Origin of the sequence: Pseudomonas sp. Irchel s3h17 (assembly GCF_900187505.1) — a bacterium.
Classification (GTDB): Bacteria; Pseudomonadota; Gammaproteobacteria; order Pseudomonadales; family Pseudomonadaceae; genus Aquipseudomonas.
The window spans coordinates 1-57,171 of record NZ_FYDL01000022.1 but is presented as its reverse complement, the minus strand read 5'-3'; the positions used below and the strand labels follow the sequence as shown (position 1 = coordinate 57,171).

The window sequence follows — 57,171 nt, the reverse complement described above, 5'->3', positions numbered from 1 at the left end:
CGACGTTCAGCGGGAAGTGCACGAAATTGGCGAAGCTGACTTCATTGCCGGCAATGCGCCCGGGCATGAGGTTGATCGGCGGCTCGGAAAACAGTTCGGCCGCCAGCACGGTTTGCGGTTGGTGATAGACCTCGGCGGTCTTGCCGCTCTGAATCACCCGCCCCTCGTGAACAATGGTGGTGGTGCCGCCCAAGGCCAGGGCTTCGTTGGGTTCGGTGGTGGCGTAGACCGCAATGGTGTGGCGGGCCTGAAACAGCTCGCGCATTTCCTGGCGCAGTTCTTCGCGCAACTTGTAGTCGAGGTTGACCAACGGCTCGTCGAACAGGATCAATTCGGCGTCCTTGACCAGCGCCCGGGCCATGGCGGTGCGTTGCTGCTGCCCACCGGACAGTTCCAGCGGATAGCGTTGCAGGAACTTCTCGATGCGCAGCATCCGGGCGGTCTCGCGCACCTTGCCCTGGATCTGTTCGGCCGACACCCCCGCCTGGCGCAATGGCGAGGCGATGTTCTCGAACACGGTCATGGTCGGGTAATTGATGAACTGCTGATAGACCATCGACACGTTGCGCAAGCGCACCGGGCGCTGGGTGACGTCCACGCCGTTCATCAGGATGCGCCCGTGATCGGGCTTGTCGAGACCGGCCATCAGCCGCATCAGGCTGGTCTTGCCGGACAGCGTGCGCCCCAGCAAGACATTGAAGGATCCTGGCTCGAAACTGAGGTTGGCGTCATCGATCCAGACCTGACCCTCGACGGTACGGCTGACGTGCTCCAGCGTGAGTGACATGGCTCGGCCTTTTTATTATTGGAGTCCAGCGACCGCTGCACCAAAGCGACATCCGTGCCACAAATCCCAAGCGATTGATCTGCCTTGAGAATCTGCAATTCAGGGAAAACACCGCATTCATGACTGAACAGAAATGAACAACCACGGTTGAACAATTGAACAGTTCCACGATTGACAATGAACAATGCTGAACAACACTGTATGGACGCTTTCGACCACGCCTGACGCCCGCGGGCCGTTGGCGTAGCGGATGCGATGCACTCCCATAACAACAATAAAAGCGTGATTCAGAGGCTGACCGCCCATGGCCGCACCTGCCCCCGCGTTGTCCCATGACGCCATCATCCAGGACTCCTGGACCCGTTGCCGCGCGTTCGGCCTGCAGCATCAGAGCATTCCCGCCTTCGACCCGTTACCCGCCGACGGCATCGCACGCTTGCTCGAAAGCCAGCATTCACTGGTGCAAACCACCCACCAGGAAGTGCTGCCCTATTACGAGAACATCCTGAGCAATTCCAATTGCCTGATCATGCTCGCCGACCACCAGGGCCAGGTGCTGACCTCCTGGGGCACTCGACGCTTTATCGATCCGCGCCTGAGTCGTGGCTTCAATGCCGGCGCCAGCTGGCAAGAGCAATGCAGCGGCACCAACGCCATCGGCACGGCGCTGGCGTGCGAACAGGCGGTGCATATTGCCCACGATGAACACTTTCTGAAGGCCAACCGTTTCATGACCGGCTCTGCCGCGCCGATCTTCGATGCCCAGCGCCGGGTGATCGCCGTACTCGATGTGTCCAGCGACAGCTACTTGCCGCCCGACCACACCCTGGGCATGGTCAGGATGATGAGCCAGACCGTGGAGAACCGGCTGATTCTCAACCTGTTCAAGGGCGAACATTTTCAACTGGTGTTCAACACCGGCCTGAACAACCTGGACAGCCAATGGGCCGGGCTGTTGATCTTCGATGAGAGCGGCCAGGTACTGTCGGCCAATCGGCGTGCCGACAACCTGCTGGGCGTCAGCCTGTCGCGGGTCAGCATCGACAGCCTGTTCAAGGTGTCATTGCTGGAACTGCTCAACCAACCCGACGGCCTGCCCTTCGCCCTGCAAGCCTCGGGGCGCAATCGCTTTCATTGCCTGCTCAAGCGTCCACGACAGCGGCCGGTCCAGGCGCGGGTATTGGCCGAGCCCCCAGGCCCTGCCCCCGAGCCCTACAGCCTCGGCACCCTGCACTTTGGTGACAGCCGGGTGGAAAAAGCCGTGCGCCAGGCGGAGCGCTTGCTGGAAAAAGACATTCCGCTGTTGATCCACGGGGAAACCGGCGTCGGCAAGGAAGTCTTTGTCAAAGCCCTGCACCAGGCCAGCTCCCGCAGCAAACAGCCACTCATTGCCGTCAACTGTGCGGCGATCCCCGCCGAACTGGTGGAGTCCGAGCTGTTTGGCTACGAGAAAGGCGCCTTCACCGGCGCCAACCAGAAAGGCAGCATCGGACTGATCCGCAAGGCAGACAAAGGCACGCTGTTCCTCGACGAGATCGGCGACATGCCGCTGCCCACCCAGGCTCGCCTGCTGCGGGTGCTGCAGGAGCGCTGCGTGCAACCGGTGGGCAGCAGCGAGTTGTTCTCAGTCGACATTCGGATCATTTCCGCCACCAACCGTTCATTGCGCGAGCAAGTACAGCTGGGGCGGTTTCGTGAGGATTTGTATTACCGGATTGGCGGTTTGACCCTGGAGCTGCCGCCGCTCAGGGAACGCAGCGACAAGCAGGCGCTGTTCAAGCGCTTGTGGGAGCAACACCGTGAGCCGTCGCAGTGGGCCGGGTTGAGCCCTGAAGTGCTGGCGTTGTTCAGCCGTCACCCGTGGCCGGGAAACTTGCGTCAGGTCAGCAGTGTGATGCAGGTGGCATTGGCCATGGCCGAGGAACAACCCGTACGGCCAGAGCATTTGCCCGAAGATTTTTTTGTCGATCTGGAGATGGAGCCGGTGGAGATGCCAGAGCCGGTAGCGGTTGATTTGAATGATGCCGAGGATTTGAATCGGCAGTTGCAGGCGGCTGGGGGGAATATTTCGCATCTGGCGCGGCGGTTGGGGGTGAGCAGGAATACCCTTTACAAGCGATTGCGCCAGGCTGAATGACGAGTTCTGATCATTAGCACGCTCTGCGTGGGAGTGCAGCCCGGGACGCTCCGCGCCCCCCCAAAGCCGAACGCGGAGCGTCCGTTGAGGCATTACCACGCGGAGCGTGGGAACGATCATCCGCAGACAAACAAAAACCCGCACAAGGCACAATACTGTTCAGTTAAGGATAGGGGGCTCATACATCCCCCGTGGCGAGCGAGCTTGCTCGCGCTGGGCTGCACAGCAGCCCCAAAAACTATCGCCGAGTTCGTTCTGAAAGGCCGCAGTCGCTTTGTTGGGGGCGCTTCACGCCCCAGCGCGAGCAAGCTCGCTCGCCACGGGGGCTTTTACTCGCTTTAAGCGCCTTTTAACTGAACAGCATTGCGCACAAGGCGGGTTTTGTTTTGTAGGCACTACAGCACTCAGTCAGCCAGACGCCAGGTCGTGCCGCCCTTGCCGTCTTCCAGCACCACGCCCATGGCGGTGAGCTGGTCGCGGATGCGGTCGGATTCGGCCCAGTCCTTGCTGGCACGCGCCGCCAGGCGCGCAGCAATCAGCGCGTCGACTTGCGCAGCATCCACGCGCCCTTCGGCACCGGCTTGCAGGAAGTCATCGGCTTCGAGCTGCAACACGCCCAGCACGCTGGCCAGCTCTTTCAAGCGCGCCGCCAGACCGGCCGCCGCGTTCAAATCGCTCTCACGCAGACGGTTGATCTCGCGCACCATCTCGAACAGCACCGCGCAGGCTTCCGGGGTACCGAAGTCGTCGTTCATCACCTGGGTGAAACGCTCGACGAAGGCTTCGCCACCCGCCGGCGCCACGTTCGGCAGGCCTTTCAACGCGTGGTAGAAACGTTCCAGGGCGCCCTTGGCGTCCTTGAGGTTATCTTCCGAGTAGTTGATGGCGCTGCGGTAGTGGCTCGACACCAGCAGGTAACGCACGACTTCCGGGTGGTACTTGTCCAGCACGTCGCGGATGGTGAAGAAGTTGTTCAAGGACTTGGACATCTTCTCGCCATTGATGCGAATCATCCCGCAATGCATCCACGCGTTGGCGTAGGTCTTGCCGGTGGCCGCTTCGCTCTGGGCGATTTCGTTTTCGTGGTGCGGGAACTCCAGGTCGCTGCCGCCACCATGAATGTCGAAGGTCTCGCCCAGGCAGCAGGTGGACATCACCGAGCACTCGATGTGCCAGCCCGGACGCCCGGCGCCCCACGGCGACTCCCAGCTCGGCTCGCCCGGCTTGGCGGCTTTCCACAGTACGAAATCCAGCGGGTCCTGCTTGGACTCGTCGACTTCGATGCGGGCGCCGATGCGCAGGTCTTCGATCTTCTTGCGCGACAGCTTGCCGTAGCCCATGAACTTGCCGACGCGGTAGTACACGTCGCCATTGCCCGGGGCGTACGCGTAGCCCTTGTCGATCAGGGTCTGGATCATCGCGTGCATGCCAGGGATATGGTCGGTGGCACGCGGCTCCATGTCCGGCTTCTTGATGTTCAGGCGCGCTTCGTCTTCGTGCATCGCCGCGATCATGCGCTCGGTCAAGGCTTCGAACGACTCGCCGTTCTCATTGGCCCGGTTGATGATCTTGTCGTCGATGTCGGTGATGTTGCGCACATAGGTCAGGTCGTAACCGCTGAACCGCAACCAGCGGGTCACCAGGTCGAACGCGACCATGCTGCGGCCGTGGCCCAGGTGGCAGTAGTCGTACACGGTCATCCCGCACACGTACATGCGCACCTTGTTGCCATCCAGCGGCTTGAAGACTTCTTTGCTCTTGGTGAGCGTGTTGTAGATCGTAAGCACGTTAGTTCCTTGACGCTAAATCACTGGCCCCACGAATCACGCAGAGTCACGGTACGGTTGAATACCGGCTGACCTGGTTTCGAGTCCTTGATATCCGCGCAGAAGTAACCTTCGCGCTCGAACTGGAAACGGTCCTCCGGCTGTGCATTGCCCAGCGAGGGTTCAGCACGACAACCGGTGAGCACCTGCAGCGAATCAGGGTTGATGTTGTCCAGGAAACTCGCGCTGTCTTCGGCCTTCTCCGGGTTCGCAGAGCGGAACAGACGATCGTACAGACGCACTTCGCACTCGACGCTGGCCGCGGCCGGCACCCAGTGGACCACGCCTTTGACCTTGCGGCCTTCAGGGTTCTTGCCCAGGGTGTCCGGGTCGTAGGAGCAACGCAGTTCGACGATGTTGCCATCGGCGTCCTTGATTGCTTCGTCGGCACGGATCACGTAACTGCCGCGCAGGCGCACTTCGCCGGCCGGCTCCAGGCGCTTGTAGCCCTTTGGCGGCTCTTCCATGAAGTCTTCACGGTCGATGTAGATCTCACGGGCGAACGGCAGGACGCGCACGCCCATGTCTTCTTTCGGGTGGCATGGCAGCTCGAGGTTCTCGACCTGGCCTTGCGGGTAGTTGGTGATCACGACTTTCAGCGGACGCAGCACGCACATGGCACGCGGGGCGCTGTGGTCGAGGTCGTCACGGATGCTGAATTCGAGCATGCCGAAGTCCACCACGCCGTCGGAACGGTTGGTGCCGATCATTTCGCAGAAGTTGCGGATCGATTTCGGCGTGTAGCCACGACGGCGGAAGCCCGACAGCGTCGACATGCGCGGGTCGTCCCAGCCATTGACGTGCTTTTCATCAACCAGTTGCTTGAGCTTGCGCTTGCTGGTGATGGTGTAGTTCAGGTTCAGGCGGCTGAACTCGTACTGGCGCGGCTTGGCCGGCACGGGCAGGCTCTCGAGGAACCACTCGTACAGCGGACGGTGGCTTTCGAACTCCAGGGTGCAGATCGAGTGGGTGATGCCTTCGATGGCGTCCGACTGACCGTGGGTGAAGTCGTAGTTGGGGTAGATGCACCACTTGTCACCGGTCTGGTGGTGATGAGCGTGGCGGATGCGATACATGATCGGGTCGCGCAGGTTCATGTTCGGCGAGGCCATGTCGATCTTGGCCCGCAGCACCCGTGCGCCGTCCTTGAACTCGCCGGCTTTCATGCGGGCGAACAGGTCCAGGTTCTCTTCCACGGAACGCTCGCGGAACGGGCTGTTCTTGCCCGGCTCGGTCAGGCTGCCACGGTATTCCCTGGCTTGCTCGGGTGTCAGGTCGCAAACGTACGCCTTGCCGGCCTTGATCAGCTCCACGGCCCAGTCGTGCAGTTGGTCGAAATACTGCGAGGCATAGCGCACTTCACCGGACCACTGGAAACCCAGCCACTTGACGTCGCTTTCGATGGCGTCAATGTATTCCTGGTCTTCCTTGGCCGGGTTGGTGTCGTCGAAACGCAGGTGAGTCACGCCACCGAATTCCTGGGCCAGGCCGAAGTTCACACAGATCGACTTGGCGTGACCGATGTGCAGGTAGCCGTTGGGCTCAGGCGGGAAACGGGTGACGATCTGCGTGTGCTTACCCGAGTCCAGGTCCGCCTGGATGATCGGGCGCAGGAAATTGACCGGTACGGCAGGGCCGGTCTTGGCATTCGAAGTCGGGTCGACAGTGGGCTTGCTCATAGGATCCTTGGACGTACAAGTGCGTGGCCTACAGGCAGGCCGGACAAAACAAAGCCGCTATCATAGCCGATGCGGTCAAGTGCCTGACAGAGCAGGTCGGAAAACTGCTGCTTTTAATGCACGGCGAATGAAAAACAGCCTCGAAATTCGTCGCCATCACGCTAAACTGCGCACCTTGGCGATTTTTTTGCCAGACCGCTGTGGGGTCGTTCGCGTCAGGCGGCGCCCCGAAAGCCACGAATTCCTTACAGAGTAGCGATCATGACTCAAGTCAAACTGACCACCAACCATGGCGACATCGTCCTGGACCTGAACGCCGAGAAGGCCCCGATCACCGTGGCCAACTTCATCGAGTACGTCAAGGCCGGCCACTACACCAACACCGTGTTCCACCGCGTAATCGGCAACTTCATGATCCAGGGCGGCGGTTTCGAGCCAGGCATGAAGGAAAAGAAAGACAAGCGTCCAAGCATCCAGAACGAAGCGGACAACGGCCTGCCCAACGACAAGTACACCGTGGCCATGGCTCGCACCATGGAGCCGCATTCGGCTTCCGCGCAGTTCTTCATCAACGTGGCGGACAACAGCTTCCTCAACCACAGCGGCAAGAACGTTCAGGGCTGGGGCTACGCCGTGTTCGCTAAAGTGACTGCCGGCACCGACGTTGTCGACAAGATCAAGGGTGTTTCCACCACCATGAAGTCCGGCCACCAGGACGTGCCAGCAGACGACGTGATCATCGAGAAAGCCGAGATCATTGAGTGATACTGCTGATTTCAGACTTACATCTGGAAGAGGAGCGCCCGGACATTACCCGGGCGTTTCTGGATTTGCTCGCCGGACGCGCCCGCTCGGCGAGTGCGCTCTATATTCTGGGCGACTTTTTCGAGGCATGGATCGGCGACGACGCCATGACCCCCTTCCAACGCTCCATCTGCCAGGCCCTGCGCAACCTCAGCGACAGTGGCACGGCGATATTCCTGATGCACGGCAATCGCGACTTCCTGCTGGGCAAGGCCTTTTGCAAGGCCGCCGGCTGCACCCTGCTCAAGGATCCGAGTGTCGTGCAGTTCAACGGCGAACCGGTGCTGCTGATGCACGGCGACAGCCTGTGCACCCGCGACGCGGCCTACATGAAACTGCGCCGTTACCTGCGCAACCCCGTGACCCTGTTCATCTTGCGCCACCTGCCCCTGCGCACCCGGCACGCGCTGGCACGCAAGCTGCGTAGCGAAAGCCGGACGCAAACCCGCATGAAAGCCAACGACATCGTTGACGTGACCCCCGAGGAAATCCCGCGGATCATGCAGCACTACGGAGTCAAAACCCTGGTCCACGGCCACACCCACCGCCCCGCCATCCACAAGCTGCAGATTGGCGACCTGGCCGCCAAGCGCATCGTGCTGGGGGATTGGGACAAGCAAGGCTGGGCACTGCAGGTGGACGAGCAAGGCTTTCAACTGGCGGCGTTCGATTTCGTGCCACCGCCACCCCTGGCGCTGCCCGGCAACTGACAGCCGTACACGCCCACTGGATCGCACTGCCGTTCAGTCAAGGCTAGGGTTGCTCAACACATCCCGTGGCAAGCGAGCTTGCTCGCGCTGGGCTGCACAGCAGCCCCAAACACAATCGCCGAGTTCGTTCTGAACCCGCGCGGTCGCTTTTTTGGGTGCGCTTCGCTCCCTCGCCACAAGCAGGTGCTGGCGCCTCAAAAATCCCGCTTGTAGAAGATATCCAGGGAACTGGCGATACCGCTGGCGGCTTCCAGAAAGACCTTTTTGCTCAGTTTGTAGCGCAAGGCGATGGTGTTGGCCGGCTCGAACACGCCGACGCCATAACGCAAGCTGAGCTTCTCGGAGATGTTGCCGCTGGCCACCACGCTGGTGGTGGTGCCACTGCCCTGGGTGTCGAGCTGGAAATCCTGAATACCCAGGTTCTTGGCCAAGCTGCCGGTCAGGTCCGAGCTGCCCATCAGCCCCAGGCCCAACGCGGCTTGCGCGAGCATGTTGTTGTCTTCGCCGCTGCTGCTCAGCGGACGTCCGAGCACCAGGTAGGACAATGCCTGCTCCTGGCTCATGGCCGGCTCCGAGAAGACTTGCGTCGTCGGCTGCTCGGCACTGCCGCTCAGGCGGATACCGGCAATCACGTCGTCGGTCTGGCGTACCGCTTCGATGTCCAGGTACGGCTGGTCGATGGGCCCGGTGAAGAACAGCCGCGCACGCCGTACTGTCAGGCGCTGGCCGTAGGCACGGTAACGGCCGTCGTTGAGCCAGAGCTCGCCGCGGGTGTCCATGTTGTCGCCGATGTGCACGTGGCCTTGCAGGTTGGCCGTCAGGCCGAAACCGGCAAAGCTCAGTTTGTCCTCGCCCACCACCACGTCGATGTCCATCGCCATGGCCATCGGCGTTTTGCCCTCCTCGGTCTGATGACCGACGATCACCGTGTCATCGGAGACCTTGACCGTCGAGGGCGGCAACTCGCGCACGGTGATCTCACCCTTGGGCACCCGCACCTTGCCGGTAATCGCCAGCTTGTCGTCCTTGATCGAGAGCGTCAGGTCCGGTGCCACTTCCAGCGCCGCGTAGGGCTCGACCGTTACTGGCAGTTGCTGCCCCTTGAGGCTCAGGTCTACCACCAATGCCTGCCCCCAGGCGACGTGTCCGTTCAGGCTACCCTGCCCATTCTTGCCACTTTTCCAGCCACCGTTGAGTTGCACGCTTTCACCGGCGATCTGCGCCTTGACCTGCAACGCCTCGAGACGCGTCGGCAGTTCGGGCCCGGAGATTTCACCGTCGCTCAAGATCAGGTTGCCGTTGACCTGCGGCGCCAATAGCCCGCCGGACAAACTGCCGCTGCCGTTCAGGCGCCCGGCCAGTTTCTCGACCATCGGCACGAAGGGGCGCGCCACCGACAGGTCCAACCCGCTCAGACGGAAAGAACCGCTCAGGGGTTTGTTCCTGGGCAGCGGATTGATCTGCGCCTGCACCATCAGTTCGCCCAGCTTGCCTCCGACGAAGTCCAGCTGCGTGTCGATGCGCTTGGGGTTGAGGGTGCTGGTCAGTTTCAGGGTCTGGTACGGGAAGTCCAGCCACTGCTCCTTTTCCTTGAGGCGCAGGATACCGCCGCTGGCATCGACCAGTACCTGGCCTTTCGGGCCGCTGGCTGGCAGGTCCAGTTGCACGTCGGCGTTGAGCCTGCCCTGCCAGGCGAAGTCCTTGGGCAGCCATTGCGCCAGGCTGTCGATCGGGAATTGCTTGAGGTGATAGCGCAGCTTGGGCTCGGGCACCAGGCGTTGGTCCTCGCCGCACAGACTGGCGGGGCCGGACATCCAGCAATGGGCGCCGAAGGTCAGTTTGCCATCAGCCATGCGCTCGATCCGCGCGGGCCCTTGCAACTTCCAGTCCTGGCCGCCGGCCTGAATGTCACCGCTGGCCAGGCGGCCGCGCCAGTTACCTTTGTCGAGAGTGCCGTCCAGGCCCAGCGCCAGTTTCAGCAAGGGGCCTTGCAGGTCCAGTAGCAGCTTCTGCTGCTTGATGTCGCCCTGGCCGCTGGCGGTCAGCGTGCCGAGCTGGTTATCGCCCACCTCGATACCGCTGCCCTTGAGGTCGATCTTCGCGCGCTGCGCCTTGTCCAGGGTGGCATCCAGGTTCAGGCTTTTCAGGCGATTGTCGTCGAACGCCAGTTGCACGCCTTGCAGGCTGAGGGTGCCTTGGGGCGCCTGGAGACTGCCGGACACATCGACCCGGCCATTGAGCTGGCCACGCAGCTGCGGCCACAGCTGGCCAAGACGCGGCGCCTTGATGTCGAGCTGGCCGGCGAGCGTCTGTTGCAGGCTGGCGCGGCCATCAATGCGGTTTTCGCCCAGGCGGATCTGCAGCGCGCTCAGGTTCCAGCGCTCGCCAGCCCCTTCAGCCTTGGCCTGCAAGACCGCTGGCTGCCCGCGCAGCTTGCCCTTGAGGTCGAGGTCGGCCGTGAGGTTCAGTTGTTCGTTCTTCATCTCACCCTTGCTGCGCAAGGGACCGGCCAGGGTACCCGGCAGCTCCGCAAGCCAGTACGCCGGGTTGATCGCCGACAAGTCCAGCGCGGTGTCCCAGGCGATACCGTCGGCAAATTGCAGGTTCAGGTGCCCCTCGGCCTTGCCCTGCCCGGCCGCCAGCTGGAACTGCGGCAGGAAGATTTTCGTCAGGTCGCCGCTGAACGGGCTGCCCAGGCTGAACGCCCCCGCCGGGCCGTCCAGCGCCGCCTTGAAGTTGCCCAGGTAGTTGCCGTCGCGGTACGAGGCTTCCGCGTTGAAGCTTCGCAGTGCCACCTGGGGTTCATCGATCACCGGGTACAACCGGTGCCACGGGAAGTCCAGCCAATCGATCTTCGCCTCGGCACTCAAGCCTTCGGACCAATCCAGTTGCCCGGTCAGTTTCAGGCTCTGCTTGTCACTGGCGTTCAATTCCAGCCCGGCGATCTGCGCGCCCCTGGCGTCGACTCGGCCCTGCAGGCGCAAGGCAACCGGCCCTTTTTCAGCGGGCAATATGGCATTGCCTTGCAATTGATAGCCGTTTTTCAGGTCACCGTTGCCGGTCAGTTCCAACTGATTGAGCTGCAAGGTGTCGGGCAGGTCGGCACTGGCCTTGAAACCATCGGCGGTGATCCGCACCTTGGCGGGCAGGTTGTCCGCCAGCGGTTGCAACTCACCCGTCAACCGACCTTGCAGGTATCCGCTGCTGTCAGCTGTCAGGTTCAGGGTTTTCAGCAAGTCGCCTTCGACCCTCAACGCCAGCGCCCATGGCGTACCGCCCGGCGCCGGCAACGTCAGCTTGCCAGTGGCCTGCAGCGGCCAGTTGCCGGTCGGTTGCAACAGGCCGGACAGGTCCAGGCTCAGGTCGTCGCGCTGCAGGTGCACGGAATCGAGCTGCAATCCCTCGGCCGTCCAGTGCGCGGCCAACTGCAGGTCCTTGAGCTGTTCGCTGCCATTGAGCAACAGGCTGCCGACCTGCACGTCTCCCAACTGGATGGCCACCGGCAACTTCAGGTCAGGCAGGCTGATCGGTCCACTGCTGGATTCGCTGCCCGGGGCAAATTGCAGAATCACTTGCTCGGCTTTCAGTTGCTCGATGCACAGGGTCATGCGGGTCAGGCACATGGGCGACCAGGAAAACACCGGCTGTCTCAGCTCGACCCGGTCACCGGCCTGCTGCCACACCAGATGGTCGGCACGCCATTGGCCACCCAGCCCGCCCTGGAAATTGTCCACGGTCAAACCCGGCACCTGGCCCAGGGCCCAGCGGCTACCCGCTTGCGTACCCAGCAACACGCCAATGCCCAGCAGGACCACAGCCACCAGCGACACCGTCGCCAGCAGCGTTATTTTCAAACCACGCTTCACAGCTCAGGCCCCATGGAAAAGTGCAAACGAATACCGCCGGGATCATCCAGTGCATGGGCCAGGTCCAGGTGGATCGGCCCGACCGGCGAAACCCAGCGCACGCCAAGGCCAACCCCGGTCTTGAGACTGGGCAGCTCGAGGGTATTGAACGAGTTGCCCTGGTCGATGAAGGTCGCCACTCGCCATTTTTCGGCGATGGAGTACTGATACTCAAGGCTGCCCGTGACCATGTAGCGCCCGCCGATGCGGTCGCCTTCATTGTTTTCCGGGGACAGGCTCTGGTAGTCGTAGCCACGCACGCTCTGATCGCCACCGGCGAAGAAGCGCAAGGACGGTGGAATGGATTTGTAGCCATTGGTGGCCGAACCGCCGACTTGCGCGCGGGCCAGGAACCGATGATTGTCGAACACCGTGGTCAAGCCTTTGACCAGCGCCGTGCCATACAGAAGATTGTTGTCCGAGCCCAGCCCTTCCTTGGCGACCTTGCTGTCGAACTGCAGGCGATAGCCTTTGTGCGGGTCGATCCGGTTGTCACTGCGCAGGTAGGAGTAGCTCACGCCGGGCATCAGCAGGTTGCTCAGGCCCGAGTCATCGCCAAGGCGGTATTCCTCTCGTTGCCATTTCAACGAGATCACCCGTTGCCAGCCACTGGGCAACTTGCTGTGCCATTCCGGGCCCAGGGTCAGCAGCTTGCTCAAGCTGTCGGTGTTGGCCAGTTCTTCATTTTGATAGCCCCCGGCAAACCGCAGTTTGTCGGTGAGGGGTGGGTCCAGCGGTACGTCGTACCAGAGGCCGACGTTCTGCCGGGGTGCCGAGAGTTCGGCTTCCCAGCCGTAGCTGTGGCCCTGGGGGTTGACCCAGTGGCGGGTCCAGTTGGCCTTGGCCCGTGGCCCGACGTCCGTTGAATAACCCAGGCCCAGGCCCATGGTGCGTGGCTTGCGGGCGTCCAGATCGACCGCCACCGGAATCACCCCATTGGCCGCCGAGGTGGGCGTGGCGTCGACCCGCACCGACTCGAAATAGCCACTCGACTGCAAGGCCTGGCTGAGCTCGGCGATCAGTTCGGAATCATAGGGTGCGCCGTTTTTGAACGGCACCATGCGCTGCAACAGGTCCTCGTCGAACGGTGTATCACCGGCAAAACTGACCTGGCCCAGCGCATAACGCGGGCCGCTTTCATAGACCAGTTCGATGTCGGCGACCCCGGCTCGCGGATCCACCATCAGTTTCTGCTGGGTAAAGCGGCCACTGAAAAAGCCGAAACGCGAGGCCTGGTTCTGTATCAGCCGCTTGGCGTCTTCGTAATGACCGTGGTTGAGCACGGCGCCGGTCTTGAGCACATCGCTCTTGGGCACACGAAAGGACTTGAGGGAGGCCGCAGGCCCTTCGACGCGGATGGTCACGTTGCGCAGGCGCACCGGCTCGCCGGGGTCGATGTTCAACACCAGTCGCGGCGACTTGCCGTTCTTGACTTCGCTTTCTATATGGGGCTGGTAGTAACCCAGGGCCTGAGCGGCCTTGCGCGCCTGCTCTTCGGCGCCGCGACTGAAGCGCAACAAAGCGTCCTCGTCACGATCGCCGAGCCCTCCGATATAGCCTTCGATATTGGCCTTCAGCTCATCGTTGGATGGTTTGATCCTGACGTCCAATTCACTTTGCGCCAGCGCGCCTGCGCTGCTGAACAGCACGAGCAAACCACTGGTAAATCTTCCTGGAAACTTCATAGGCGCGGATGCTATCACGAGCGTGGGAACGTGATAGAGCCAACAATCTGAACAAAAGTTCGGCGTTAACCCGTTGCGCTATGTAACACCTGGGGATTGGCGTGAAAAAACACGTGCTCGCGGATTGGCCCGACCGCCACTTCACCGATTTCCTCGTAACCCTGGCGCTTGTAGAACTCCAGATAAAGCGGATTCCCCGTGTCGAGTACCACCCCCTGGGAATGCTCATCGACCGCACACCAGTTGTGCACCGCCTGGAGTAACTGCTCGCCGAAGTGCTGGCCTTGAAACTGCGGGTGAATCCCCAACAGTGGCAACACATGCACCGAATCCGAAGGGATGCAGGCGGTGACGGCCGCGTGATAGTCCAGGTAACGACGGGTACAGCGAAAACCGGTGCTCAGCACCATCCGCAGGCGCCAGGCCCAGCTTTCGGTAATGCCCAGCCGTCGCTGTGGCGGCGCGATCAGGGCAATGCCGATCAACCGGTCATTGACCACCAGCCCGATGGCCGGCAGTTCCTGGAGAAAATGCTGCTTGACCAGTTCCCGCACCGTGGCCCGGACGCGTTGCTCGTAGCCGGGGCGCTCGGCCTCGAACAGGAATTTGAAGGTCGGCTCGTGCCGGTAAGCCTGGTACAGCAAGGAACGCGCTTCACGCGAGTAGCCACTGTCGAGCCGGTGAATGTCAGCGATGGCGGTCGAAGTTTCAGGCATGGCGGTCTATCTCCCCTGGGCGAGGCTCAAAAGGCCCCGCTCTTTGTCGTACGATCCCGGCACAACAGCGATCTTTCCTACGCTCAAAGACATTAGCAGCGCAGACAGACTACTGCCACGCTGGCCCCCATGCCGCAGGTCAGCTAGCATCGCAGTTTTGCCAGGACTGCCGACCATGAAGATCGTCTCGTTCAATATCAATGGCCTGCGCGCCCGCCCCCATCAGTTGGCGGCACTGATCGAGAAGCACCAGCCAGACGTCATCGGCCTGCAGGAAACCAAGGTCCACGACGACCAGTTCCCGCTCGCCGAGGTCCAGGCGCTGGGTTATCACGTGCATTACCATGGGCAAAAAGGCCATTACGGCGTTGCCCTGCTCTCGCGCCAGGCGCCCCTGGAGATTCACAAAGGCTTTGACGGCGATGAAGAAGACGCCCAGCGACGCTTTATCTGGGGCACCTTCGCCGATGCCCATGGTACGCCCGTGACCATCATGAATGGCTATTTCCCACAAGGCGAAAGCCGTGACCACCCCACCAAATTCCCGGCCAAGGCGCGTTTCTACAGCGACCTGCAAGCCCTGCTGGAAACCCGGTTCAGCAACGACCAGCCACTGGTGGTGATGGGCGATGTGAACATTTCCCCGGAAGACTGTGACATCGGCATCGGCCCGGACAACATGAAGCGCTGGCTGAAAACCGGTAAATGCAGCTTTCTGCCGGAAGAGCGCGAGTGGATGGCTCGCCTGAAAAATTGGGGCCTGGTGGACAGCTTCCGTTACCTGAACCCGAACGTGGCCGATCGCTTCAGCTGGTTCGACTACCGCAGTCGCGGCTTTGAAGACGAACCCAAGCGCGGCCTGCGCATCGACCTGATCCTCGCGTCCCAGGCGTTGTTGCCAAGGATCAAGGACGCCGGTGTCGACTATGACCTGCGCAGCATGGAAAAACCTTCGGACCATGCGCCGATCTGGCTTGAGTTGAGCTGATCCCCCGCCTATCGCCGGGATCGTTCCCTCAGCTTGCGCAGGGGGACGGTCTGCGGCGTGCCACCGTCATATTTCAGACACCTTAATGACTTATTGTCGCAGCACTTCCCTTGGCCTTTAAGGTGTCGGCCCGATGCTGCGCGCCCTGTTATCGCTGCTGCTCTGCGGCTTGCAGCCACTCTCCGCCTTTGCCACCCAGCTGCCGATACCCGAGCAAGGCGCGGCCTTGCGCATCCAGGGCTCCAACACCATCGGCGCAGCCCTGGCCCCGGCACTGGTCAAAGGCCTGATGCACGAGCAGGGCCTGCTCAAGGTCCACAGTGAAACCTCGGACAACAACGAGCAACGGGTTGTCGGCCAGACCGCTCAAGGTCGCCAGGTGAGCGTGGACATCGCCGCCCACGGCTCCAGCACCGGCTTTGTTGCGCTGAACAACGCCCGCGCCGACCTGGCGGCTGCTTCGCGCCCGATCAAGGACAGCGAACGGGTGGACCTCCAGGCCCTTGGCAACCTGAAAACCCCCAACGCCGAGCACGTGATCGCCATCGATGGCCTGGCCATTATCCTGCACCCGGACAATCCACTGGGCCAATTGAACACCGACCAGTTGGCACAGGTCTTCAGCGGTGAAGCAACCACCTGGGAACAACTCGGCGGCACCGGCGGACCGGTGCACCTGTATGCCCGGGATGACCGGTCGGGAACCTATGACACCTTCATGGAGCTGGTACTGCGTGAGCGCGGTAAAGCACTGGCGGGGTCGGCCAGGCGATTCGAGTCCAGCGAGCAGCTGTCCGATGCGGTCAGCCAGGACCCTCAGGGCATCGGTTTCATTGCGTTGCCCTATGTGCGCCAGGCCAAGGCGGTGGCGATTGTCGACGGGACCTCGCAACCCATGCTGCCACTCGACAGCCTGATCGCCACCGAGGACTATCCCCTGTCCCGCCGGCTGTATTTCTACCTGCCGCCCAACGCCGACAATCCATGGGCCCGGGCGCTGGTGAGTTATGCCCAGAGCCGCCAGGGCCAGGCCATTGTCGCCGCCAACGGGTTTATTGCGCAGACCGTGCAGGCCATGACCGTCCCCCCGGGCGGGCAACTGCCCGATGACTACCAGGCCCTTGCCCGGCAGGCACAGCGACTGACGGTGAACTTTCGTTTCGAGGAAGGCAGCGCCAGCCTGGACAACAAGGCCCGACAAGACGTGTCGCGGGTGCTCGACTATTTAAAGCAGCACGACAAACTCAACAGGCAAGTGACACTGGTTGGCTTCGGCGATGCCAAGACCGACCCGGATCGCGCCGCCCTGCTCTCGAAACTACGAGCCATGGCGGTACGCCGTGAACTGGTGAAACGGGGTGTGGTGCTGCGGGAGGTCCGTGGTTTTGGCGCACAGATGCCGGTGGCGGCCAACAGTGACGATGAAGGGCGCGTCAAGAATCGCCGGGTAGAGGTCTGGGTCTACTGACACCGCTTCACTGCGACGATTCAGGCTTGCGAATCAGGTAAGTGTCCATGATCCAGCCGTTGGCCAGTCGCGCGGCTTTCCTCACCCGTTCGATCTCGCCGGCCACGTCCTTGAGCTGGCCGGCGATCAGGATCTCATCCGGCGTGCCCAGGTAGGCCCCCCAGTAAATCTGTAGTTCCTGATCGGCAATCTGCTGATAGGCGTCTTGCGCATCCAGCATCACCACCAGGCTGTCGGCCTCGCTGACCTGCCCCTGCGCCAAGCGCCGGCCGGTGGTGATTTCAATCGAGCGGCCAATGCCGTTCAACGGCACCTTGTGCTGCGCCGCCAGCGCCTGGACGCTGCTGATGCCTGGGATGACCTCGAACTCGAAGCGGCAGCGACCCGACTCGAGGATCGCCTGCAAGATCCGCACAGTGCTGTCGTACAGGGACGGATCGCCCCACACCAGGAACGCCGCACATTCGCCATCCGCCATGTGATCGTTGATCAGTCGTTCGAAGGTCCGTTGCTTGTCGCGATTAAGCGCCTCGACACTGGCGTTGTAATCCGCGTCACCACGAACGCGCTCAGGGCTGTGGGCTTCGACGAAGCGATAACCCGGATCAGTGATATAGCGCGCGCAGATGTCACGACGCAGGTCGATCAACGTGTCCTTGCTCTGGCCCTTGTCCATCAGGAAGAACACGTCGACCCGGTTCAGCGCCTTGACGGCCTGCATCGTGATGTAGTCGGGATTGCCCGCGCCGATGCCGATAACCAGCAGCTGCTTCATCAATGCTCCTCCTCGACGGGTGTGCCCATGTCGGTCAAGCGCAACCGCCAGCGGCCATTAAAGTGCAGCTCAGCGCTTGAGAGTGGCAGGACGTCGATCTGGTGGAAGGCCCCCGGCGGGCACTGCAGGGCCTGCAACAGGGCGGCACGAATCACGAACGGGTGAGTGATAGCCAGGAAATGCCCGGGCCTTGCGCTGAGTTCATCCAACCAGAGCCCCACTCGCCGGCACAGCTGGGTCACCGACTCCCCGCCATGGGGGGCTGCGTGCGGATCGCCGAGCCAGGCCTGCAACGCTTCTGGCTCAGTCCTCTGCACGTCATTGATGCGCAGCCCGTGCCAGCGTCCGAAATCGTAATCCCTCAGCGCCGGCACGCACTGCACGTCGCTACCGAACAACGCTGTGGTCTGCCTGGCACGGGTTTCCGGCCCGGCGAGCAGCCGTGGCGGCTGCCGGAATCGACCGGCCCGGCTGCCCTTGACCGCCTGCCAATCCATTTCCAGTGGCTCGTCCATCGGAAAACGCGCCAGTTTTTGCGCGACGGTTCTGGCATGACAGATCAAGGTCAAGCGGGTTACCAGCACGTAGGACCACTCTGAAATGTGGATGGGGAAATGGGCAGGTCATCAGCAAGTACGTCAATTCGTAACGGAACCACCGACGCCTGCGAGCCTCTATACCCGTACAGGGTGAAGCTTCTGCTCCGAAGCAGTCCTACAAGGGGCCGAAATCTTACACGCCAAAATGCAATACCTTACGACTATCACTGAACCCTTTTAATCCATTATCAGACAAGGCCTTCGCGATTTTTCATCACTTTGTCAGCCGCTGAAAAAAATTCACCGACCGGCCCGCATAATGCTGCAGCACCTGCAGGTGATCAACTACTATGGGAAATTGCAGAGCGGCGATCAGGCGACCTTTTTTGTGATCACCCGCCCCCGCCATCATCCGACAGGGACCACTGAGCGACATACCCGACGGACGCTGACAGGGCTTGGCCAATCGCCACTGCAACGCGTGGAAACCGACAGTGATAGTCAAGCCTGGCCACGGAAACCGCCAGGTCATTCAGATACAGGAGTACATCCATGCTGGTTTTACGCCCGGTTCAGTTATCCGACCTGCCCCAGTTGCAGCAGCTTGCACGTGAAAGCCTGGTCGGTGTCACGTCCCTGCCAGACGATACCGAGCGTCTGCGCCTGAAAATCCTCGGCTCCTGTGCTTCGTTTGTCAGCGAGGTGCAGCACAATGGCCCGGAAAACTACTTCTTCGTGCTCGAGGATCTGGCCAGCCAGCAGCTGTTGGGCTGTTCGGAGATCCTCGCCACCGCCGGCTTCAACGAAGCCTTCTACAGCCTGCGCAATCGTCCCTTTACCAGCGAGTCCCGTGAGCTGAACATCCATCACGGCGTGCCCGCGCTGTCGCTGTGCCAGGACTTGAACGCGCACACGCTGCTGCGCGGCTTTCATATCAACGCCGAGCTTGAACGCACACCGCTCTCGGAACTGCTGTCGCGGGCGCGACTGCTGTTCATCGCCGCCCACCCCCAACGTTTTTCCGATGCGGTGATCACGGAAATCGTCGGCTACAGTGACGACGCCGGCCAGTCGCCCTTCTGGGATGCCCTGGGCAAGCACTTCTTCGACCTGCCCTACACCGAGGCGGAGCGCCTGTGTGGCCTGCAAAACCGCTCCTTTCTTGCCGAGTTGATGCCGCACTACCCGATCTACGTACCCATGCTGTCACCCGAGGCCCAGGCGTGCATTGGCAGGATTCATCCCGATGGCCAGGAAGCCTTCGATATCCTTGAGCGCGAAGGTTTCGAAACCAACAGCTACATCGACCTGTTCGACGGCGGCCCCACGCTGTTTGCGCGCCCCCCGAGCATTCGCTCGATCGCCGATTCGCGCATGGCCGTTGCGCGGGCAGGTACACAAACCCTTGGCAAGACACCGTACCTGGTCAGCAACGACGCCCTGCCACACTACCGGGCAATGGTCATCGAGCTGGACTGGAGCGCAGGTGAATCGGTCATGCTGGATACCGCCACGCTGGGAGCCCTGCAACTGGCCGATGGCAGTCCGGTCCGGTTGGTTGCCCTATGACCCGGGTCTTCGGCATTCAAGGAGCCCCATCATGATCGTGCGCCCGGCTCAACTGACTGACCTGCGTGCGCTGCTGACACTGGCACAACGCGCCGGCCCCGGCTTCACCACCCTACCCGCCAACGAAGAGCGCCTGAGCCATCGCCTGCGCTGGGCCCAGCGCACCTTCGCCAACCAGGTTGAAAAGGCCGATGCCGACTATCTGTTCGTACTCGAGGATGACGACCAGCAAGTCATCGGTATCAGCGCCCTGAGCGGTGCCATTGGCTTGCGAGAGCCCTGGTACAACTACCGCCTGGGGATGACGGTCAATACCTCGACAGACCTGGGTATCCGGCGCCAGATCCCGACCTTGTTTCTGAACAACGAAATGACTGGCCAATCGGAAGTCTGCTCGCTGTTCCTGCACCCGGATCAGCGCCAGGGCCATAACGGTCGCCTGTTGTCCGTGGCACGCTTGCTGTTTGTCGCCGAATACCCACAGTTGTTCGGAGAAAAACTGATTGCCGAGCTCCGGGGCAGCGCGGATGAACAAGGTTGCTCGCCCTTCTGGGACAGCCTGGGCCGGCACTTTTTCAAGATGGATTTCAGCCACGCCGACCACCTGTCCGGGCTCGGCAACAAAGCCTTCATCGCCGAACTGATGCCGCGCCAGCCGCTGTACACCTGCCTGCTCACCGAGCAAGCCCAAGCGGTGATCGGCAAGGCCCACGGCAATGCGGAACCGGCCCGCCGAATCCTCTGCGCCGAAGGTTTTTCCCATCAGGGCTACATCGACATCTTCGATGCTGGCCCGGTGATAGAAGCCCGGATACCCGACATCCGCGCCGTGCGTGACAGCCAGACGCTGGCGCTGGCCATCGGCACACCCGACGACCACGCCCCGACCTGGCTGATCCATAACCGGCGCCTGGAAAATTGCCGCATCACCGCCGCGTGCGCCCAACTGAACGGCACCCACCTGCTGGTCGACCGCCTGGTCGCCAAGCGTCTGCAACTGCAGCCGGGCGACTCGGTGCGCGCGGTGCCGTTGTTCAAGCAACAGCAGCAAGCGGCGGCTGCGTAAAGGTCCAGGCACACGCTCAAATCACCCGGCCATTGAACTGCGGCGTTTCGACCTCGGCTAGAATCGCCCGGTACTTGATCTCCGAATCGTTCATCCGCGCCCTAAGCGCCAACAGGCAGGAAGCCGCCGCTACCGGCCCCCGGCCTGGCGCAGTGGTCCGGGGATTGTTGAGGCCGCCGAAGACGCCAACATTGTCCGATGGGACTAGCGCCATGACCGGTCGAGCGCCCGGCCGAAACGCTTAGTCCAGTCGGATGATGTTGCGTTGCAAACATGACTCCATAACCGCCCCTGCCGCACATCCCAACCCACCACTGCTGCACACTTGCTTGAACACACGCGTCAAAATGGCTGCATTGATGCTCGCCGGGGGCGCAGCGATTGAGGCGGCAATAACCCAGGCGAAAATGCTGGCAGATTGACAACAAAAAACCCGCGCATGGCGGGTTCTCTGTCTATGGGGTCAAGTCCTTTTGTCTGATCAATCTGCACCTGCAAATGTGAGAATTTCGTGAAAAGGGCCGCACCTCATTAAAAAACTGACAAGCGGAAATACGGCCATTCACTTGAGCTGGGAACCGGCCTGTATCCACGGCCCTGGCACCGTCGGCTCCCCCCCATCGACCCATGCCTTGCTCGTCGGATCCTCCACCTCCGGGACCGGTTCGCACCGGGTGCCCGCCGGACAAGGGGTGAGCCCCAATGGGTTGACCCAGCCCGTCGGATTCGGCGTGTAGAGATAAGCGTTGAGCCCACCTGCCAGCCTGTTCGCAGCCGGTGTCAGGTACCGGCCAAGGCCCGGGTTGTAGTAGCGATGCACGTTGTAGTGCAGGCCACTTTCGGCGTCGAAGTACTGCCCCTGAAACCGCAATGGCTGCTCCAGCGGTTCCTCGTCGGAGTGCCTGAGGCTGGCGAGTTGTCCCTGGGCCTGGTAGGTGGCGGCCCAGGCGATCTCGCCGCGGCTGTCCGTGAGTTCCTGCGGGGTGCCCAGGTGATCGAGCTGGTAGTGGAACGGGCGCGCCGGCCCCGAGCCGTGACGGTCAAGCATCGCCAGCGGACGGAACGTGCCGGGCTCGAACACGTAGCTGCGATCATGCTCGCCGGAGCATTCGGCGACCAGCTGCTCGCCTTGCCAGAAGAATTCGCAAGTGTTGCCGTCGACTGTTTTGGCCGTGCGCCGACCAAAGGCGTCATAACGGTAGGTCGCCAAGCGGCCACTGGGCAGGAGCACGCTGACCAACCGGTGCTGACAGTCGTAGCGGTACTGGGTCACGAGCGAGGGATCGCTAGCCTGGCGCTCACAGACCAGGTTGCCAAAGGCATCATATTCACAGAGACGGTCGCCTTGCCGTCCGTTGCCGACCGGGTCGTAGGCGAACTGCTGCGTCGCTTCGCCACGCGCGTGACGCACACGGACCAGGCGATTACGGGCATCGTAATAGTAGCTGCGCTGGCCGTGGCGACTGTCGGCGATGGTCGCCAGGTTGCCGTTGACCCCATAGCTGTAGTGGCGCATGTACAACGGACGGTCGGGCCGGCTGAGCGCATGAACCTGCAACCGACCCTGTTCGTCGTAGTGGTAGTCGCTGAGCAATGGGCCTTGCTGGCGCTCCTGCTCGCGACCGGATTCAAAGCGATGCCGGGTCAACTGCTCGCCATCGACGTCGATGGCGGACAATGTACCGTCCTCGGCGTAGCGATAGTCGAGGACGCGGTTGTCCGGCAGGTGCGCCTGGTTGAGTCGGCCGGCGTCATCGTAGCGGTAGCACAAGCGAGCCCAGCCCTGATGCTCGCTGATCAAGCGGGCCTGGAGGTCGTACGTGAAGCTGAGTGGCCAGTGATTGCCATCATCGACCCTCAGCAATCGGCCGAGGCTGTCGTAGCCATACTCGACCTGATTGCCATCGGGCAAGGTCTTGATCAACAGGCGCCCCGCCCCGTCACGTCGGTAGCCGGTGATCAGCATAGCGCCGTCATCGCCGAACTCGGCCTTCTCCAGCCGATGCCCCTTGGGGTCGTAGCGATAAGCCGTGCGTCGTCCGTCAAAACCGGTTTCCTGCTCGATCAGTCCGGTGCTGCCGTACACCAACCGATACTGTTCGCCCACCTCGTTTTCGATCTCGCAGAGCAACCGCCGGGTGTCGTCATAGCCATAACGAAGCTGAGTGCCATCCGCATTGATCCGACGCCTGAGCAGGTGCAGTTTGTCGTCGTACTCGTAGCGTATGACCTGCCCCAGCTCATCCTGCTCGGCCGTCACCTGGCCACGGTCGTTGTAGCTGAAGGTGCGGGTTGCGCCGTCCGGCAAGGTCACGTGCAGCCGTCGGTCCTGGACGTCATAGCGGTACTGGGCAGGTGCGAGCATCCGATGTCTCTGGTGCAGAATGAAGGTGAGCGATTCTGCATCAGCGAAACGGGTTGTTGATCGGGCTACCGGAAATTCAGATTCGACCTGGTATTTTGCAGACGGATCCTTCAAACATCTGACAAAACGACTACAGACACGCCTGTGGAGCGTCGAGTTGGCGCTCCACAGGCGTGGTGCTGTCGATCCCTACGACGGCATCTGGAACGGCATAAACTCCAGCACTTCCAGATCGAACCCCGACACAGCCTTGTAGGGGACTGGCGAACTGAGCAGGCGCATTTTGCGCACATTCAGATCGCGCAGGATCTGCGCGCCAACCCCCAGGGTACGTTGCGCGAACTGTGGCGGCCGAGCCTTGCCAGCACTGCGTTGACGCAGTTGCTCGATCACCGCTTGCGCGGACTCCTGCTGGGCCAGCAGCACCACCACCCCACACTCGGCCTGGGCAATCCTCGCCAGGGAACGCTCCAGATTCCATTGCCGGGGCCCATCTTCGGCTTCACAACCGAGGGCATCGCGCAGGGTCTCGTTGCTTTGCACCCGCACCAGAATCGCCTGCGCACTGTCGACCCGGCCCTTTACCAGCGCCAGGTGCAGCAAGCCCTGATAGGTGTCCTGGTAGGTAACGACCTGGAACACACCGTGCCGGGTGTGCAAGGGGTACTCGCCGCCCCGGGCGATGGTGCCTTCGTGACGGATCCGGTAATGGATCAGGTCGGCGACGCTACCGATTTTCAGCCCATGGCGACGCGCGAACTGATGCAGTTCGTTGCCCCGCGCCATGTCGCCCTCTTCGTTGAGAATCCCCACCAGCGTCGCCGCCGGATGCAGGCCCGCCAGGCGGGTCAGGTCACAGGCTGCCTCGACATGCCCGGCACGCTGCATCACCCCGCCTGGCAAGGCTTGCACAGGGAAAATATGCTCCGGTTGCACCAGGTCCGCGGGACCTGATGCCGGGTCCACCGCCACCTGGATCGAACGCGCCCGGTCTGCCGCCGAAATGCCGGTGGAGCCCCCCCGTGGCCGCCTCGATCAAACTGGTGTACCCCATGCCGTGGGCCGCCCGCGAGTTGGGCACCATCAGCGCCAGCCCCAGGCGACGGGCGTGCTCCTGGGTCAACGCCAGGCAGATCAAGCCCCGGGCCTGCACCGCCATGAATGTCACCGCTGGTGCATCGACGTGCTCGGCGGCCATCAGCAACGAGCCTTCGCCGTTGTGTTCGTCGTCGGTGATTACCATCTTCTCGCCGCTGCGCAAGGCCTCGATCAATTGGCCGATGCTGTCGCGGCTTGCCAAGGTGGGTGGGCGCAGTTATGTTTCAGCCAGTAATGTGATTATTGTAGATATCAATTTACGAAGGTAGGTTGTTACAGCCAGTAATCAGGATTACTGAAAATCCCTACAGACGCCACTTGCACGCTATGTTTGATGGCTGGTTTCACCCATCGAGCTCAGGGCGATAGCCCGAGTGTTTTATTATCAAGCAGTAGGGGTTGAAAATGGAGTGCAAGACTATATGGACGTGTGCGCTGCTGGTTTTAGCTTCGCTGCCTGCCAGGGCCTTCGCCGACACACTGACTCCGAGTTTAGTGCAGGACTCTACCAGGCAGGTGCAACATTGAAGACTTCCATCATTCAGGGTGCGTTGTTAGCCTTGATATTAGGCGGCGGCGCGCTTGCTCTTTTTCTGTATGAGATCGCTATCTATTTGTTTGCTACAGCTTTAAATTTTTTTGCACCTTCTAATTCGTTGTGGCTAATACAGATTTTCGTCCCGCTAGTAGTGATTCTACTGACTTTATTTATTCCGCTCTATTTTCTGCTCGGTATTGCGCATGGTCGAGTCAAAGCCCTGCATTTAGTACTGAAAGCGAATATCGATACTTTGGCCCCAAAGCTTGCCGATACCATCGCCGACTGTTTTGAGCTCAGGTCATGTACACCGCACATGTTGCCATGCACAAAGGGCTGGCTTTCTGTCGATACCCTGAGTGTTCCTTTGGGAGGAGGAAGGACCGCGCGCAAAATAACAGGTATCGTTCTTCAGCATGTTCCACTGATGGAAATCTTCGCCCAATGGCAACAGGAGCAAGGTCAGCATGAAACCGCACTATCTGGCACTGATGATCAGATCTTGCGCACTATGCTTAAGCAACGCATAGAAGAAGCGCTTCGACGTGTCGCACCGCCCTCGCGCAAGCCATTTTGGATAGTCATCGGTGCTCACGCGTTGGTGCTGAGCGTGGCCAGTCTTGTACCGTTGATTACAGAGTCTGCGGAGCCCGAGCTAACACTCAGTGCCGCAGAGATTTTGCTTCGTGACGCTCCACCAGAGCTGGCCTTCGAGGGCGCGCTGCTGGGGAAAGCTGTTCACTTTGTCGTTCAAGACTGCAAGGTCTACAGAATAAATGGCGCGTTAAAAAATAGGGAGGCATTCCTGGTTGTCGAGCCTGAATCTTATCCATTTTTCACCGTCTGTGATCGGCAATTTCTCAAAGCAGAAGGGGCCGCAGTAACCGTCTGGCTTGGACGGATGGCGTTCGGAGCGGGTGGATGTTGTGCGACAGGAGGCACCTTTCGAACGACCGATGGGCGTGTATGGAAAAAAATAAGCAATGACAGTTCTCCCTGGAGAGCGGCCGAACTTAATGGAAATTGAGAAAATCATGAGTGTCTACACCCTACTACTACGCGTATTGCTTGCTGTAACGTCAGTCATAAGCCTGCAGGTCCACGCCGAGGATAAACAGTCTTATGAGGCCCAGGCGGCAGAGGGCGCCGAGCAAGAGATGACCTGGATTCAAAAAGCCCGAGAAGGCGATGTCCAGGCAGCGTTTAATCTAGGCTACACGTATTACACACAACAGAATTACTCCGGTGCGTTGCGCTGGTATGGTAAGGCTGCAGAATTAGGTAATGCACGCGCGGCGTTTGAAATAGCGATCCTTTACAGAGATGGCGATGTTGGCGAGCCTGACGAAAAAAGAATGATTTCGTATCTACAGCAGGCAGCCAAACGAGGCTTGGATTTAGCACAAATGGAGCTTGGATTTAGCTACCTGCAAGGAACCGGGGTCGAACAAGATGTAATGAAAGCCATGTATTGGTATGAGCAAGCTGCCAAACAGGGCAATGCCGAAGCTCAATATACCTTGAGTACATTGTACTGGACCGATACTCGCGGCATCGAACAGGCCGCCATGGAAGCAGACGGAAGCATGAACGAAATGGACGCCGCGTATTCTTCCGACGATCGCAAAGCCGCATACTGGCTCTGTCAGGCAGCCCTGCAGCATCACGGGCAAGCTCAATTTACCCTTAGTCAAATTTATGGATCAGGGGATCATAATGTCGCCGTGGATTCGAAACAGAGCAGGCTCTGGCTTCAAAATGCGGCGAACAGCGGGCTTGAAGAAGCCGAAGCAGAATTACTTGATGTCAACGACCCCTGGTACGCCTCTCTTGGAGTTTGGGCACGTAAACTTCTTGGGCGCTCACCTGAAAATGCAACCTGCCCGAATATTGCAATAATCTAGATAGATCGTTCATGGTTCGCGGGCAAAGATCAGGCATTCGTTAGCTGTTGCGGCGCGCATTTGAAACCGACCCGGCTCGCATTTATCCCGTTTTTCGGCTCAATTCACTTGCAAATGACAGAGTGCGCTGGATTGCCGCGCTGCCCTCGATCAAGAGTCGCAAAGGGTAGCTGTCGGGACAGCGGCCGACCTGGCCGATGTGTTGTAGGGTGGAAGAACGTACGTCTCTGGCGATGCGAGCTACACTGGTGCTGCCACACAATCGAAGCATGCGGAACGGGACATCAGCTGGTCGATAGCTGCGTGGCTGAGAAGTTAGCCGCATTATGGAATAAGCAACGAGCCACCTTGACGGATCAAAATCGTATATATGAACCTAATCATCTCATTTTTTACCATTTCCGCACTCAGCGTATTGGCGGGTTGCGGTTACCAGGACTCTCCCCCGCTTTTTTCTAGCGAGAAAATAGAAAAGCCACCCACTGAATTCGCAGATTATAAATACATCGACGAAATAACAGAGTTCGAAAATTACACCATTGAAAAGTTTAAAGTCCCACCGCGAGCCACAGTCGAACACAACATCAATAAAGTCACAAACAACGTCATCATTAAAGTCGCAACAGACGTTGACAACAGTACCCACCTGTACGAATTCTACAAACTGGACACCTCTGGAAATATTATTGACAGACGTAAATTTACAAGAAGCTTCCTGGCAAAGGAGAAAACCGGCAATGAAGAAATGGTTGATGGTGTTTTTCTGGTAAATAAAGAGAAGGCTTACTACTCCACCTGACCACTCAACGGTGACAATACAAAGAAACCGTTTATTCCCGTCAACCAAGAGTTAGCCTGGAGTACTGAACAGGTCGACGCTTACTACAAAGAAGTCGTAAGAAAAAGCGCGCGACTGGATGACCTTGCAGCTTGGGAAAAAATCAGCCCGCAAGAAAACAAGCGACGCGTTCGAAAAGTATACTATCTAAACTCAACGGGTGAGTGGTACATCCTGTACGGGAATTCATTACAATCTGATTATTCTGGCAAAAGAATATCAGGCTTCAACACCTTGTTCACAGACTTCACTGACACTGAACGTAGTTTTGGACGATATGTACCGCCAAACAACATTACAATCCCATATTTCGAAAGACAAACATACAGTAAATTCTGCGCCGCAGATCAGGTGGGCTGCCACATGTCTTACAGCTGGGATGGCGTGGGTTATTATCAAGTGATGGTGGGCGAAAGCAGCTTGAAGTTCAAAAACAAAGGCAGTTTATCCCGCACCGACTTCAAGGGTGAAACTTTTCCAGCCAAAGAGAGCTTACTCGTAAACTTTGCCTACTACACAAATCCAAATTTAAAATACTCTCTATTTTCAGCCAATGAAAATCTTTACATAATCAAGCGGAAATAACTATTTCAAATGCATCAATTGACCATGAAAATGATAGCAAGACCACTTTTGAAAGACGACTCAGCGCCAATTGACATTAAGCACGCCACCCTGTGAAAGCCATACAGCGAGCACATAATGAGATTTACATCGCCAGTAGTAATATGCGCGCTGAGCCTCCTGACAACGGCTTGCAGCAATGTGGTTTATCCCACCCCGACCGGAACGATAGAGAGCACAGGAAGTGCGACCACTCCACGACACGACGATGGTAAAGAAATCATATCGGCAACCTGGATGACAAGTGACTTTTCCACCGAGCTTGAAAGTTCATCCTCTGGGGACACTGTGGGGCTCCTCATTAAAACCAGTGGGTATACACCAGGAGAAAAGATTACGGTCTTGCTTGATGACAAAAAAACCAATGACGATGGGGGTAGCTATAATATCGTGAGAAAAATAATAGGCACCGTAGATAAGCACGGCGAAGTCAGAACATCCTTTAAACCCTAGGTTCTGTACGAAATCAGTCGAAACTCATTTGAACCCTGCAAGCGTCAGGATTCAGTAGAGTCCGCCCCCATCAAAGGCAAGAGCCCACGATGGCCAAACATCATAGGTTCGCTTTGCGGGCCTACAGTCGGACCTCACCTTTGAGGATGTCGAACAGCGCCTGGGCCGCCGTCGACAGTTCGGCACCGGGGCGGGTCAGCACGCCGATGGCGCGTTCGATGGTCGGTTCACTCAGGGGGATACAACGGGCGCCGAGCTCGCGCATCTGCTCGGCACACAGAGCAGGTACGGCACTGACACCCAGCCCGCTGGCGACCATGCGCCCGACCGTGGCCAACTGATGACTTTCGAACGCCACCGGCAGCCGGGTCTGGCGCGCCTGCAGGTGTTCTTCCAGCATCACCCGCACCGTGGACGGTCGTTGCAGGGTAATGAAGGGTTGTTCCAGCAGGGTGTTCCAGTCGATTTCAGTCAACTCGGCCAACGGTGAATCACTGGGCACCACCGCGATAAACCGGTCGAGGTACAGCGGGGTGAACTCCAGCGAAGAACTCTGCATCGGTTCGAAGGCCACGCCCAGCTCCACCTGACGGTCGCGGACCATTTCCAGCACCTGTTCGTTGATCACATCGTTGACCGTGACGTTGACCTTGGGGTAGCGGGCACGGAAAGTCTTGAGGATCGGTGGCAGCAGGTTGCCGGCAAACGAAGGCATGGCCGCCAGGGTCACCCGGCCGCGCTGGAGGGTGAAGCGCTGGCGCATTTCGTCCTCGGTGTTGTCCCAGTCGGCAATCAGCCGTCGGGCCAGCGGCAACAGGGACTCACCTTCCGGGGTCAGCGCCACGTTGCGCGTGGTCCGGCTGAACAACCGCCCGCCCAGGCTTTCTTCCAGCGCCTTGATGGTCAGGCTCAGCGCCGACTGCGACAGGTGCAGGCGCTCACAGGCCACGGCGAAGCTCAGGCTCTGGGCCACCGCCAGGAATGCCCGGATCTGCTTGACGGTCATCGGTCGCTCCACTCCCGCTATCAGTTGCAGGCTGCATGCTGTTCGCAGCCAATTAATGAGTATTAACAATCAATCTAACCTAAAAATCAATTTAACAAATATATCCATCGGCGCAACACTGCTCCCCTACGGCTAGCCAGCCGCCCACAAAGAACAAAAGAGGTGCATATGGCAGGTTTCGACAAGCGCGTGAGTTCCTATGAAGAGGCCATGGCCGGCCTTGAAGACGGCATGACCGTGATTGCGGGTGGCTTCGGCCTGTGTGGCATTCCGGAGAACCTGATCGCCGAGATCAAACACAAAGGCACCCGCGACCTGACCGTGGTTTCCAATAACTGTGGCGTCGACGGCTTTGGCCTGGGCGTACTGCTCGAAGACCGACAGATCAGCAAGGTGGTGGCCTCCTACGTGGGCGAAAATGCCCTGTTCGAGAAGCAGTTGCTCAGCGGCGAAATCGAAGTGGTGCTGACCCCCCAGGGTACCCTGGCGGAAAAAATGCGCGCAGGCGGCGCTGGCATCCCGGCCTTCTTCACCGCGACCGGTGTCGGCACCCCGGTGGCCGAAGGCAAGGAAATCCGTGAGTTCAATGGCCGTGCGTACCTGATGGAAGAATCCATCACCGGCGATTTCGCCATCGTCAAAGGCTGGAAAGCCGACCACTTCGGCAACGTGGTCTACCGCCACACCGCACAGAACTTCAACCCGTTGGCAGCCACCGCCGGCAAGATCACCGTGGTCGAAGTCGAAGAGATCGTCGAACCTGGCGAACTGGACCCGACCCAGATCCACACTCCCGGCATCTACGTTGACCGGGTCATCTGCGGCACGTTCGAAAAACGCATCGAACAGCGCACCGTGCGCAAGTGATCCTCGCTCCCAGCCCGACGAACAACGGAGAATAAAAAATGGCTCTTACCCGCGAACAAATGGCTCAGCGCGTCGCCCGCGAAATGCAGGACGGCTACTACGTGAACCTGGGCATCGGCATTCCGACCCTGGTCGCCAACTACATTCCCGAAGGCATGGAAGTCATGCTGCAGTCGGAGAACGGCCTGCTCGGCATGGGCGCCTTCCCGACTGACGACGCGGTCGACGCCGACATGATCAACGCCGGCAAGCAAACCGTCACCGCCCGCATCGGTGCGTCGATTTTCTCCTCCGCCGAATCCTTCGCGATGATCCGCGGCGGCCATATCGACCTCACCGTGCTCGGCGCCTTTGAAGTCGACGTACATGGCAACATCGCCTCCTGGATGATCCCCGGCAAACTGGTCAAGGGCATGGGCGGTGCGATGGACCTGGTGGCCGGTGCCGACAACATCATCGTCACCATGACCCACGCTTCCAAGGACGGCGAGTCAAAATTGCTGCCTCATTGCAGCCTGCCACTGACCGGCGCCAACTGCATCAAGCGCGTGCTGACGGACCTGGCTTACCTGGAAATCCACAACGGCGCGTTCATCCTCAAGGAACGTGCACCGGGTGTGAGCGTCGAGGAAATCGTCAGCAAGACCGCTGGCAAGCTGATCGTCCCTGACCATGTTCCGGAAATGCAGTTCGCCTGATTCGCGTACTGAGGAGAAATCTGATGCAAGAAGTCGTGATTGTCGCCGCCACCCGTACGGCCATCGGCAGTTTCCAGGGCGCACTGGCCAGCATTCCGGCACCGGAACTCGGCGCGGCGGTGATTCGCCAGTTGTTGGCGAAAACCGGCCTGGCGGCCGACCAGGTCGATGAAGTGATCCTGGGCCATGTGCTGACCGCAGGCTCGGGGCAGAACCCTGCCCGCCAGGCCGCGATCCTCGCCGGCCTGCCCCACGCGGTACCGGCGATGACCCTGAACAAGGTCTGCGGTTCGGGCCTCAAGGCCCTGCACCTGGGCGCCCAGGCGATTCGCTGCGGCGATGCCGAAGTGATCATCGCCGGCGGCATGGAAAACATGAGCCTGGCCCCCTATGTGTTGCCGGCCGCTCGCACCGGCCTGCGCATGGGCCACGCGAAGATGGTCGACAGCATGATCAGCGATGGCCTGTGGGACGCGTTCAACGATTACCACATGGGCATCACCGCCGAGAACCTGGTGGACCAGTACCAACTGACCCGCGAGGAACAGGACGCCTTCGCCGCGGCCTCGCAGCAAAAAGCCACGGCGGCCATTGAAGGCGGGCGTTTTGTCGACGAGATCACGCCGATCCTGATCCCCCAGCGCAAAGGCGATCCGTTGTCCTTCGCCGTGGATGAACAACCCCGTGCCGATACCAGTGCCGCGTCACTGGCCAAGCTCAAGCCGGCCTTCAAGAAAGACGGCAGCGTCACCGCCGGCAACGCCTCGTCGCTCAATGACGGTGCCGCTGCGGTGCTGCTGATGAGTGCCGACATGGCCCGGCAACTGGGCCTGCCGGTCATGGCGAAGATCGCCGCTTACGCCAATGCCGGCGTCGACCCGGCCATCATGGGCATTGCCCCGGTGTCCGCCACCCGCCGCTGCCTCGACAAGGCCGGCTGGAGCCTGGAACAACTGGACCTGATCGAAGCCAACGAAGCCTTCGCCGCTCAGGCACTGGCGGTCGGCAAAGAGCTGCAATGGGATGCGGGCAAGGTCAACGTCAACGGTGGCGCCATTGCCCTGGGCCACCCGATTGGCGCTTCGGGTTGCCGCGTGCTGGTGTCGCTGGTGCACGAGATGATCAAGCGCGACGCCAAGAAAGGCCTCGCCACCCTGTGCATCGGTGGTGGTCAGGGCGTGGCACTGGCCCTCGAACGGGCCTGAGTCTTCAAGCGTTCAACAGTCAGCACGCGGATCCACGATATCCGCGCGCTGACTGGCAACACACCCGGCGTGACTTCGGTTGCGCCGGGTTTTTTTATGCCGGCTGCCCTTGCGCAAATACCCTGGCCTCACGTGTGGGGAGGCGCGCACCGGCACTGGATTTCAGTCGTCCAGCGGCTGAGGAGGTTTGACTGGTTTGGCAGGCTTGGCCGCCTTGCCGCCCTTGGCAGGTGGCGTTTCCACCACCGGAGGGGCTGGCGGCGTCGCTTCCTTCTCGGCGGCGGGCAGTTGGTCAACGGTCTCGAACACCACCCTGGTCTCGATCGGCCCCAGGTGGTCGAGCTTTTTCTCGCCGTCCTTGCCCACCAGGATGACCTTGGTCTCGCCGCTGACGCCCAGTTTCAGTTCGCGGATCAAGGCCATGGTGGTCTGTGCGTCAAGGTCCTTGCCGTCGCGTTGGCCCATGAGGTTGACCACGGTGTAGAGCACCATGTTGCGTTCTTGAAAGGCTTTCTTGTTGGCCGGCTCATCCAGTGATTTCTTGAGGTTGACCAGCGTCGGGTCGATGCTGCTGGGAGCGATTACAATCAGTGGGCGGGTCTTGCCGCGCTCCTGGGCCAGCGGTGCGTCGCCATCGGCAGCGAACAAAGGCCCGGAAACAGCGAGCAGCGTAGCGAGGGTCAGTGACCGAATGAGCATGCGCATCTCCTTTTGATATCCACGCTATATGATTGCGCATCAAGGCGAAAGATCCAGATCAGCTGCCTGAAATTTCTGTCGCCATGCTGCCAAGCTTAGGTCAGCGGGCTTAATCCGCAACTGGATCCCGGGCCTCGAACCAAGGCCTCAAGAAGCCACAGCGCAGGATCACGGAGGTTTCAGCCATGAGCGTGCAACTCAATCACACCATCGTCTGGTGCCGCGACAAACAGCGTTCGGCACCTTTCCTGGCCAGCCTGCTCGGGCTGCCCGCCCCGACGCCTTTTGGCCCGATGCTGATCGTGAAGCTCGATAACGGGGTGTCGCTGGACTACTACGACAACGACACGATCAGCCTGCAACACTATGCCTTTCTGCTCGACGACCCGACCTTCGACCAGGTGTTCGCGCGTCTGGCGGCGCAAGGACTGCCGTACTGGGCGGACCCCGGCAAACAGCGCCCCGACCAGATCAATGAAATGGGTGGTGGGCGCAGGGTGTACTTCGATGACCCGGATGGCCACCTGCTGGAAATCATGACTCGCCCCTAGTGGCCGTTTGTCCAGATGCCCGCGGCAAACATCCCGCGATCAACGCAGGGAGGGTGTGCGCGGACTACACTCAAAGTGTTCCCAGTAGGGGGACGTAGCCAAATTCGCGTCCATCAGTAGCGTGCCTGCCCATTACCACGCTCATGACGCTGGAACCAATGGCCATTCATAATCGTCCTGTGGGGCCCTGCCCCACAGTGACACCCAGCAGGACGACGGTATCGCGTCCAAACCGCCCGGGCATACGCTGTGTCCGGGCATTCGCGTGGCAGACGGCATGGCCTTGCTTCACGTCTGCGCTGTCGCTCTGATCATCCACCCGACCACCGCCTGAAAGGTCGCCGTCATTGCACGCCTCCTCGTTCACCGGTGGCCTTTTTTTGGGAGCGCCGGTGATGGACGAAGGCAAACTGAATGACTTCATGGGCAAGCTGGTTACCGACATGGGCGGCGCGGCGATGCTTGCCAATGTGATTCTGGGAGAGGAACTGGGCCTGTACCGGGCGATGGCCGACAGTCAACCCGTCACCCCCGAGGCACTGGCCGGCAAGACCGGTTGCAATGCCCGGCTGCTGCGTGAATGGCTGAGCGCCCATGCGGCTTCAGGCTACATGGAGCACAGCGACGGCACGTTCCGCCTGCCGGAAGAACAGGCCCTGGCGCTGGCCGTCGAAGACTCACCGGTGTACGTCGCCGGCGGTGCCGTGGTGATTGCGTCACTGTTCCATGACAAGGACAAACTGGTCGCGGCCATGCGCGGCGATGGCGCCCTTGCCTGGGGCGATCACCACACTTGCATGTTCAGCGGCACCGAGCGCTTCTTCCGGCCCGGCTACCGCGCGCACCTGGTCGGCGAGTGGTTGCCGGCGCTTGAAGGCGTGGTCGATAAACTGCAAGCCGGGGCCAAGGTGGCGGATGTCGGCTGCGGTCACGGCGCTTCAACCGTGGTCATGGCCAAAGCCTTCCCGGCCTCGACCTTCGTCGGCTTCGACTACCATGCCCCCTCCATCACCACGGCGACCCAGCGCGCCGAGGAAGGCGGCGTGGCGGACCGTGCACGCTTCGTCCAGGGCACGGCCAAGAATTACCCCGGCAATGATTACGACCTGGTCTGCTACTTCGACTGCCTGCACGACATGGGCGACCCGGTAGGGGCCGCCAAACATGCATATCAATCGCTCAAGCCCGACGGCACGGTGCTGTTGGTCGAACCGTATGCCACGGACCAGCTCGACCAGAATGCAACCCCGGTCGGACGGTTGTTCTACGCGGCATCGACGTTCATCTGCACGCCCAACTCGCTGTCGCAGGAAGTCGGCCTGGGGCTCGGTGCACAAGCGGGTGAAGCACGGCTGCGGGATGTCTTCATCGAGGCTGGCTTCACGCATTTCCGCCGGGCAGCCGAGACACCGTTCAACCTGATCCTGGAGGCGCGCAAGTAACATCCTGGACTCAAAAGCCACTATTCCCTGAGGCATATAAGTAACCTCCTACTGGCGTGTCGGGTCCTGGGGCACCCTGCACGCCATACATAAACGCTTACATCCATCGATTGGCGACCCGCCATAAACCACCTACAGTTGGCCACCTCTCGACGTCACTGCTTGCTCTGCCGGAGCAGCGCAGTTCTTCAACCTTCAGGGATACAGGTTCAATCATGCACAACGCCCCTCCAACCCGGCTGGGCCTGCTCAGCGCTTGCCTGCTGATGTTCGGTGCCAGCCACTTTGCCAGCGCCGATGAACAAGACCCTCGGATCAAAGCCGTGGTGGATGCCAGCCTCAAGCCAGTGATGCAGGAGCAGGACATTCCCGGCATGGCCGTCGCGGTCACGGTGGAGGGCAAGGTGCATTATTTCAATTACGGAGTGGCGTCCCGGGAAAGAGGACAAGCCGTCGGCAATGACACCTTGTTCGAGCTCGGGTCCGTCAGCAAAACCTTCACCGCGACCCTGGGTGCCTACGCCCAGGCCACCGGCCGGATGACCCTGGGTGATCCGGCGAGCAAGCACTGGCCAGCATTGCGCGGCAGCACCTTCGACAGCGTCAGCCTGCTGCAGCTCGGCACCTACAGCGCGGGCGGCCTGCCCTTGCAGTTTCCGGCCGACGCCGACGACGCGCAGCGCATGCTCGGGTATTTCAAACAGTGGACGCCACGCTTCCCCGTCGGCAGCCACCGGCAGTATTCGAATCCAAGTATCGGGCTGTTCGGCTATCTCGCGGCCCGCAGCCTGGGCAAACCCTTCGATGACGTGATGGAGCAAGACCTGCTGCCAAGACTTGGCCTCAAGCACAGCTACCTCAAGGTCCCGCAAGACCAACTGAGCCATTACGCACAGGGCTATGACAAGTCCAATGCACCGGTCCGGGTTGGCCCCGGAGCCCTGGACTCCGAAGCCTATGGCATGAAGTCCAGCACCGCGGACCTGATTCGCTACGTCGAAGCGAACATCGACCCGGCACGGCTGGAGCCTGCGCTGCAAGCGGCAATTGCCACCACCCACACCGGCTACTACAACGCTGGCGAAATGACCCAGGGCCTGGGATGGGAGCTCTACCCCTACCCGGTCACGCTGGACCGACTGCAGGCGGGTAACTCGTTGGACATGGCCCTGCAAGCGCACGCAATCACCTGGCTCACGCCAGCGCAATCACCGCAGGCCAATGTGCTGATCAACAAGACCGGATCAACCAGTGGTTTCGGCGCCTATATCGCCTTCGTGCCCAGCCGGAAAATCGGCATTGTGATCCTGGCGAACCGGAACTACCCCAATGCACTCAGGGTAAAAGCCGCCCACGACATTCTCAGTGCACTGGAGTCGCGGAATTAGAACGCCAGCTTGTAGCCGATGAACACCAGCATGGTGGCCAGGCAAGGACGCAGTACGCCATCGGAGATTCGCCCGGACAAGTGGCTGCCGACGTAGATCCCCGGCAACGAGCCCATCAGCAGGAACCCCAACAGGTGCCAATCCATGTTGCCCATGCTCGCATGCCCCAGGCCCGCCACCAGGGTCAGCGGTACGGCGTGGGCAATCTCGGTGCCTACCAGGCGCTTGGTGGCCAGGAACGGGTAGAGGATGAACAGCGCCACCGTGCCCAGGGCCCCGGCACCGATGGACGTCAACGCCACCATCACACCGAGCAATGCCCCCGTGCCGACCGTCAGCAGGTTCAGGCTCCTGGCGCTCAGGTGGTAGTGATCGCCCGCGTGTTTATGGGCGAAGGCCAGCAGCCGGCCCTTGAAGAAGATGGCCAGCGCCGTCAACAGCAGCACAAAGCCCAGGGCCTGCTTGATGATCGCGTTGGTCGCTTGCGGATCGGTGTTCAAGTACTTGAGGAACAACAGGGTCAGCGCCACGGCAGGCACGCTGCCCGCCGTCAGCCAGCCGGTAATTTTCCAGTCGATATTGCGGTTCTTCTGATGAACCAGCACACCACCGGACTTGGTAATCGCCGCATAGAGCAGGTCGGTGCCGACAGCCGTGGCAGGGTTGATGCCGAACCACAGCAGAATCGGCGTCATCAGCGATCCGCCGCCAACTCCGGTCATCCCGACAATGAACCCGACAAGCAAGCCTGCAACTACAAATCCCACATTACCGAAGTCCATTGCCATACCTTACCGAACCAGCGTGACGACCTGAAAAAGCTGGCAGCAGCATAGCGATTTTTCTTATAACCACTTATACCAATATGATCTGACTTTATAACCGGTGACCCGCCCTGCTCCCTGCCTCGATCAATGCCACAAGGGTCGGCAACGACCCCGCCTGAAGTACCGGGTTGGGCCCTAGACCGCCCTGCCCCTGGCCTGTTGCTCCAGATGCACCTGCAATTGCGGGTCGATGCTCAGTGCCGCCGCCAACTCGTCAAGATACCTACGTTCGGCCTCCTGCTGGTCGTCGACCAGCATGACACTGGCCAGGTACATTTCCGCCGCGATGCCCGGGTCGGTCGCCGAGGTCGCGACATCGGCCGCATCCAGTGGACGGGCGACTTCCTCATCGAGCCATTGCTGGAGGTCCGGGTCATCGGTGTGACGACCGATCTCGGTGCTGATCATCTGCTGTTCCTGCGGGTCGATGCGACCGTCCGCCTTGGCCGCCGCAATCAATGCCCGCAGGACCGCATGACTGTGGTCTTCGACTTCGGGCCCACCCAGCAACTGGTCAACGGTCTGCGGTGCCTGTCGAGGTGCCGATGCCTGTTGCCGTTGCCAGCTCTGGTAGGCCTGGAACGCCAGCATGCCCAGCGACGCCAGCGCGGCATAGTGGGTCCCGCCCGGGCGGCCCTGGGTTGAACCGCCAGCACTTCCGCCCGCGCCCCCCAGCATCCCGCCCAGTCCACCGAGCAAGCCACCCAGCCCGCCCATCCCCGCCCCACCGGAACCAGCACCGCCGGCGGCGCCGCCCAGCAACCCGCCGAGCAGTCCGCCCAGATCGCCCAGGCCGCCTTGCCCTGCCGGGGCACCACCGCCCTGTTGGTTCATCGAGCCCTGGCCGGCCCGCAACAATTGTTCAAGCAGATCGCTGGTGTTCATCACGGTGTCCTCTTCGAAGGCAGTAACTCAGTCAGGCAACGATAGTCCTCGCGGCCGATTGCGCCATGACCGTCCGACCGACACCCCCCTCAAATCGCTGAGGTCCCAGGTCACAACCACCAGCGCAGCAGGAAAAAGAACGCCATGCTCAGCAACATGCTGATCAAGGTACTGCGGGTGTAGAGCACCAAGCCAATGGCCACCAGCGAACTGAGCAGGTATGGATTGTCCCACTGCAGGTTCAGTTGGTGGTCCGGCATGAACACGATCGGCCCGCAGATCGCCGTGAGCATCCCCGGCACCGCGAACCCGAGGAACTGCCGCGCATTGCTGCTCAGGCGCACCGGCAAGCGTGGTTCCAGGAACACGTAGCGGTTGAGAAACACCAGCAGCCCCATGCCGAAAATAACCGCCCAGACCATCATGTGCGTGCTCCATAAAGCTTGTTGCAGACAAACCCGGCAGTCATCCCCAGCAACCCGGCCAGCACCAGCGCCGACCCCACTTGCCAGTAGTTGAACAGCACCGAACAGAACAACGAGACCGCCACGCACACCACCGTCGGGATATTGCGCACCACCGGGGTGATCAAGGCGATAAAGGTGGCGGCGATGGAGAAGTCCAGCCCCAGGTGTTCCAGCCCCGGAATGCTGCTGCCCAGCACAATGCCGGCCAGGGTGAACAGGTTCCAGGCCACGTAAAACGTCAGCCCGACCCCTAGCGCATACCAGCGGTTGAACTGCTGCTGGTCGAATTGACTGGTCAGGGCGAAGAGTTCGTCGGTGAGCAAAAAGCCCAGCCCGACCCGCCAGCGGCCCGGCAGTGGCGACACCACGGGGCGCATGCTCATGCCGTACAGCAGGTGCTGGGAGGTCAGCAGCAAGGTGGTCAGCAGAATCGAGAAAGTCCCGGCCCCTCCCTTGAGCATGCCAATCGCCACCAACTGCGCGGCACCGGCAAAGACGATGCTCGACAGGCCCTGGCCCTGCAGTGGCGTGAGATTGGCCTCAATGGCCATGGAACCCGCCAGCAAGCCCCAGGGCGCGGTCGCCAGGGACAAGGGCATGACGGCAACGGCTCCGCGCAGAAAGGCACTGCGCGGCAATAACGTGTCAGACATAGCGCTCTACAACAAAGAAAGGGTTGGCAAATGTGTCAGCCAAACGACCGCGTGTCTTGAACAATCTTGCACGGTTGCACCTAGGGTCTGTTGACGTTTGGTGACGACCGCGACGGCGGCCCATTTGGCGCAGGGCAAGGCGCGAGGAACGCAGTCTGGTTGTTCCAGATAAGTTCCGAGCAACGCAGCCCTGCGCCAAATGGACCCCGTCCCTTCGGGTTGCGCGCCAACGTGCGCGAGGCTGCGTTGCGGGATTTGCCAAGGGAACAACCATTGGCGGCATCCCGCGCCTTGCCTCGCGCACGTTGGCATCGCAACGCGGTTCGTCACCAAACGTCAACAGACCCTGGGGCTCAAAGCGTATTGCTCATCGCGGTCACCAACACAGGGTCGTGACTATAGATATCCGGGGCATACAGCAATCGGCCATGGTCGTCGGCTTGCACGGTCCAGTAGCTGAGCAGGATCGGCATGGGCACCGACAACCTGAATTCGTGCGTGCGCCCGGTGGCCAGCAGCTCGGTGGTGCGCAGGCGTTCCGCCGGGTTCAACAGCAGGTCGCGTAGCTGCATGGCATGCTCGACCCGCACGCAACCTGAGCTGAAGGCCCGTGGCCCTTTCTGGAACAGCGCCTGGCTAGGGGTGTCGTGCAAGTACACGGAAAACGGATTGGGGAAGCGCACGGCCATCTGCCCCAGCGGATTTCTCGGCCCGGCGTCCTGGCGCAGGAGGATGTTACCCGGGTTGTCCCAGTCGACTTCCTCCGCTGCCAGCGGATTGCCGTCACGGTCGAGCACCCGCAGGTTCTGCCGGCTGAGAAATGCCTGGTCGCGACGAATTTCCGGCAGCTTGTCTTCACGCATGATGGTCGGCGGCACCGTCCAGGTCGGGTTCAGCGTCAGGCGTGTGACGTGGGACTTCAACAACGGGGTCTGGCGCTCGGCACGCCCGACCTGGGTACGGGTCTGCCAGACCGGGACACCGTCCTGGAACACGGTCAACTGGGCGGCGGCCACGTTGACCAGCAGGCTGTCGGGCTCCATGTCCTGGGCCAGCCAGCGAAAACGCTCGAGGTTGATGCGCAGCTGTTCACGTCGCACCTGCGAGCTGATGTTCAATTCGGTCAAGGTGCCCGGCCCGATAACGCCATCGGCTTGCAGCGAATGGCTGAGCTGGAAACTTTTTACCGCGCCGGCCAACTCAGCGGTGTAATCCGTGCCGACCAGCACCGGCATGTAGGGCAAGTAGCCCTCGCTGAACAGCCGCTGAGCCAGTCCAGGTATGCGTGCATCCTGCATGCCGGGACGCAATAGAGGCCCGCTGGCCACTACCGGCCAATGGGGCAGCAATTGCTGACGCTGCAGGGAGTAGACCTCGCGCAGGCTGCGGTATTGCTCAAGGCCCGGGCGGGCGGCGTCAAAGGCCGCCGCCATGTCCTGCAAGCCGGATCCGGCAATGGCCAGCAGTTCGGTATTGCGATCCAGCTGGGATGGCTGGGCACGCCACATCGGTTCGAAACGGCTTTGCTGCAAGCGCCCGTAACGCAGTTCCCGCAGGGCTTGCAGGTAACGCAGGCTGATGCCGATATCGGTACACAGCGGGCCACCCACCGCCTCTTCCTTGGGCAGGCTATAGCGGTGAGGGTCCAGGCCGTCATCGACCAACTGCGCCAACTGCGCCTGCAGAGCCGGCAAGCGCTCGTCGCCCGACCACACCGGGGCCTGGTCTTGCTGCTGGTAAAACGCCTGCACCAACGCCAGCGCCGAAGCATCCGGGCGCATTTTCAGGCCCGGGCAATCCACCGCTAACTGGGTCAGCGCCAATGGCAGCGGCGCGGCGTGATCAGCGAGCTCATTCTGGGCAGTCGCGACCAACGGCACAGCGAGCAGATAAAGGCTCAAGTAACATGCGTGCTTTTTGAACAACTGCTTTACTCCAATCCATGGCCGTCTGGTTTTGACGGTCGACCTCTGCGGCAGGTGCGGCGAGCGTCAGGCGAGTCCGTAAACGGACCTGCCCGGGGAGCGACAGGAAGTCGGGAGCCAACAGAAACAATGAGGACTCTCTACCCATGCTGACTTTTTTGCGCCGGATCTGTCTGGCAGTCACCACCCTTGGCGCCCTCTGCAGTCCGGCGCTCGCCGCCAGCACCACTCATCAGGCGTTGTATAACAGCCTCGCGCACGCGGCGCCGGAACTCAATCCCCAAGCGCTAAAAAGTGCCCTGAGCGCCATGCAGTGCGCGGTCAACAATGGCGCCCGGCGGGCCGAGCACCTGGCCGTGATCGATTACTCGCAGCCGTCCACGGCGCGACGCCTGTGGATCTTCGACCTGCGCAAGAAAGCCCTGGTGCTGCGCGACCTGGTGGCCCACGGGCAAATGTCCGGCGAAAACTTTGCCACCCAATTCTCCAACCGCGTGGGCAGCTACCAGTCCAGCCTGGGGCTGTTTCGCACTCAGGAAAGTTATCAGGGCGCCCACGGCTACTCCCTGCGCATGGATGGCCTGGAGCCCGGTTTCAATGACCTGGCCCGTGATCGGGCGATCGTGATTCATGCCGCGGACTACGTCAGCCCGTTGTGGAGCGAACGCCAGGGCCGCATCGGCCGCAGTCAGGGCTGCCCGGCGGTACGGCCACAGGTGGCACGCCAGGTGATCGACAAACTCAAGGACGGCCAGTTCATGTTTTCCTGGTATCCGGACCAGCGCTGGTTGAAGTCATCGCCCTATCTCAACTGCCAGCCGCGCCAGGTGGCCAGCATCCTTGCCAACAACAAAGGCTAGCCGGTCACCTGAAAGGCTCCGCACAGGCGATTTTCCAAAGGGAGACCATGACAGCCACTTTGCCGATTCGCTCACCCTGCCCACCCGGTGCCTGCGATTGCGGGCGTGACCAGTTGCTGGAATCAGCCGGCACTGATGCGCGCATCCTGCAACTGACCCGGCATGAGGAAAAGCGCCTGCTCGAACGTCTGGAAAACCTGCAGAGCCTGACCGATCTGCAGCGCCTGCAGCAGCGGATGCACGAGCAACTGGGCATTCGCGTGGAAATCACCCCCAGCTTCCATGAAGTGCGCAGCATGCGCGGCATCGGCATTCGGCTGCTGGAGCTGCCCGGGTTGTGTCGCAAGACTCGCCAGACCATCCCCGCCGCCATTCGGCGTGGCCTGGAAAACCACCCGGAAATTGCCTACGAACTGCTCAACGCACACGACCTGTTGCGCGATGCCTGAGCCGGTGCAACAAGCACCCCACTCTTTCGGGTGGTGCCCTTGGATTCAGCTGCCAGTTTTCACCTTGCTCCACACCCGGGTTCTCACCCGCTCCATCGAAATCGGCCAGCATGGCGATGACGTTGCGGCTCGGGGTATGGAGCGCCCGCCCCGGTAGCTCAGGCACCGCCATCTTCGTGGCGAGGGCGCTTGCTCCCGCTCAGGAAGCGAAGCGGCCCTTAAAGTGATGGACACTGTCTTTCTGACGGAACACGTGGCCTTGCTGGGGCCGCTGCGCAGCCCAGCGGGAGCAAGCTCCCTCGCCACGGTGATCGACCTCGGCACGATGATTCACAGCGTGCCGTGCATAGTGGCCAGCAGCACATTGACCTCGGGAAACCTGGAAATGAAATCCGCCGGCATGGCGGTGACCTTGCGGCTCGGGTAGTCGAAAAACACAAAGCCCGATTTCGCCAGGGCAATCAGCGTGCCGTCGGCCGGACGGGTGATGCGAAAGATGATGTCGCCGCCATACGTGTTCAGGTCCATCAGCCCCACCTCGAACAGCAACTGATCCCGGGCATGGGCTTCGGCGCGGTAGACCGTCGCCAGGTCCGTCACGATGATGTCGTCGATGTTCACCCCGTACTCAAACAACATCCGCGCACGCGCCTCGGAAATCATCGAGATCATCGAGTCGTTGGCCAGGTGATGGGCGGCGTTGACGTCCGTCACCCGGACAGTCAACGCGGTGGCATAGAAAAACGGGTTCTGCGGGAAATCCAGGTGCAGGCGGGCCATGCTGATTCTCATCAAGGGAAAAGAGTTGGCCACTGTTGTTCAGCCGTGGGCAAACAGCGTCAGCGCTATCAGACAATTTGCGATCATGGGGCAGCCGCAAGCGCTGATGGCCCACGCTCCAGGTCAGCGATATTTGCATTCATGACCGCACGCCTAGAAGATGGCGACAGCACGATCGCTTCGGCGCTGACTATCCTGATGTTATCGAGCCTGTCGGCCCGCTCTCATCGTTCTCAGGGAATTTAGAATGACAGCAAGACAAGTAATCAATGCTTCGGTGAGCCCCAAAGGCAGCCTGGAAACACTGTCCCAACGCGAAGTTCAACAATTGAGCGCCGCAGGTTCAGGCAGCATCTACTCTCTCTTTCGCCAATGCGCCCTGGCCATCCTCAATACCGGCGCCCATGTCGACAACGCCAAGACCATCCTGGAAGCCTATCGGGACTTCGAGATTCGCATTCATCAACAAGACCGTGGTGTACGCCTGGAGTTGCTCAACGCACCGGCGGACGCCTTCGTCGACGGCGAAATGATCGCCAGCACCCGCGAAATGCTGTTCAGCGCCCTGCGTGACATCGTGTACACCGAGAACGAACTGGACAGCCAGCGCATCGACCTCGACTCCTCGCAAGGCATCAGCGACTACGTATTCCACCTGCTGCGCAACGCCCGTACCCTGCGCCCCGGCGTGGAACCCAAGATTGTCGTGTGCTGGGGCGGTCACTCGATCAGCAGCGAGGAATACCAGTACACCAAAAAGGTCGGCCACGAACTCGGCCTGCGCAGCCTGGACGTCTGCACCGGTTGCGGGCCGGGGGTCATGAAGGGCCCGATGAAGGGCGCCACCATTTCCCACGCCAAGCAACGGATCATCAACGGCCGCTACCTGGGCCTGACGGAGCCCGGCATCATTGCCGCCGAGGCGCCGAACCCGATCGTCAACGAACTGGTGATCCTGCCCGACATCGAGAAGCGCCTGGAGGCCTTCGTGCGTGTCGGCCACGGCATCATCATTTTCCCGGGTGGCGCCGGCACGGCCGAGGAGTTCCTCTACCTGCTCGGGATCCTGATGCACCCGGACAACCGCGACCTGCCCTTCCCGGTCGTCCTGACCGGCCCGCGCAGCGCAGAACCCTACCTGCAGCAGTTGCACGCGTTCGTCGGTGCCACCCTGGGTGAAGAGGCCCAGAGTCACTACGAGATCATCATCGACGACCCGGCCGAGGTCGCCCGGCAGATGGTCCAGGGGCTCAAGGAGGTCAAGCAGTTCCGCCGCGAGCGTAACGATGCGTTCCATTTCAACTGGCTGCTGAAGATCGACGAAGGCTTCCAGCGCCCGTTCGACCCCACCCACGAAAACATGGCCGGCCTGCAACTGCGCCACGACCTGCCCGCCCATGAACTGGCGGCTAACCTGCGCCGTGCGTTTTCCGGGATCGTCGCCGGCAACGTCAAGGACAAGGGCATTCGCCTGATCGAAGAACATGGCCCTTACGAGATCAACGGCGACGCGGCCGTCATGCAGCCGCTGGACAAACTGCTGCAAGCCTTTGTGGCCCAACACCGCATGAAGCTGCCAGGTGGCGCCGCGTATGTCCCGTGCTATCGGGTCATCAGTTAAGCGCACCCTCGACTGACCGGCCCGGAACCCAGGTTCCGGGTCTGCACAGGCCCCAGCCCCCGCCTTACGATTGCTCCCACTGCGCCACCTGCCGGGCACTGATACTCACCCCGCCACAGACCACGATCACCACATCGTGGGCATCGGCAATGGCCGGGTGGTCCAGATAGGCCACGGCCAGCGAAACACCGCACGCCGGTTCCACCAATTGGCGCAAATCATCGGCATAACGCACGACCCCCATGATGGCGTCGGCATCCGGCAATACCACGCAGGTGTGCAGGAACCGACCGATGTGCTGCACCGGCCACTGCGCCACCTGCAATGCGCCCAGTGAGCTGGCAACACTGTTGATCCCGGCGAGCTTGACCGGATGCCCGGCCTTGAGCGCCGCCGCGAATGAGGCCGTGCCCTCGGTTTCGCAGGCGATGATCCGGCAATCCAGCCGGGCGTGGCGGATCAGTCCGGTGAGCACGCCAGCCAGCAAGCCACCACCACCGACCGACAGCACCACCGTGTCGACCTGAGGGCAGTCCTCAAGGATCTCATCGACCATCGTGCTGTGCCCTTCCCACAGTGTCGGGTGGTCGAACGCCGGCACGTATTCGGTATCGGCGTCCCTGGCCAGTTCCAGCGCCAACTGATTGGCCTCGTCCCAGACCTTGCCGTGCACCCTCACCTCGGCCCCGGTCCTGGCAATGCGCGCCCGGGTCGATTCAGGGGTGGTGTCCGGCACAATGATGATCGCCGCCAGGCCCAATGCCGCCGCTGCGACAGCGGTGGCATAGCCGGCATTGCCACCGGAGGGGCAGACCACTTTCTGCTTGCCCTGCAAGGTCGCCTCGGTACACAGCAGGCCCATGCCGCGCATTTTGAAAGAGCCGCCGGGTTGCAGGTTTTCCAGCTTGAGCCAGATGCGCCGGCTCGCGGTGCTCAGCCCCGGGTGCAGCACCAGGGGTGTTCTGATATGCAGCATTAGGGCCTCCCGACACGACCGGATGGACGGCAACCCGCTAGCGGTGCCGACTGAAAATGCGCTGTACACCTCAGTCTAGCCTCCGCCGCCCTCACCCACGCGAGCCTGCCGATTACCGCACGGCGGGAACTGCCAGGGCCGCAGTCCCCGGGTGCCTATACTCACATGCGTTGATCCTCGCGCCGGAGAGCCGTCATGCGCACCGTTCACATCATCGAAGCCGACCAGACCCCGGCGCCCGTCAAGGTCGTGGGCGAAAACATCACCATCCTCGCCGAGGGCGACCTGAGCAAACCCTTCGAAATGCATATCCAGGAAGGCGTACAGGGCGGCGGCCCGCCCCCGCATTTCCACCCCTGGGACGAAGCCTTCTACGTCATCGACGGCCAGGTCGAAATCACCGTGGATGGCTGTTCCACCACCATGACCCGCGGCGGTTATGTGCATATCCCGGCCGGCACGATCCACGCTTACAAAAACCTCAGCGCCCGCGCCAAGATCATCGGGGTGGTCTCCGATCCCAGGGGCGGCAAGCTGTTCACCGCCCTGGATCAACTCAAGGTGCCCGAGGACCTGCCGCAGATCCTGGCGATTGCCGAGCAGTTCGGCGTTACCTTTCTACCGTGGGCCGCACATGATTAGACAGGCGGCGACCGGCCCGTGCAGGAGCAACCGTCATTTCGCGCCGTAGACGTCGAAATCGAAGTACTTGTCGTTGATCCGCGCGTACGTGCCGTTGGCCAGAATCGTCGCCAGCGCCTTGTTCAGGTCCTCGCGCAACTCGAGGTCGTCCTTGCGCACACCGATTCCATCACCGACGCCAAAGAACTCGGGGTGATCCAGGGTGCCACCGGCAAAGGTGTAGTCCTTGCCCACCGGCTTGTTGAGAAACCCGTAGCTGGCCTGGATCGAGCCCTGCAGCGAAGCATCGAGCCGACCTACCACCAGGTCGGCATAGACCTGGTCCTGGTTCTGATAGGACAGGACCTCCACGCCCTGGGTGCCCCAGACGGCTTTGGCAAAGGCCTCCTGGGTCGAGCCCTGCTCCACGCCGACGCGCTTGCCCTTGAGCGACTCGACGCTGGGCTGCAGGTCCGCCCCACGTTTGATGACCAGGCGGGCCGGTGCGTTGGACACTTTGTCGGTAAAGGCAATCCGGGTCTGGCGCTTGGGGGTGACGGTCATCGACGACGCAATGGCGTCGAACTTGTGGGCCAGCAGTCCCGGAATCATCCCGTCCCAGCTGCTTTCAACCCAGACGCATTTGGCCTTCAGCTCTGCACACAGGGCGTGGGCGATGTCGACGCCAAAACCGGTCAGCGTGCCATCCTGGTTTTTGTATTCCAACGGTGGGTACGTCGGGTCAACCGCCAGCCTCAACACTTTGCCGGACCAGTCGGCCGCACCGGCCAGGCCGGATGCCGAGATCAACACCAGTGAAACCGCCGCAATCATCTTGTTCATGGTTATTTTCCTCCAGGGAGCTCGCCGAGCCGGGTTGCCAATACGTGGGTACAGGCGGGTTGCCTGAACCACTGCGCCTCAGCGCAGAAAACCTTCCACCAGCTTCACCCAATAACTCGCGCCTATCGGCAGGCAGGCATCGTTGAAGTCGTAACCGGGGTTATGCAGCAAACAGCCGCTGTCGCCCTGACCATTACCGATCACCAGGTAACTGCCGGGGCATTGTTGCAGAATGAACGCAAAGTCTTCACTGGCGGTAAAGGGCCGCAGGTCATCGATCAACTGCCCCGCTCCCAGCCAGTCTTCTGCGACCTGGCGGGCGAACGCGGTCTGCTCGGGATCGTTGATCAACACCGGATGACAATGCTGGTAGTCGATGTCGGCCCGCGCCCCGAAACTGGCAGCCTGCCCCTGCACCAGGTCGGTGATCCGCCGTTCAAGCAAGCCGCGCACCTCGGGGGTCAGCGCGCGCACGCTCAGGCTCATCTCGGCGGATTCGGGAATCACATTCGACGCGCTCCCGGCATGGATCGAACCCACGGTGATAATCGCCATCTCCTGCGGGCTGACGTTGCGCGAGACGATACTTTGCAAGGCGATCACGATCGATGCGCAGACCACCACCGGGTCGACCGCCTTGTGCGGTACCGCACCATGGCCGCCCGTGCCAATGACCTTGATCGTCACCGTATCGGCGCTGGCCATGAATGGGCCACTGTAGAAACCCAGTTGCCCCGCCGGATAGCCCGGCACGTTGTGCATGGCAAACACCGCATCGCAGGGGAAGCGCTCGAGCAGCCCGTCTTCGAGCATTGTTCTTGCGCCACCCAGGCCCTCTTCGGCCGGTTGGAAAATCAGCTGCACGGTGCCATTGAAGTCCCGGGTGTGGGCCAGGTGCCTGGCTGCTGCCAGCAGGGTGGCGGTATGGCCATCGTGGCCGCAGGCATGCATCACACCGTCGACCCGGCTGGCATAAGGCAAGCCGGTGGCTTCCTGAATCGGCAGTGCATCCATGTCGGCGCGCAGCCCGATGGAGCGCCCCGCGCCATTGCGCAATGTTGCAACCACGCCGGTCTTGCCCACGCCGGTGCTGACGTCATAGCCCCACCGGCTCAGGCACTGCGCCACCAGCGCACTGGTGGCGAACTCCTCGAACCCAAGCTCGGGATGGGCGTGTATGCGTTGACGCAGGCTGATCATTTCCTCTTGCTGTGCAGCGATTCCCGGCAAAACATGACCCGCGTCCACGGCACTACTCCTCGGTAGATTCAGTCGGCGGCCAGAGCCTGACCGACATTGCTGGCGTCGATCTTAGGCACTGGAATACCGGCTGGGGAGGCTCAGTTTGGTTATGATGACAACCCAGGGTTGTCATCAGGGTGAGCGCATGAAGCTGCATCAATTACAAGCGCTGGTCGCCAGTGCCGAAACCGGCAGCATCCGCGCCGCCGCCCGCTCGCTGGAGGTGTCCCAGGCAGCCGTCACCAAGGCCTTGCGTGAACTGGAAAGCACTCAGCAACTGCCACTGTTCGTCAGAACCCCCAGCGGCCTGAGTTTCACCGATTACGGCAAGGTGCTGCTGACCCACGCCCGGCTGGTGCTCAAGCAACTGGAGCATGCGCAAACCGAACTCGATCATCTGCGCGGCAAGGCCCGGGGCCGGCTCTGCGTCGGGGTCACGCCCTGGGTCGCGCTGACCTTCCTGCCGGAAGTGGTATTGGCCTTTCGCGCACGCATGCCGGACATTCAGCTGGAACTGTTCGAAAGCCTGATGGCGGTGGCCCAGCCGTTGCTGCGTGACGGCAGCATGGATTTCGCCATTGGCCAATTGCACCCGACCCAGGCGACCACGGAATTTGCCTGCGAAACCCTGCTGGACTACCAGACCTCGGTGCTGGTGCGCCAGGGCCACCCGCGACAAGGGGCACGGTCATTGCACGAACTGCTGGATCTGGACTGGACCCTGAACTATGCACCCGACGGCCACGACGCCTTGATGCAGGAATTGTTCTGGAAGCACAACGCGCAGATCGACGAGAAACGCATCGTCCGCGCCCATTCACTGGCGATTTTGCAAATGATGGTGGAGCGGGCGGACATGTGTACCTGGGGGCCGTCGCTGCTGAGCACCGCCCCGCCCTTCCTCGGACGCCTGGTGTCGCTGGAGCTGGAGGAGCAATTCGAGCCGCGTCAACTGAGCATCGTCACTCGTCGCAATGGCGCACTCAGCCAGCCGGCGCTGTGCTTCACCGATTGCCTGTTGCAGGTCATTCGACGCCATGCCCGCTCCGCGAAACAGGCAGACCGGGCGCTTTTCCAGACGCTGCGTGTGTTGGTCTGAAACGCGGGCGCCCAGCCGCCGGTCACCCCTCCAGCGGCCATTGGGCCAATGCCCGATAACGGCCTTTATGGGATTCGAACAGCACGAAGTGCCTGGCGCTGAGCTGAAAATCCGGGGCCGTCGCCGACTCAGGAACCGACGCACGGTAATCACGCATCAAGGTCAGGTGCGGGCGAAACTCCCGTGGCGCGTCCTCCAGCCCGAGCGGCAGCATCGCTTGCTGCAAGGCATACACCAGCTCAAGCAATGGCCGCGACGCCTGCTCCGGAGCGAGGAGCAGGATACCGGCCCGGCGCCAGACATCCAGGCGGTCGAGGGCCACCCTCAGCGGCTCGCCTGGTGGTCGAACCGCCGCGGCCGCGCTGCAGATCGCCGGAATCTGCCGGACCGGCACAGCCCCCAGAAACATCAGGGTCAGGTGAAAGTTCTCGGCCGGTACCGGCCGCCCAAGAGATTGCCTCAGGGCACTGCGCCATTGGGCGATCGCCCGGCGCTGCGCTAGCGCACAAGGCAAGGCGAAAAACAAACGCTTGAAGGGTTCGCGTTGTTCATCAGGTCCGTTGTTCATGTCCACGACCTCGAGGCTTCCACGCTGGTTACTGCTCGGGGACAACCACGCGAAAGCGGATGTTGATCTCGTTGGAGACCACCCCGAAATCCGCCCACTCACCCTCGCCAATATCAAAGTCGGCGCGCTTGAGGATGAAGTTGCCATCAAAAATGCCAATGGCGCTCTCCGGCTTCAAGGTGATCTGAGCGCCCACCCCTCGGGTCAAGCCCTTGAGCGTCAGTAACCCTTCGACCTGGTAACGGTTATTGCCCAGCGCCGTCACCCGGTTCGAGACAAACCGGGCCTGCGGGTAGACGGCCGTGTTGAACCAGCCCGTTTTTTTCAGTTCGCTGTTGGCGTCACGGTTGCCGACATCGATGCTGTCCAGATCAATGGTCAGCGCTGCACGAGCCGCCGCCGGGTTCGCCGAGTCGAAGTCGATGGTCGCCTCGAACCTGCTGAAGGTGCCGTACACTCGCGACCCCATCTGGTGGTAGGTGAAGGTGATCTGGCTGGCGGTCGCATTCACCTGCTGGTACCGGGCCGCGTCGGCACCGATCGGCACCGCGAAGGCCAGCATGACCAACCAGGCACTTGCGCGCACAACTCGATCGCTCATGGGTGGCTCCAAAGGGTGAGCGGGCTCATGGGTGAGGTTTTTGTCGTCGGGGCAGCATGCGCTCAAGCACCTCATCACGGTCAACGAAATGATGCTTGAGCGCAGCACCGGTATGGATGAGCACCAGCGCCAGCAACAGGTAATTCAGTGCCTGGTGCAACACTATGAGGCGCTCCCCCAGCCCGACGTCCCTGGCCAGCAAGTCGGGTAACGGCAGGACGCCGAACCAGGAGGTCTGGAAGCCCAGGGCTGAACTCATCAACCAGCCGCTCAGTGGAATGACGAGCATCAACCCGTACATCAACCCATGATTGACATGGGACATCCACCGCCACACCGGGGCCACCGTGGCGGGCAACGGTGGCGCGGGATGGCTCAAGCGCCAGCCCAGCCTGATCAGCACCAGCAGGAACAGGGTTACCCCGGCCCATTTGTGCCACGCGTACAGCTTCAGCTTGGTGGGTGACAGGGCAAGGTCGGGCATGTAGAGGCCCAGCGCAAAGGTACCGATCAGCCCCAGCGCCACCAGCCAATGCAGATAAATCGCCGTGCGGGTATATCGATCATTCATGAGCGCTCCGTGACGACCGACGCGGTGCCCGATGCAACGACACTGCCTGAGGAGGTTCGCTACATTGTTGATCCGTACCGGTGCCTGTGCAAATCCAATAAGCAGGCCTTGCCCCTAATGCCGATCAGTTAAGCCAAAGACCAGCCGAACATAGAACCCGTGGCGAGGGAGCTTGCTCCCGCTGGGGCGCAAAGCGGCCCTGTTTTGGGGCTGCTACGCAGCCCAGCGGGAGCAAGCTCCCTCGCCACAGGTTTCGTGTTCGGCTTTATTTCTCTTAACTGACCGGCATTAGGCCTTGCCCCCGGTATTGTGGTTAAAATGCCGCCCTCTCACATTGCTGGCCCCTGCTCGATGAACCCTGACGCCCTCGCCACCCTGCACAACCACTTGTTGACGGCCCTGGCAGCGATACCCAATGAAACCCGTCGCCTGTTTCACGGCCGGGGTCGCTGCTGGCCAGGACTGGAGCAACTGACCGTCGACTGGATGCAAGGCATCGTGCTGGTCGCGTTGTTCAAGGAGCCCGAGCCGCAACAGCTGGAGGCGCTCAAAGCGCTGCTGCTGCAGATCAGCCAGTCGCCCGAATGGCAACAGTCCGGCGCCCACTCCTTGCTGCTGCAACACCGCTACCTGCCGCAAAGCACCACCGAATGGCTGCTGGGACAGGAAGTCGAGGAATGGACGCTCACCGAAGGCGGCCTGCGCTACCGGATTGACCTGGGCAAAAAGCAGAACAACGGACTGTTCCTGGACATGCGTTACGGGCGCAATTGGGTCAAGGCCAATGCCCAGGGCAAACGGGTCCTGAACCTGTTCGCCTACACCTGCGGCTTTTCCGTGGCGGCCATCGAAGGCGGCGCCGAGCATGTGGTCAACCTGGACATGTCCCGCGCTGCCCTGAGCCGGGGCCGTGACAACCATCGGCTCAACGGGCATGACCTGGGCAAAGTGAGCTTTCTCGGTCACGACCTGTTCAAGTCCTGGGGCAAGGTCATCAACAACGGGCCTTACGACCTGGTGATCATCGACCCGCCGTCCTTTCAGAAAGGCAGCTTCCTGCTGACCAAGGACTACCAGCGCGTACTGCGCCGCCTGCCGGAACTGCTCAGTCCCCGGGGCACGGTACTGGCCTGCATGAACGACCCGGCCTTCGGTCCGGACTTCCTGATCGACGGCGTCACCCGCGAGGCCCCCGCCCTGCACTTTGCACAACGCCTGGAAAACCCGCCGGAGTTTCCCGATACCGACGTGCAAAGCGGCTTGAAGGCCCTGGTGTTCACCCTGGCAGAGTAAGCACGCAAAGCACCGCCGTCGAAACACTGAAAAGCCCGTCCCGGCTGACGATGGGCCGATCAGCATGCCCAACGGAAGGCCACCGTCTATCGGCCCATGGGAATGGCTGCTGGATAGTGCTTACATTGAGTAGATGCTGTTCACTCGACTGCAGCCCCCGCACCTGCAGGCAGAGCCCTTGCACTTGTCCAGCGGCACGGCGTCGGCGCGGGGCATGAATACCCGGCCGGGCACTGGTTGGAGACAGGACATGAAAATCGTCGTTATCGGCGGTACGGGCCTGATCGGCAAAGCGCTCTGCAACAAACTGCAGGAGATGGGCCATGAAGCCCTGGCCGCATCGCCAAGTCGCGGCGTCAACACCCTCACCGGAGAAGGACTGCAAACCGCCTTGCACGGCGCCGAGGTGGTGGTCGACGTATCGAACTCACCGTCATTCGAGGACGTCGCCGTCCTGGCCTTCTTTGAAACCTCCGGACGCAACCTGCTCAAGGCCGAGGCCGCCGCCGGCATCCAGCACCATGTAGCGCTGTCGGTGGTGGGTACCGAGCGGATGCTGGACAGTGGTTATTTCCGGGCCAAGATGGCTCAGGAACAACTGATCAAGGACTCGGGTATCCCCTACACCCTGTTGCGGGCCACGCAGTTTTTCGAGTTCATCGAGAGCATTGCGCAATCCGGGTGCGAAGGCAGTTGCATCCGGTTGACCACTGCCGACCTGCAACCGGTCGCCTCGAGTGACGTCGCGACGGCACTGGCGAAAATCGCCGTGCAGGCACCCGCCAACCAGACCCTGGAGGTAGCCGGTCCCGATCGCTGGCCGCTGGTGGAGTTTGCCCGTGTATGGCTGCACCACAATCACGATCCGCGCCAGGTCGTCGCCGACGATAAGGCCCATTACTTCGGTGCGCAGATCGATGACTTGTCCCTGACACCCGGGAACCAACCGATCATCGGACCGACCCGCTTCGAAACCTGGCTGAAAAGCCAGGCCTGACGGCTCAGGCTCCTGTTGAGGGCGGCCCGATGCCGGTGCTGGCGGTGACGACGCAGTCGGGTTGATTCAGCGCCTCGCCCGCCAGCACCCATTGCAGGAACGCTTCGCACGATAGCGGCGCAGAGAACAGATTGCCCTGCCCGACCTCATACCCCTGGGCCTGGAGAATGTCACGCTGGACGACATGCTCGATACCTTCGGCCACCACCAGCAGGCACAGCCCCTTGCCAATGCCGATGACCGATTCGCTCAAGGCACGACAGGAACCATCGCGCTCCAGATCGTCGACAAAACTCTTGTCCAGTTTCAGCTCACTGATCGGCAGATGGCGCAGGTACCCCAGGCTGGAGTAACCCGTGCCAAAGTCATCGATGGCCAGGCGCACACCCAGTGCATGCAGGTCCCGCAGGGTTTGTTCCGGCCCCGGGCTGCTGGACAGCAGCACGCCCTCTGTCACTTCCACGCACAAATCGGCAGGCTGCAACGCCCATCGCTGCAATTGCTGGGCGATCTGCCCCGCCAGGTTCAGATTCTGGAAATTGAGCGGGGACAGATTGATCGACAGGGAAGGCACCGTCACGCCTTGTCGACGCCACTGCGCCAGGTGCTCACAAGCCACCCTCAGGACCCATTGGCTCAGGTCGTTGATCAACCCGCACTCCTCCGCCAGGGGGATGAACCGATCGGGCGAGATACTGCCCAGGGTCGGATGGTTCCAGCGCGCCAGTGCCTCGACGCCCACCAGGCGCCCAGTCTTCAATGCCACTTGTGGCTGATACACCAGCACCAGCCCATCGTTGGCCAGGGCATCACGCAGCGCGGTCTCCAGCATCAAGCGCCCCAGGGCAATCTGGTTCATTTCCTCGAGAAAGAAGCGCAAGCTGCCAGGTTCCGTGCGCTTGGCCTGGTACATCGCGATATCGGCACACTGCAGCAGGCTCTCCATATCCTGCCCGTCACCGGGGAACATGCTGATGCCGATACTGGCCGACAGCACCACGGAGGTGCCGGCAATACTGGCCGGTAAACCCAGGATTATTTTCAGTCGTTCAAGAAAGCCGGTGACCCGCGTGGCATTGATCCTGGGCAGCACCAGCACGAACTCATCGCCGGACAAGCGCCCGGCGATGTCCGACTTCCGAAGCACGCTGCGCAAGCGTTGCGCCATGACTTGCAGCAACTCGTCGCCGGCGGCATGCCCCAGGGCATCGTTGACCTGCTTGAAGCGATCCAGATCGATAAACAGCACCGCAAGCTCGGCCTGTTCCTGCTCCACCTCGACCAGGCAGCGTTGCGCTTGAGCCAGCAGGAAGTCGCGATTGGGCAGGCCGGTCAAGGCATCGTAGAAGGCCATCCGGCGAATGGATTGCCGGGCCTCTTCACGCTCCAGCGCCAGCATGCACAGGTGCGTCCCGGCCGTGACCAGGTGCGCATGCAGCGGATCCGGTGCGCGGCATTCCCTGAAGTACAGCGCAAAGGTCGCCGCCACCCGTCCGGCGCCATTGCGCACGGGAATCGACCAGCACGCGCGCAACCCTGCCTGTTCGGCCAGCGGCCGGTATTGCACCCACAGCGGGTCATGATTGATGTCGGTGACCAGCACCGGCTCGCCGCGATAGGCCGCCGTACCGCACGACCCGGCCACGGGGCCTATGGACAAGCCTTCGATTGCCCTGGAGTAATCCGTCGGCAAGCCAGGACCGGCCAGCGGGTGCAGGATCCCGTCCGGGTCCACGCTCAGGATCGAGACGATGACTTCAGGCGCAATGCGCTCAATCTCCTGGCACAGCAGGGTCAACACGTCTTCGAGCGGTTCCTCTTTCAACAACGCCCCGATGACTTTTTCCTGTAGTACCTCGTGCAACTTTGAGCGGGTAATGTCGGTCAGTACGATCACGATGTTGTCGACCTTGCCTTGGGCATCGAACACCGGGGTGGACGAAACATGCACCCACAACCGTTGGCCGTTGCGCTTGCGGATCAGCGCACTGGCTTCGCTGGACTGCCCCAGCAGCACCCCTTCCAGCGCCGTATGCGCAGAGGCGTCAGCCAGACCGTCGGCAACAAAGAACATCATGGGCGAATGCCCGATCACCTCCTCGCGTCCATATCCCAGCAATTGCACGAGCCCGTCATTGACATAGATCAGGCGCGTATCGGCGTCGACGATGCAGGTGGCCGAACTGGTGACATTGACCGACATCGACAGCAAGCGGTGCTCGATATCTTTCAACCGTGCCTGGGTAATGTCCTTGAGGAAAGCGGCATACAGGATCCGGTCCGGCAAGGTGATCTTCGAGATGGACATGGCGCCCCAGCGCTCTTCACCATCCTGGCGCGCGATGCGCACATCGCGGCTGACCCCGACGATCTTGTTGACCCCGGTCTCGCGGTTCGCGCTGACATAACCATCGTGGTGGGCGCGTATGGCCTCGGGCACCAGCGAACTGACATTGCTGCCCAGCACGTCCAGGCGAGGACAGCCCCAAAAGCGCTCGGCCGCGGCATTGAAAAACACTACGTTGTTCAGGTCATCAATGACCACCACCGCATCCACTGCCTGTTCCAGGGTCTGCACGAAAAAGTCTTGCGCATCCCGGGCACTTGCCAGCCTGACTCTGGTGTCCATTGCTGTCACTTGTTCAAGCCACCACTGACCCGCATCCCTGACTGCAGGTGGGGCGCCATAGGAACCCTCGGAACTGGAAGGAGTCCTTGATCGCAGTAACGCTAAATACGGTTTTCTGATAGTGAACAGTGGGGTTTATTCACTTTTGTACGACAACGACGGCACCGTTCTGCCGGTGCAAAATCACAGGATAGTCGCGAAATGATGGCCCTATCGGAAATAGTCAGGCAGCTCGTCAGCCCGAGGAAATACCTGCGCTGCATACGACTAGCGGTACTTGAGCCCGCCGCCCCATCTTTCTACGATAACTTTACGCAATGGCTTGAGTGCTCCAGCCGTTGCGTGAGTGGCGAGTGTTCTGAACCCCAATCAAGCTCGCCACTGGTTCCACGTGCATCTTGAGCCTCTGGGCTCTACTTCCTCCCCATCAAAGAGCTTTGAGGCTCTTTTTTTGACCGGAAAAAGTGCCACAGGCACTCAAGCCCGGTACTTGCCCACCATGCTGTCCGCTACGGGGTCGCACGGGCATTGCCTGGGCACCTGAAACAAACCGGTCGCCCCTTCCGCCCCACCTGTTCTGCCAGATACAGCCAGATGCGCAGTAGGACATTTCCTGATTTTTTACAGCCTATTGAGGCTAGAAATCAGACCTGCTTAAAGTGGTGGTCTGCGGCAACATCGATCACACCTTCCCCTCGAAAACGTTGACGAGCGCTGGCTGACCGACGAACGCCGGCCACTCGACAAGGAGTCCCCATGCCCCGTCAAAGCGACCTGCGCTTCACCTTCGAGCCCCTGCAAGGCGATGCCTTCGAGGTGGTCGAGTTCGAGCTGGAAGAGGGCCTGTCCCGACCCTTCAAGCTGACCCTGGACCTGGCCAGCCACGACCCGGCCATCGACTTCAACCGCGTGCTCGACCTGCCGGCCCTGTTCA

General features: G+C 61.1%; 49 protein-coding genes and 3 pseudogenes (1 of these 52 only partly in view). 26 read left to right on the top strand and 26 right to left on the bottom strand.

The window, feature by feature from the left end:
- On the bottom strand, positions 1-787 hold the 5' portion of the coding sequence (locus CKW25_RS23960; protein ID WP_095083194.1) for an ABC transporter ATP-binding protein. Its footprint begins 308 nt before the window's first position; the window shows 787 of its 1,095 coding nt (coding positions 1-787); the start codon lies at positions 785-787; its stop codon lies beyond the left edge, outside the window.
- A gap of 304 nt (positions 788-1,091) precedes the next feature.
- Between CKW25_RS23960 and CKW25_RS23955 the strand changes: the two genes are divergently transcribed.
- Positions 1,092-2,924 carry a sigma-54-dependent Fis family transcriptional regulator gene (locus CKW25_RS23955; protein WP_095083193.1) on the top strand — a complete coding sequence of 611 codons (1,833 nt, stop codon included), beginning with the start codon at positions 1,092-1,094 and terminating at the stop codon, positions 2,922-2,924.
- Positions 2,925-3,328: 404 nt separating this feature from the next.
- Here the strand turns inward: CKW25_RS23955 and cysS are convergent, their stop codons facing one another.
- The gene (cysS, locus tag CKW25_RS23950; RefSeq protein WP_095083192.1) at positions 3,329-4,711 is read right to left on the bottom strand and encodes a cysteine--tRNA ligase; all 1,383 of its coding nucleotides are present in this window, start codon (positions 4,709-4,711) and stop codon (positions 3,329-3,331) included.
- A 20-nt stretch (positions 4,712-4,731) separates the two neighbouring features.
- Complete coding sequence (locus CKW25_RS23945; protein ID WP_095083190.1) at positions 4,732-6,429, bottom strand: glutamine--tRNA ligase/YqeY domain fusion protein; 1,698 nt, start codon at positions 6,427-6,429, stop codon at positions 4,732-4,734.
- A gap of 261 nt (positions 6,430-6,690) precedes the next feature.
- Between CKW25_RS23945 and CKW25_RS23940 the strand changes: the two genes are divergently transcribed.
- Both CKW25_RS23940 and CKW25_RS23935 read left to right on the top strand, forming a co-directional pair.
- Positions 6,691-7,194: a peptidylprolyl isomerase gene (locus tag CKW25_RS23940; protein WP_095083188.1), complete on the top strand. Its 504-nt coding sequence runs from the start codon at positions 6,691-6,693 to the stop codon at positions 7,192-7,194.
- On the top strand, positions 7,191-7,943 hold the full coding sequence (locus CKW25_RS23935; protein WP_095083186.1) for a UDP-2,3-diacylglucosamine diphosphatase: 753 nt from the start codon (positions 7,191-7,193) through the stop codon (positions 7,941-7,943). The genes CKW25_RS23940 and CKW25_RS23935 overlap by 4 nt, the downstream gene beginning before the upstream one ends.
- A gap of 194 nt (positions 7,944-8,137) precedes the next feature.
- Here the strand turns inward: CKW25_RS23935 and CKW25_RS23930 are convergent, their stop codons facing one another.
- The 3 genes from CKW25_RS23930 to CKW25_RS23920 all read right to left on the bottom strand — a co-directional run bounded on the left by CKW25_RS23930 (position 8,138) and on the right by CKW25_RS23920 (position 14,249).
- On the bottom strand, positions 8,138-11,809 hold the full coding sequence (locus tag CKW25_RS23930; RefSeq protein WP_095083184.1) for a translocation/assembly module TamB domain-containing protein: 3,672 nt from the start codon (positions 11,807-11,809) through the stop codon (positions 8,138-8,140).
- Positions 11,806-13,533: an autotransporter assembly complex family protein gene (locus tag CKW25_RS23925; RefSeq protein WP_095083182.1), complete on the bottom strand. Its 1,728-nt coding sequence runs from the start codon at positions 13,531-13,533 to the stop codon at positions 11,806-11,808. The genes CKW25_RS23930 and CKW25_RS23925 overlap by 4 nt, the downstream gene beginning before the upstream one ends.
- A 65-nt stretch (positions 13,534-13,598) precedes the next feature.
- On the bottom strand, positions 13,599-14,249 hold the full coding sequence (locus CKW25_RS23920; protein WP_095083180.1) for an N-acetyltransferase: 651 nt from the start codon (positions 14,247-14,249) through the stop codon (positions 13,599-13,601).
- Positions 14,250-14,424: 175 nt separating this feature from the next.
- On the opposite strand from CKW25_RS23920, the gene xthA reads away from it, so the two are divergent.
- Positions 14,425-15,237, top strand: a complete 813-nt coding sequence (xthA, locus tag CKW25_RS23915; protein WP_095083178.1) for an exodeoxyribonuclease III — start codon at positions 14,425-14,427, stop codon at positions 15,235-15,237.
- A 133-nt stretch (positions 15,238-15,370) separates the two neighbouring features.
- On the top strand, positions 15,371-16,705 hold the full coding sequence (locus tag CKW25_RS23910; protein WP_095083176.1) for a substrate-binding domain-containing protein: 1,335 nt from the start codon (positions 15,371-15,373) through the stop codon (positions 16,703-16,705).
- Between the two features lie 7 nt (positions 16,706-16,712).
- On the opposite strand, the gene cobF is transcribed toward CKW25_RS23910, so the two are convergent.
- Both cobF and CKW25_RS23900 read right to left on the bottom strand, forming a co-directional pair.
- Positions 16,713-17,480 carry a precorrin-6A synthase (deacetylating) gene (gene cobF, locus CKW25_RS23905; RefSeq protein WP_095083174.1) on the bottom strand — a complete coding sequence of 256 codons (768 nt, stop codon included), beginning with the start codon at positions 17,478-17,480 and terminating at the stop codon, positions 16,713-16,715.
- Complete coding sequence (locus CKW25_RS23900) at positions 17,480-18,064, bottom strand: histidine phosphatase family protein (protein WP_095083172.1); 585 nt, start codon at positions 18,062-18,064, stop codon at positions 17,480-17,482. Before CKW25_RS23900 ends, cobF begins: the two co-directional genes overlap by 1 nt.
- 507 nt (positions 18,065-18,571) lie before the next feature.
- On the opposite strand from CKW25_RS23900, the gene CKW25_RS23895 reads away from it, so the two are divergent.
- The gene (locus CKW25_RS23895; RefSeq protein WP_095083170.1) at positions 18,572-19,588 is read left to right on the top strand and encodes an arginine N-succinyltransferase; all 1,017 of its coding nucleotides are present in this window, start codon (positions 18,572-18,574) and stop codon (positions 19,586-19,588) included.
- Positions 19,589-19,619: 31 nt separating this feature from the next.
- Positions 19,620-20,654, top strand: a complete 1,035-nt coding sequence (gene astA, locus CKW25_RS23890) for an arginine N-succinyltransferase (RefSeq protein ID WP_095083168.1) — start codon at positions 19,620-19,622, stop codon at positions 20,652-20,654.
- Between the two features lie 16 nt (positions 20,655-20,670).
- On the opposite strand, the gene CKW25_RS23885 is transcribed toward astA, so the two are convergent.
- From CKW25_RS23885 to CKW25_RS23875, 3 genes and pseudogenes are all read right to left on the bottom strand, one after another.
- On the bottom strand, positions 20,671-20,868 hold the full coding sequence (locus CKW25_RS23885; protein WP_095083166.1) for a hypothetical protein: 198 nt from the start codon (positions 20,866-20,868) through the stop codon (positions 20,671-20,673).
- A 378-nt stretch (positions 20,869-21,246) separates the two neighbouring features.
- Positions 21,247-23,013, bottom strand: a pseudogene (locus CKW25_RS23880) (RHS repeat-associated core domain-containing protein); the annotation flags it as partial.
- Between the two features lie 195 nt (positions 23,014-23,208).
- Positions 23,209-24,262, bottom strand: a pseudogene (locus CKW25_RS23875) (3,4-dihydroxy-2-butanone-4-phosphate synthase).
- A gap of 229 nt (positions 24,263-24,491) precedes the next feature.
- Here CKW25_RS23875 and CKW25_RS23870 point away from each other — a divergent pair.
- The 5 genes and pseudogenes from CKW25_RS23870 (at position 24,492) to CKW25_RS23850 (ending at position 27,982) form a co-directional block, all read left to right on the top strand.
- Positions 24,492-25,682: a hypothetical protein gene (locus CKW25_RS23870; RefSeq protein WP_143497468.1), complete on the top strand. Its 1,191-nt coding sequence runs from the start codon at positions 24,492-24,494 to the stop codon at positions 25,680-25,682.
- Between the two features lie 7 nt (positions 25,683-25,689).
- Positions 25,690-26,559 carry a tetratricopeptide repeat protein gene (locus CKW25_RS23865; protein WP_172736628.1) on the top strand — a complete coding sequence of 290 codons (870 nt, stop codon included), beginning with the start codon at positions 25,690-25,692 and terminating at the stop codon, positions 26,557-26,559.
- 172 nt (positions 26,560-26,731) lie between these two features.
- Positions 26,732-26,863, top strand: a pseudogene (locus CKW25_RS23860) (IS5/IS1182 family transposase); the annotation flags it as partial.
- A 66-nt stretch (positions 26,864-26,929) separates the two neighbouring features.
- Positions 26,930-27,358 (top strand): hypothetical protein, encoded by a 429-nt coding sequence (locus CKW25_RS23855; protein ID WP_095083158.1) that lies wholly within the window; start codon positions 26,930-26,932, stop codon positions 27,356-27,358.
- Between the two features lie 402 nt (positions 27,359-27,760).
- A complete protein-coding gene (locus tag CKW25_RS23850; RefSeq protein WP_095083156.1) occupies positions 27,761-27,982 on the top strand; it encodes a hypothetical protein in 222 nt (73 codons plus the stop codon).
- Positions 27,983-28,595: 613 nt separating this feature from the next.
- Here CKW25_RS23850 and CKW25_RS23845 read toward each other — a convergent pair.
- Positions 28,596-29,480 (bottom strand): LysR family transcriptional regulator, encoded by an 885-nt coding sequence (locus CKW25_RS23845; protein ID WP_095083154.1) that lies wholly within the window; start codon positions 29,478-29,480, stop codon positions 28,596-28,598.
- 168 nt (positions 29,481-29,648) lie between these two features.
- Here CKW25_RS23845 and CKW25_RS23840 point away from each other — a divergent pair, with 168 nt between their 5' ends.
- The 3 genes from CKW25_RS23840 to CKW25_RS23830 are packed head-to-tail and all read left to right on the top strand — an operon-like array spanning position 29,649 to position 32,250.
- On the top strand, positions 29,649-30,347 hold the full coding sequence (locus CKW25_RS23840) for a CoA transferase subunit A (RefSeq protein WP_095083152.1): 699 nt from the start codon (positions 29,649-29,651) through the stop codon (positions 30,345-30,347).
- 38 nt (positions 30,348-30,385) lie between these two features.
- Positions 30,386-31,045, top strand: coding sequence for a CoA transferase subunit B (locus tag CKW25_RS23835; protein WP_095083150.1), 660 nt, complete (start codon positions 30,386-30,388; stop codon positions 31,043-31,045).
- 23 nt (positions 31,046-31,068) lie between these two features.
- On the top strand, positions 31,069-32,250 hold the full coding sequence (locus tag CKW25_RS23830) for an acetyl-CoA C-acetyltransferase (protein WP_095083148.1): 1,182 nt from the start codon (positions 31,069-31,071) through the stop codon (positions 32,248-32,250).
- Positions 32,251-32,412: 162 nt separating this feature from the next.
- Here CKW25_RS23830 and CKW25_RS23825 read toward each other — a convergent pair whose 3' ends face one another.
- A complete protein-coding gene (locus tag CKW25_RS23825) occupies positions 32,413-32,949 on the bottom strand; it encodes a DUF4174 domain-containing protein (RefSeq protein WP_095083146.1) in 537 nt (178 codons plus the stop codon).
- Between the two features lie 185 nt (positions 32,950-33,134).
- On the opposite strand from CKW25_RS23825, the gene CKW25_RS23820 reads away from it, so the two are divergent.
- The 3 genes from CKW25_RS23820 (at position 33,135) to ampC (ending at position 36,330) form a co-directional block, all read left to right on the top strand.
- Positions 33,135-33,500: a VOC family protein gene (locus tag CKW25_RS23820; RefSeq protein ID WP_095083144.1), complete on the top strand. Its 366-nt coding sequence runs from the start codon at positions 33,135-33,137 to the stop codon at positions 33,498-33,500.
- A 395-nt stretch (positions 33,501-33,895) separates the two neighbouring features.
- Positions 33,896-34,942, top strand: a complete 1,047-nt coding sequence (locus CKW25_RS23815) for a class I SAM-dependent methyltransferase (RefSeq protein ID WP_095083142.1) — start codon at positions 33,896-33,898, stop codon at positions 34,940-34,942.
- A 215-nt stretch (positions 34,943-35,157) separates the two neighbouring features.
- Positions 35,158-36,330: a class C beta-lactamase gene (ampC, locus tag CKW25_RS23810; RefSeq protein WP_095083140.1), complete on the top strand. Its 1,173-nt coding sequence runs from the start codon at positions 35,158-35,160 to the stop codon at positions 36,328-36,330.
- Here ampC and CKW25_RS23805 read toward each other — a convergent pair.
- From CKW25_RS23805 to CKW25_RS23785, 5 genes are all read right to left on the bottom strand, one after another.
- Entirely contained in the window at positions 36,327-37,112 is a 786-nt protein-coding gene (locus tag CKW25_RS23805) for a sulfite exporter TauE/SafE family protein (protein ID WP_095083138.1), read from the bottom strand. The genes ampC and CKW25_RS23805 overlap by 4 nt on opposite strands.
- A gap of 180 nt (positions 37,113-37,292) precedes the next feature.
- Positions 37,293-38,042, bottom strand: coding sequence for a tellurite resistance TerB family protein (locus CKW25_RS23800; RefSeq protein ID WP_095083136.1), 750 nt, complete (start codon positions 38,040-38,042; stop codon positions 37,293-37,295).
- A gap of 110 nt (positions 38,043-38,152) precedes the next feature.
- The gene (locus CKW25_RS23795; RefSeq protein ID WP_172736630.1) at positions 38,153-38,464 is read right to left on the bottom strand and encodes an AzlD domain-containing protein; all 312 of its coding nucleotides are present in this window, start codon (positions 38,462-38,464) and stop codon (positions 38,153-38,155) included.
- The gene (locus CKW25_RS23790) at positions 38,464-39,162 is read right to left on the bottom strand and encodes an AzlC family ABC transporter permease (RefSeq protein WP_095083132.1); all 699 of its coding nucleotides are present in this window, start codon (positions 39,160-39,162) and stop codon (positions 38,464-38,466) included. The genes CKW25_RS23795 and CKW25_RS23790 overlap by 1 nt, the downstream gene beginning before the upstream one ends.
- A gap of 353 nt (positions 39,163-39,515) precedes the next feature.
- Positions 39,516-41,087, bottom strand: coding sequence for a murein L,D-transpeptidase (locus CKW25_RS23785; RefSeq protein ID WP_095083130.1), 1,572 nt, complete (start codon positions 41,085-41,087; stop codon positions 39,516-39,518).
- Between the two features lie 146 nt (positions 41,088-41,233).
- Here CKW25_RS23785 and CKW25_RS23780 point away from each other — a divergent pair, with 146 nt between their 5' ends.
- Positions 41,234-41,947, top strand: coding sequence for a murein L,D-transpeptidase catalytic domain family protein (locus tag CKW25_RS23780; RefSeq protein ID WP_095083128.1), 714 nt, complete (start codon positions 41,234-41,236; stop codon positions 41,945-41,947).
- A gap of 47 nt (positions 41,948-41,994) precedes the next feature.
- Positions 41,995-42,396: a hypothetical protein gene (locus CKW25_RS23775; RefSeq protein ID WP_095083126.1), complete on the top strand. Its 402-nt coding sequence runs from the start codon at positions 41,995-41,997 to the stop codon at positions 42,394-42,396.
- Between the two features lie 330 nt (positions 42,397-42,726).
- Here CKW25_RS23775 and CKW25_RS23770 read toward each other — a convergent pair whose 3' ends face one another.
- Entirely contained in the window at positions 42,727-43,176 is a 450-nt protein-coding gene (locus CKW25_RS23770) for a thioesterase family protein (RefSeq protein ID WP_095083124.1), read from the bottom strand.
- Between CKW25_RS23770 and CKW25_RS26730 the strand changes: the two genes are divergently transcribed.
- Positions 43,175-43,321, top strand: a complete 147-nt coding sequence (locus CKW25_RS26730; RefSeq protein WP_172736626.1) for a hypothetical protein — start codon at positions 43,175-43,177, stop codon at positions 43,319-43,321. The genes CKW25_RS23770 and CKW25_RS26730 overlap by 2 nt on opposite strands.
- A gap of 102 nt (positions 43,322-43,423) precedes the next feature.
- Complete coding sequence (ppnN, locus tag CKW25_RS23765; RefSeq protein WP_095083122.1) at positions 43,424-44,797, top strand: nucleotide 5'-monophosphate nucleosidase PpnN; 1,374 nt, start codon at positions 43,424-43,426, stop codon at positions 44,795-44,797.
- Positions 44,798-44,861: 64 nt separating this feature from the next.
- On the opposite strand, the gene CKW25_RS23760 is transcribed toward ppnN, so the two are convergent.
- Positions 44,862-45,773: a pyridoxal-phosphate dependent enzyme gene (locus tag CKW25_RS23760; protein WP_095083120.1), complete on the bottom strand. Its 912-nt coding sequence runs from the start codon at positions 45,771-45,773 to the stop codon at positions 44,862-44,864.
- Between the two features lie 195 nt (positions 45,774-45,968).
- Here CKW25_RS23760 and CKW25_RS23755 point away from each other — a divergent pair, with 195 nt between their 5' ends.
- Positions 45,969-46,415, top strand: a complete 447-nt coding sequence (locus CKW25_RS23755) for a cupin domain-containing protein (RefSeq protein ID WP_095083118.1) — start codon at positions 45,969-45,971, stop codon at positions 46,413-46,415.
- Between the two features lie 33 nt (positions 46,416-46,448).
- Here the strand turns inward: CKW25_RS23755 and CKW25_RS23750 are convergent, their stop codons facing one another.
- Positions 46,449-47,237, bottom strand: a complete 789-nt coding sequence (locus tag CKW25_RS23750) for an ABC transporter substrate-binding protein (protein ID WP_095083116.1) — start codon at positions 47,235-47,237, stop codon at positions 46,449-46,451.
- 78 nt (positions 47,238-47,315) lie between these two features.
- Positions 47,316-48,437, bottom strand: coding sequence for a M20 aminoacylase family protein (locus CKW25_RS23745; RefSeq protein ID WP_095083204.1), 1,122 nt, complete (start codon positions 48,435-48,437; stop codon positions 47,316-47,318).
- A gap of 187 nt (positions 48,438-48,624) precedes the next feature.
- Here CKW25_RS23745 and CKW25_RS23740 point away from each other — a divergent pair, with 187 nt between their 5' ends.
- A complete protein-coding gene (locus tag CKW25_RS23740) occupies positions 48,625-49,578 on the top strand; it encodes a LysR substrate-binding domain-containing protein (RefSeq protein ID WP_095083203.1) in 954 nt (317 codons plus the stop codon).
- Between the two features lie 22 nt (positions 49,579-49,600).
- Here the strand turns inward: CKW25_RS23740 and thpR are convergent, their stop codons facing one another.
- Genes thpR through CKW25_RS23725 form a run of 3 tightly spaced genes read right to left on the bottom strand, consistent with a single transcriptional unit; the run spans position 49,601 to position 51,318 of the window.
- Positions 49,601-50,146: an RNA 2',3'-cyclic phosphodiesterase gene (gene thpR, locus CKW25_RS23735; RefSeq protein ID WP_095083114.1), complete on the bottom strand. Its 546-nt coding sequence runs from the start codon at positions 50,144-50,146 to the stop codon at positions 49,601-49,603.
- A 28-nt stretch (positions 50,147-50,174) separates the two neighbouring features.
- The gene (locus tag CKW25_RS23730; protein WP_095083112.1) at positions 50,175-50,747 is read right to left on the bottom strand and encodes a YceI family protein; all 573 of its coding nucleotides are present in this window, start codon (positions 50,745-50,747) and stop codon (positions 50,175-50,177) included.
- 25 nt (positions 50,748-50,772) lie between these two features.
- Positions 50,773-51,318, bottom strand: a complete 546-nt coding sequence (locus CKW25_RS23725; protein ID WP_095083110.1) for a cytochrome b — start codon at positions 51,316-51,318, stop codon at positions 50,773-50,775.
- Between the two features lie 351 nt (positions 51,319-51,669).
- Here CKW25_RS23725 and CKW25_RS23720 point away from each other — a divergent pair, with 351 nt between their 5' ends.
- On the top strand, positions 51,670-52,611 hold the full coding sequence (locus tag CKW25_RS23720) for a class I SAM-dependent methyltransferase (RefSeq protein ID WP_095083108.1): 942 nt from the start codon (positions 51,670-51,672) through the stop codon (positions 52,609-52,611).
- A 250-nt stretch (positions 52,612-52,861) separates the two neighbouring features.
- On the top strand, positions 52,862-53,608 hold the full coding sequence (locus CKW25_RS23715; RefSeq protein ID WP_095083106.1) for an SDR family oxidoreductase: 747 nt from the start codon (positions 52,862-52,864) through the stop codon (positions 53,606-53,608).
- 4 nt (positions 53,609-53,612) lie between these two features.
- Here CKW25_RS23715 and CKW25_RS23710 read toward each other — a convergent pair whose 3' ends face one another.
- Positions 53,613-56,237, bottom strand: a complete 2,625-nt coding sequence (locus tag CKW25_RS23710) for an EAL domain-containing protein (protein WP_095083104.1) — start codon at positions 56,235-56,237, stop codon at positions 53,613-53,615.
- Positions 56,238-57,171 lie beyond the last annotated feature (934 nt).

What these genes read in the sequence shown, in the direction of transcription:
- CKW25_RS23955 (WP_095083193.1), top strand. Translation starts at nt 1,092, where the DNA reads ATGGCCGCACCTGCCCCCGCGTTGTCCCATGACGCCATCATCCAGGAC.
- CKW25_RS23945 (WP_095083190.1), bottom strand. Translation starts at nt 6,429, where the DNA reads ATGAGCAAGCCCACTGTCGACCCGACTTCGAATGCCAAGACCGGCCCT.
- CKW25_RS23940 (WP_095083188.1), top strand. Translation starts at nt 6,691, where the DNA reads ATGACTCAAGTCAAACTGACCACCAACCATGGCGACATCGTCCTGGAC.
- CKW25_RS23925 (WP_095083182.1), bottom strand. Translation starts at nt 13,533, where the DNA reads ATGAAGTTTCCAGGAAGATTTACCAGTGGTTTGCTCGTGCTGTTCAGC.
- CKW25_RS23920 (WP_095083180.1), bottom strand. Translation starts at nt 14,249, where the DNA reads ATGCCTGAAACTTCGACCGCCATCGCTGACATTCACCGGCTCGACAGT.
- xthA (WP_095083178.1), top strand. Translation starts at nt 14,425, where the DNA reads ATGAAGATCGTCTCGTTCAATATCAATGGCCTGCGCGCCCGCCCCCAT.
- CKW25_RS23910 (WP_095083176.1), top strand. Translation starts at nt 15,371, where the DNA reads ATGCTGCGCGCCCTGTTATCGCTGCTGCTCTGCGGCTTGCAGCCACTC.
- cobF (WP_095083174.1), bottom strand. Translation starts at nt 17,480, where the DNA reads ATGAAGCAGCTGCTGGTTATCGGCATCGGCGCGGGCAATCCCGACTAC.
- CKW25_RS23895 (WP_095083170.1), top strand. Translation starts at nt 18,572, where the DNA reads ATGCTGGTTTTACGCCCGGTTCAGTTATCCGACCTGCCCCAGTTGCAG.
- astA (WP_095083168.1), top strand. Translation starts at nt 19,620, where the DNA reads ATGATCGTGCGCCCGGCTCAACTGACTGACCTGCGTGCGCTGCTGACA.
- CKW25_RS23885 (WP_095083166.1), bottom strand. Translation starts at nt 20,868, where the DNA reads ATGGCGCTAGTCCCATCGGACAATGTTGGCGTCTTCGGCGGCCTCAAC.
- CKW25_RS23865 (WP_172736628.1), top strand. Translation starts at nt 25,690, where the DNA reads ATGAGTGTCTACACCCTACTACTACGCGTATTGCTTGCTGTAACGTCA.
- CKW25_RS23855 (WP_095083158.1), top strand. Translation starts at nt 26,930, where the DNA reads ATGAACCTAATCATCTCATTTTTTACCATTTCCGCACTCAGCGTATTG.
- CKW25_RS23850 (WP_095083156.1), top strand. Translation starts at nt 27,761, where the DNA reads ATGTCTTACAGCTGGGATGGCGTGGGTTATTATCAAGTGATGGTGGGC.
- CKW25_RS23845 (WP_095083154.1), bottom strand. Translation starts at nt 29,480, where the DNA reads ATGACCGTCAAGCAGATCCGGGCATTCCTGGCGGTGGCCCAGAGCCTG.
- CKW25_RS23840 (WP_095083152.1), top strand. Translation starts at nt 29,649, where the DNA reads ATGGCAGGTTTCGACAAGCGCGTGAGTTCCTATGAAGAGGCCATGGCC.
- CKW25_RS23835 (WP_095083150.1), top strand. Translation starts at nt 30,386, where the DNA reads ATGGCTCTTACCCGCGAACAAATGGCTCAGCGCGTCGCCCGCGAAATG.
- CKW25_RS23830 (WP_095083148.1), top strand. Translation starts at nt 31,069, where the DNA reads ATGCAAGAAGTCGTGATTGTCGCCGCCACCCGTACGGCCATCGGCAGT.
- CKW25_RS23825 (WP_095083146.1), bottom strand. Translation starts at nt 32,949, where the DNA reads ATGCTCATTCGGTCACTGACCCTCGCTACGCTGCTCGCTGTTTCCGGG.
- CKW25_RS23820 (WP_095083144.1), top strand. Translation starts at nt 33,135, where the DNA reads ATGAGCGTGCAACTCAATCACACCATCGTCTGGTGCCGCGACAAACAG.
- CKW25_RS23815 (WP_095083142.1), top strand. Translation starts at nt 33,896, where the DNA reads ATGGACGAAGGCAAACTGAATGACTTCATGGGCAAGCTGGTTACCGAC.
- ampC (WP_095083140.1), top strand. Translation starts at nt 35,158, where the DNA reads ATGCACAACGCCCCTCCAACCCGGCTGGGCCTGCTCAGCGCTTGCCTG.
- CKW25_RS23805 (WP_095083138.1), bottom strand. Translation starts at nt 37,112, where the DNA reads ATGGACTTCGGTAATGTGGGATTTGTAGTTGCAGGCTTGCTTGTCGGG.
- CKW25_RS23800 (WP_095083136.1), bottom strand. Translation starts at nt 38,042, where the DNA reads ATGAACACCAGCGATCTGCTTGAACAATTGTTGCGGGCCGGCCAGGGC.
- CKW25_RS23795 (WP_172736630.1), bottom strand. Translation starts at nt 38,464, where the DNA reads ATGGTCTGGGCGGTTATTTTCGGCATGGGGCTGCTGGTGTTTCTCAAC.
- CKW25_RS23790 (WP_095083132.1), bottom strand. Translation starts at nt 39,162, where the DNA reads ATGTCTGACACGTTATTGCCGCGCAGTGCCTTTCTGCGCGGAGCCGTT.
- CKW25_RS23780 (WP_095083128.1), top strand. Translation starts at nt 41,234, where the DNA reads ATGCTGACTTTTTTGCGCCGGATCTGTCTGGCAGTCACCACCCTTGGC.
- CKW25_RS23775 (WP_095083126.1), top strand. Translation starts at nt 41,995, where the DNA reads ATGACAGCCACTTTGCCGATTCGCTCACCCTGCCCACCCGGTGCCTGC.
- CKW25_RS26730 (WP_172736626.1), top strand. Translation starts at nt 43,175, where the DNA reads ATGCTGATTCTCATCAAGGGAAAAGAGTTGGCCACTGTTGTTCAGCCG.
- CKW25_RS23770 (WP_095083124.1), bottom strand. Translation starts at nt 43,176, where the DNA reads ATGGCCCGCCTGCACCTGGATTTCCCGCAGAACCCGTTTTTCTATGCC.
- ppnN (WP_095083122.1), top strand. Translation starts at nt 43,424, where the DNA reads ATGACAGCAAGACAAGTAATCAATGCTTCGGTGAGCCCCAAAGGCAGC.
- CKW25_RS23760 (WP_095083120.1), bottom strand. Translation starts at nt 45,773, where the DNA reads ATGCTGCATATCAGAACACCCCTGGTGCTGCACCCGGGGCTGAGCACC.
- CKW25_RS23755 (WP_095083118.1), top strand. Translation starts at nt 45,969, where the DNA reads ATGCGCACCGTTCACATCATCGAAGCCGACCAGACCCCGGCGCCCGTC.
- CKW25_RS23750 (WP_095083116.1), bottom strand. Translation starts at nt 47,237, where the DNA reads ATGAACAAGATGATTGCGGCGGTTTCACTGGTGTTGATCTCGGCATCC.
- CKW25_RS23745 (WP_095083204.1), bottom strand. Translation starts at nt 48,437, where the DNA reads ATGATCAGCCTGCGTCAACGCATACACGCCCATCCCGAGCTTGGGTTC.
- CKW25_RS23740 (WP_095083203.1), top strand. Translation starts at nt 48,625, where the DNA reads ATGAAGCTGCATCAATTACAAGCGCTGGTCGCCAGTGCCGAAACCGGC.
- thpR (WP_095083114.1), bottom strand. Translation starts at nt 50,146, where the DNA reads ATGAACAACGGACCTGATGAACAACGCGAACCCTTCAAGCGTTTGTTT.
- CKW25_RS23730 (WP_095083112.1), bottom strand. Translation starts at nt 50,747, where the DNA reads ATGAGCGATCGAGTTGTGCGCGCAAGTGCCTGGTTGGTCATGCTGGCC.
- CKW25_RS23725 (WP_095083110.1), bottom strand. Translation starts at nt 51,318, where the DNA reads ATGAATGATCGATATACCCGCACGGCGATTTATCTGCATTGGCTGGTG.
- CKW25_RS23720 (WP_095083108.1), top strand. Translation starts at nt 51,670, where the DNA reads ATGAACCCTGACGCCCTCGCCACCCTGCACAACCACTTGTTGACGGCC.
- CKW25_RS23715 (WP_095083106.1), top strand. Translation starts at nt 52,862, where the DNA reads ATGAAAATCGTCGTTATCGGCGGTACGGGCCTGATCGGCAAAGCGCTC.
- CKW25_RS23710 (WP_095083104.1), bottom strand. Translation starts at nt 56,237, where the DNA reads ATGGACACCAGAGTCAGGCTGGCAAGTGCCCGGGATGCGCAAGACTTT.